General features: G+C 56.0%; 50 protein-coding genes and 2 riboswitches. Of the genes, 42 read left to right on the top strand and 8 right to left on the bottom strand.

The window, feature by feature from the left end:
• Positions 1 to 39 precede the first annotated feature (39 nt).
• Positions 40 to 432 carry a cupredoxin domain-containing protein gene (locus DQG13_RS18675; RefSeq protein ID WP_113021302.1) on the bottom strand — a complete coding sequence of 131 codons (393 nt, stop codon included), beginning with the start codon at positions 430 to 432 and terminating at the stop codon, positions 40 to 42.
• 204 nt (positions 433 to 636) lie between these two features.
• The gene (locus DQG13_RS18670) at positions 637 to 1005 is read right to left on the bottom strand and encodes a phage holin family protein (protein WP_113021301.1); all 369 of its coding nucleotides are present in this window, start codon (positions 1003 to 1005) and stop codon (positions 637 to 639) included.
• Positions 1006 to 1229: 224 nt separating this feature from the next.
• On the opposite strand from DQG13_RS18670, the gene DQG13_RS18665 reads away from it, so the two are divergent.
• The 11 genes from DQG13_RS18665 to DQG13_RS18610 all read left to right on the top strand — a co-directional run bounded on the left by DQG13_RS18665 (position 1230) and on the right by DQG13_RS18610 (position 11753).
• A complete protein-coding gene (locus DQG13_RS18665; protein WP_397334001.1) occupies positions 1230 to 3599 on the top strand; it encodes an endonuclease MutS2 in 2370 nt (789 codons plus the stop codon).
• Between the two features lie 109 nt (positions 3600 to 3708).
• Entirely contained in the window at positions 3709 to 4389 is a 681-nt protein-coding gene (locus tag DQG13_RS18660) for a PspA/IM30 family protein (protein ID WP_113021299.1), read from the top strand.
• 158 nt (positions 4390 to 4547) lie between these two features.
• Positions 4548 to 4967, top strand: coding sequence for a DUF350 domain-containing protein (locus tag DQG13_RS18655; RefSeq protein ID WP_113021298.1), 420 nt, complete (start codon positions 4548 to 4550; stop codon positions 4965 to 4967).
• 103 nt (positions 4968 to 5070) lie between these two features.
• On the top strand, positions 5071 to 5643 hold the full coding sequence (locus DQG13_RS18650; protein WP_113021297.1) for a hypothetical protein: 573 nt from the start codon (positions 5071 to 5073) through the stop codon (positions 5641 to 5643).
• Positions 5644 to 6010: 367 nt separating this feature from the next.
• Positions 6011 to 7357, top strand: a complete 1347-nt coding sequence (locus tag DQG13_RS18645; RefSeq protein WP_258525750.1) for an MFS transporter — start codon at positions 6011 to 6013, stop codon at positions 7355 to 7357.
• 254 nt (positions 7358 to 7611) lie between these two features.
• Entirely contained in the window at positions 7612 to 8034 is a 423-nt protein-coding gene (locus DQG13_RS18635; protein ID WP_113021295.1) for a hypothetical protein, read from the top strand.
• Positions 8035 to 8049: 15 nt separating this feature from the next.
• Entirely contained in the window at positions 8050 to 8625 is a 576-nt protein-coding gene (gene sipW / locus DQG13_RS18630) for a signal peptidase I SipW (protein WP_113021294.1), read from the top strand.
• A gap of 74 nt (positions 8626 to 8699) precedes the next feature.
• Entirely contained in the window at positions 8700 to 9539 is an 840-nt protein-coding gene (locus DQG13_RS18625; RefSeq protein WP_113021293.1) for a TasA family protein, read from the top strand.
• Between the two features lie 92 nt (positions 9540 to 9631).
• Positions 9632 to 10582 carry a hypothetical protein gene (locus DQG13_RS18620; protein ID WP_113021292.1) on the top strand — a complete coding sequence of 317 codons (951 nt, stop codon included), beginning with the start codon at positions 9632 to 9634 and terminating at the stop codon, positions 10580 to 10582.
• A gap of 49 nt (positions 10583 to 10631) precedes the next feature.
• Positions 10632 to 11312, top strand: a complete 681-nt coding sequence (locus DQG13_RS18615; protein WP_181592836.1) for a class D sortase — start codon at positions 10632 to 10634, stop codon at positions 11310 to 11312.
• Between the two features lie 144 nt (positions 11313 to 11456).
• Entirely contained in the window at positions 11457 to 11753 is a 297-nt protein-coding gene (locus DQG13_RS18610) for a GNAT family N-acetyltransferase (protein WP_113021290.1), read from the top strand.
• A gap of 495 nt (positions 11754 to 12248) precedes the next feature.
• Here DQG13_RS18610 and DQG13_RS18605 read toward each other — a convergent pair whose 3' ends face one another.
• Together DQG13_RS18605 and DQG13_RS30845 are read right to left on the bottom strand one after the other, a co-directional pair.
• On the bottom strand, positions 12249 to 12575 hold the full coding sequence (locus tag DQG13_RS18605; RefSeq protein WP_113021289.1) for a hypothetical protein: 327 nt from the start codon (positions 12573 to 12575) through the stop codon (positions 12249 to 12251).
• A gap of 122 nt (positions 12576 to 12697) precedes the next feature.
• On the bottom strand, positions 12698 to 14074 hold the full coding sequence (locus tag DQG13_RS30845; RefSeq protein ID WP_181592835.1) for a sensor histidine kinase: 1377 nt from the start codon (positions 14072 to 14074) through the stop codon (positions 12698 to 12700).
• Positions 14075 to 15501: 1427 nt separating this feature from the next.
• On the opposite strand from DQG13_RS30845, the gene DQG13_RS18590 reads away from it, so the two are divergent.
• Positions 15502 to 16545, top strand: coding sequence for a hypothetical protein (locus tag DQG13_RS18590; protein ID WP_113021286.1), 1044 nt, complete (start codon positions 15502 to 15504; stop codon positions 16543 to 16545).
• 103 nt (positions 16546 to 16648) lie between these two features.
• Here the strand turns inward: DQG13_RS18590 and DQG13_RS18585 are convergent, their stop codons facing one another.
• Positions 16649 to 17359 carry a Fic family protein gene (locus tag DQG13_RS18585; RefSeq protein ID WP_113021285.1) on the bottom strand — a complete coding sequence of 237 codons (711 nt, stop codon included), beginning with the start codon at positions 17357 to 17359 and terminating at the stop codon, positions 16649 to 16651.
• Between the two features lie 285 nt (positions 17360 to 17644).
• Here DQG13_RS18585 and DQG13_RS18580 point away from each other — a divergent pair, with 285 nt between their 5' ends.
• The 19 genes from DQG13_RS18580 (at position 17645) to DQG13_RS18490 (ending at position 38060) form a co-directional block, all read left to right on the top strand.
• The gene (locus tag DQG13_RS18580; protein WP_113021284.1) at positions 17645 to 18136 is read left to right on the top strand and encodes an Lrp/AsnC family transcriptional regulator; all 492 of its coding nucleotides are present in this window, start codon (positions 17645 to 17647) and stop codon (positions 18134 to 18136) included.
• 596 nt (positions 18137 to 18732) lie between these two features.
• Positions 18733 to 19929: an aminotransferase class I/II-fold pyridoxal phosphate-dependent enzyme gene (locus DQG13_RS18575; protein WP_113021283.1), complete on the top strand. Its 1197-nt coding sequence runs from the start codon at positions 18733 to 18735 to the stop codon at positions 19927 to 19929.
• 150 nt (positions 19930 to 20079) lie between these two features.
• The gene (locus DQG13_RS18570; RefSeq protein ID WP_113021282.1) at positions 20080 to 20358 is read left to right on the top strand and encodes an aspartyl-phosphate phosphatase Spo0E family protein; all 279 of its coding nucleotides are present in this window, start codon (positions 20080 to 20082) and stop codon (positions 20356 to 20358) included.
• Between the two features lie 89 nt (positions 20359 to 20447).
• Positions 20448 to 20658, top strand: a riboswitch (cobalamin riboswitch).
• 345 nt (positions 20659 to 21003) lie between these two features.
• The gene (locus DQG13_RS18565; RefSeq protein ID WP_113021281.1) at positions 21004 to 22014 is read left to right on the top strand and encodes an ABC transporter substrate-binding protein; all 1011 of its coding nucleotides are present in this window, start codon (positions 21004 to 21006) and stop codon (positions 22012 to 22014) included.
• A 1-nt stretch (position 22015) separates the two neighbouring features.
• Positions 22016 to 23050 carry a FecCD family ABC transporter permease gene (locus DQG13_RS18560; RefSeq protein WP_113021280.1) on the top strand — a complete coding sequence of 345 codons (1035 nt, stop codon included), beginning with the start codon at positions 22016 to 22018 and terminating at the stop codon, positions 23048 to 23050.
• Between the two features lie 123 nt (positions 23051 to 23173).
• Positions 23174 to 23986, top strand: coding sequence for an ABC transporter ATP-binding protein (locus DQG13_RS18555; protein ID WP_113021279.1), 813 nt, complete (start codon positions 23174 to 23176; stop codon positions 23984 to 23986).
• Positions 23987 to 24967: 981 nt separating this feature from the next.
• Entirely contained in the window at positions 24968 to 26038 is a 1071-nt protein-coding gene (gene cobT / locus DQG13_RS18550; protein ID WP_113021278.1) for a nicotinate-nucleotide--dimethylbenzimidazole phosphoribosyltransferase, read from the top strand.
• Positions 26039 to 26071: 33 nt separating this feature from the next.
• Positions 26072 to 26755, top strand: coding sequence for a bifunctional adenosylcobinamide kinase/adenosylcobinamide-phosphate guanylyltransferase (gene cobU, locus DQG13_RS18545; RefSeq protein ID WP_113021277.1), 684 nt, complete (start codon positions 26072 to 26074; stop codon positions 26753 to 26755).
• Between the two features lie 6 nt (positions 26756 to 26761).
• Complete coding sequence (gene cbiB / locus DQG13_RS18540) at positions 26762 to 27763, top strand: adenosylcobinamide-phosphate synthase CbiB (RefSeq protein WP_113021276.1); 1002 nt, start codon at positions 26762 to 26764, stop codon at positions 27761 to 27763.
• Complete coding sequence (gene cobS / locus DQG13_RS18535) at positions 27730 to 28545, top strand: adenosylcobinamide-GDP ribazoletransferase (protein ID WP_113021275.1); 816 nt, start codon at positions 27730 to 27732, stop codon at positions 28543 to 28545. The genes cbiB and cobS overlap by 34 nt, the downstream gene beginning before the upstream one ends.
• A gap of 275 nt (positions 28546 to 28820) precedes the next feature.
• Positions 28821 to 29915 (top strand): threonine-phosphate decarboxylase CobD, encoded by a 1095-nt coding sequence (gene cobD, locus DQG13_RS18530; protein WP_113021274.1) that lies wholly within the window; start codon positions 28821 to 28823, stop codon positions 29913 to 29915.
• Positions 29916 to 30257: 342 nt separating this feature from the next.
• Positions 30258 to 31910, top strand: a complete 1653-nt coding sequence (locus DQG13_RS18525; protein WP_113021273.1) for a cobyric acid synthase — start codon at positions 30258 to 30260, stop codon at positions 31908 to 31910.
• Between the two features lie 29 nt (positions 31911 to 31939).
• Positions 31940 to 32509 (top strand): cob(I)yrinic acid a,c-diamide adenosyltransferase, encoded by a 570-nt coding sequence (locus tag DQG13_RS18520; protein WP_113021272.1) that lies wholly within the window; start codon positions 31940 to 31942, stop codon positions 32507 to 32509.
• Positions 32506 to 33417 (top strand): RluA family pseudouridine synthase, encoded by a 912-nt coding sequence (locus DQG13_RS18515; protein WP_113021271.1) that lies wholly within the window; start codon positions 32506 to 32508, stop codon positions 33415 to 33417. The genes DQG13_RS18520 and DQG13_RS18515 overlap by 4 nt, the downstream gene beginning before the upstream one ends.
• A 67-nt stretch (positions 33418 to 33484) precedes the next feature.
• On the top strand, positions 33485 to 33841 hold the full coding sequence (locus DQG13_RS18510; RefSeq protein WP_113021270.1) for an arsenate reductase family protein: 357 nt from the start codon (positions 33485 to 33487) through the stop codon (positions 33839 to 33841).
• A 20-nt stretch (positions 33842 to 33861) separates the two neighbouring features.
• Positions 33862 to 35064, top strand: a complete 1203-nt coding sequence (locus DQG13_RS18505) for an aminotransferase class I/II-fold pyridoxal phosphate-dependent enzyme (RefSeq protein WP_113021269.1) — start codon at positions 33862 to 33864, stop codon at positions 35062 to 35064.
• 130 nt (positions 35065 to 35194) lie between these two features.
• Positions 35195 to 36334: a DNA sulfur modification protein DndB gene (locus tag DQG13_RS18500; protein WP_258525748.1), complete on the top strand. Its 1140-nt coding sequence runs from the start codon at positions 35195 to 35197 to the stop codon at positions 36332 to 36334.
• Positions 36334 to 37506 carry a DNA sulfur modification protein DndB gene (locus DQG13_RS18495; protein WP_113021268.1) on the top strand — a complete coding sequence of 391 codons (1173 nt, stop codon included), beginning with the start codon at positions 36334 to 36336 and terminating at the stop codon, positions 37504 to 37506. The genes DQG13_RS18500 and DQG13_RS18495 overlap by 1 nt, the downstream gene beginning before the upstream one ends.
• A 77-nt stretch (positions 37507 to 37583) precedes the next feature.
• Positions 37584 to 38060 carry a NanQ anomerase/TabA/YiaL family protein gene (locus DQG13_RS18490; RefSeq protein WP_113021267.1) on the top strand — a complete coding sequence of 159 codons (477 nt, stop codon included), beginning with the start codon at positions 37584 to 37586 and terminating at the stop codon, positions 38058 to 38060.
• 77 nt (positions 38061 to 38137) lie between these two features.
• On the opposite strand, the gene DQG13_RS18485 is transcribed toward DQG13_RS18490, so the two are convergent.
• Complete coding sequence (locus DQG13_RS18485; protein ID WP_113021266.1) at positions 38138 to 39022, bottom strand: 5'-3' exonuclease; 885 nt, start codon at positions 39020 to 39022, stop codon at positions 38138 to 38140.
• A gap of 189 nt (positions 39023 to 39211) precedes the next feature.
• On the opposite strand from DQG13_RS18485, the gene DQG13_RS18480 reads away from it, so the two are divergent.
• The 3 genes from DQG13_RS18480 to ilvD all read left to right on the top strand — a co-directional run bounded on the left by DQG13_RS18480 (position 39212) and on the right by ilvD (position 43065).
• Complete coding sequence (locus tag DQG13_RS18480) at positions 39212 to 40474, top strand: methyl-accepting chemotaxis protein (protein WP_181592834.1); 1263 nt, start codon at positions 39212 to 39214, stop codon at positions 40472 to 40474.
• A gap of 244 nt (positions 40475 to 40718) precedes the next feature.
• Positions 40719 to 40943 (top strand): ATP-binding cassette domain-containing protein, encoded by a 225-nt coding sequence (locus DQG13_RS31745; protein ID WP_113021265.1) that lies wholly within the window; start codon positions 40719 to 40721, stop codon positions 40941 to 40943.
• Between the two features lie 436 nt (positions 40944 to 41379).
• Entirely contained in the window at positions 41380 to 43065 is a 1686-nt protein-coding gene (gene ilvD, locus DQG13_RS18465; RefSeq protein WP_113021263.1) for a dihydroxy-acid dehydratase, read from the top strand.
• Positions 43066 to 43229: 164 nt separating this feature from the next.
• On the opposite strand, the gene DQG13_RS18460 is transcribed toward ilvD, so the two are convergent.
• Complete coding sequence (locus tag DQG13_RS18460) at positions 43230 to 43568, bottom strand: DUF3055 domain-containing protein (RefSeq protein ID WP_258525747.1); 339 nt, start codon at positions 43566 to 43568, stop codon at positions 43230 to 43232.
• Positions 43569 to 44639: 1071 nt separating this feature from the next.
• Between DQG13_RS18460 and DQG13_RS18455 the strand changes: the two genes are divergently transcribed.
• Entirely contained in the window at positions 44640 to 45689 is a 1050-nt protein-coding gene (locus DQG13_RS18455; protein WP_113021261.1) for an HRDC domain-containing protein, read from the top strand.
• Positions 45690 to 45828: 139 nt separating this feature from the next.
• On the opposite strand, the gene corA is transcribed toward DQG13_RS18455, so the two are convergent.
• Entirely contained in the window at positions 45829 to 46764 is a 936-nt protein-coding gene (corA, locus tag DQG13_RS18450; protein WP_113021260.1) for a magnesium/cobalt transporter CorA, read from the bottom strand.
• A gap of 448 nt (positions 46765 to 47212) precedes the next feature.
• Here corA and DQG13_RS18445 point away from each other — a divergent pair, with 448 nt between their 5' ends.
• The 7 genes from DQG13_RS18445 to metA all read left to right on the top strand — a co-directional run bounded on the left by DQG13_RS18445 (position 47213) and on the right by metA (position 57577).
• A complete protein-coding gene (locus DQG13_RS18445; RefSeq protein WP_397333997.1) occupies positions 47213 to 48865 on the top strand; it encodes a response regulator in 1653 nt (550 codons plus the stop codon).
• A 3-nt stretch (positions 48866 to 48868) separates the two neighbouring features.
• Entirely contained in the window at positions 48869 to 50740 is a 1872-nt protein-coding gene (locus DQG13_RS18440; RefSeq protein ID WP_258525746.1) for a sensor histidine kinase, read from the top strand.
• The gene (locus tag DQG13_RS18435; RefSeq protein ID WP_113021258.1) at positions 50737 to 51753 is read left to right on the top strand and encodes a substrate-binding domain-containing protein; all 1017 of its coding nucleotides are present in this window, start codon (positions 50737 to 50739) and stop codon (positions 51751 to 51753) included. The genes DQG13_RS18440 and DQG13_RS18435 overlap by 4 nt, the downstream gene beginning before the upstream one ends.
• A gap of 138 nt (positions 51754 to 51891) precedes the next feature.
• Entirely contained in the window at positions 51892 to 52968 is a 1077-nt protein-coding gene (locus DQG13_RS18430; RefSeq protein WP_113021257.1) for a galactose ABC transporter substrate-binding protein, read from the top strand.
• 164 nt (positions 52969 to 53132) lie between these two features.
• On the top strand, positions 53133 to 54605 hold the full coding sequence (locus DQG13_RS18425) for a sugar ABC transporter ATP-binding protein (protein ID WP_113021336.1): 1473 nt from the start codon (positions 53133 to 53135) through the stop codon (positions 54603 to 54605).
• 169 nt (positions 54606 to 54774) lie between these two features.
• Positions 54775 to 55806 (top strand): galactose/methyl galactoside ABC transporter permease MglC, encoded by a 1032-nt coding sequence (mglC, locus tag DQG13_RS18420; RefSeq protein ID WP_113021256.1) that lies wholly within the window; start codon positions 54775 to 54777, stop codon positions 55804 to 55806.
• Between the two features lie 575 nt (positions 55807 to 56381).
• Positions 56382 to 56490: riboswitch (SAM riboswitch) on the top strand.
• An 82-nt stretch (positions 56491 to 56572) separates the two neighbouring features.
• Entirely contained in the window at positions 56573 to 57577 is a 1005-nt protein-coding gene (gene metA / locus DQG13_RS18415; RefSeq protein ID WP_113021255.1) for a homoserine O-acetyltransferase MetA, read from the top strand.
• Positions 57578 to 57671 lie beyond the last annotated feature (94 nt).

Genomic DNA, 57671 nt, shown 5'->3' with positions numbered 1-57671 from the left:
GTCCGGGAAGCTCCTGTTTGGCTTGATATGGCGCTGCTGCTAGTCCTCAACGACCAGCACGGCCTTCATTTTCAGATGGTCCGAGCCGCAGGGAATGGTGCACACCATATTGTACCGTCCGGCTTTTTCCGGGGTGAACACCTTGGTTTTGGTTTTATTGTCCAGCTTCACGTTGAGCTTCTCCACCTCAAGTCCGTGAACGCCCGATTCACTCTTGAGGGTCAGGGAAACCGGCTGGCCCTTCTTGACATGGTATTCCGCCTTGTCGAACTTCCAGTTGGTGGCGATGACGGTAACCTTTTGAGCATTGGCTGCACCCTGTACCCCTGGAGAAGCAGTAGCAGGGGCTGCGGAACCGCCGGTTTTGGCGCCGCAGGCGGATAATCCCAGAATAAGGACGATAAGGCATGTATATATCCACAACTTCTTCATGCTAGCCCTCCCGGCAAGTAATAGGTTCGGTTGCACTTCATATGATACCCGAATCTCCGGTGAAAAGCATTTTTTACGCGTGAAGAAGTTGTGAACAGTGGGTGCTGCCGGAAAGAAATCCCAGGCCGCATTATGCAGCCGCAGGCCATAACGGGAGCTGATGTCCCGCTACAGCCTGCAAGAAGCCGGGGCGACTTTGGTGGATTATTTGGCCCGTTCCTTGTCCTTGCCGGTTGCGTCGAAGGGAGTGCTGACCGGAACGAACAGGTCAATAATCCCCACAACCAATGCGGCCAGGATCGCCCCGAGAACCGTAACCTCTACGCGGTTGACAACAAATTGGCTGAGCCAGATGACCAGTGCGCTGGTCAGAAAACCGACGATGCCCCGGCCAAAAGGGTTGATCTTGCGGCCGAAGATGCCCTCGATAATCCAGGCCACCAGCGCGATGACCACCGCCAAAAACAAGGCGCTCCAGAAACCGCCGACGTTAAATCCGGGCACCAGCCAGCTGGTCACAATCAACACCAGTGCGGCTACGACAAACCGGATCACGGTGGACAAAAAGTGCATGGTTAATTCCTCCTTTTGTCAATCTTGCTTGCTCCCCCTGTTCGGGTATGGCTAGGTTGCCCGCAGCCGGGTCTGTTTATCATAGCCAGATGCTCTCAGATGTTGGAAGCCTGCAGCATGCTGACAATGGCTAAAACTATTCTCTCCGATAGCGTACAGGCGGCGCATTGGATATAATAGGGGGGATAATGAACGCTATAGGCTTAAGGAAGAGGGTACATCCGTTGAATTTGAAAATATTGCAGACTCTGGAATATACAAAAGTGATTCAAATTTTGGTCCGTCATGCCTCCACCAGCCTGGGCAAGGAATTGGCGGAGGCGCTGGTTCCCGCCGCGGAGCTGGAGGAGTGCAAACGGCGGCTTCAGGCCACGGACGAGGCCTTTAAGGTGGACCGGCTGAAGGGCGGCGCACCCTTCGGCGGCATCCGCGATGTGCGGCAGCCCCTGCACCGGGCGAGAATCGGCGGCATGCTGAACCCTGTGGAGCTGAATGACATCGGCGGAACCCTCCTGGGCGGCCGGCGGCTGCGCCGGTTCCTGCTGGAGATTCACGAGGAAAGCGCCGTGCCCCTGCTGGCCGAGCTGGCGGAATTGCTCCAGGATAATAAGGCGCTGGAGGACAAGATCAGAAGCTGCATCGACGACAATGCCCATGTGCTGGACCAGGCCAGCCCCGAGCTGGGGAAGGTGAGAGCCGAGCTGCGGGCGGGAGAGGGCAAGGTCCGGGAGAAGCTGGAGCAGATGGTGCGCACCCCCTCCATCGCCAAGATGCTGCAGGATTCCCTGGTGACCATCCGCAATGACCGTTACGTGATCCCGGTGAAGCAGGAATACCGCGGCCATTTCGGCGGCCTGATCCATGACCAGTCCGCCTCCGGAGCCACCCTGTTTATCGAGCCGGAATCCGTGGTGCAGATGAATAACCGCCTGCGGGAGCTGAAGCTGAAGGAAGAGGCCGAGGTGGAAAAAGTCCTGCGGCTGCTCTCCGCGCTGGTGGCGGAATTTGCCGATCCGCTGAACGGCAATCTGGAGCTTCTGGCGGAGCTGGACTTTATTTTTGCCAAAGCCGGCCTTGCCCGCGAGATGAAAGCCACCCTTCCCATGATGAATGACCGCGGCTTTCTTAAGATCAAACGGGGCCGCCATCCTCTTTTGTCCCGGGAGGCTGTGGTGCCGTTGGACGTGGAGCTGGGCAATAAATATTCCACTATCATCATTACCGGTCCCAATACCGGCGGTAAAACTGTAACGCTCAAGACCATCGGCCTTCTGAGCCTGATGGCCATGTCCGGTTTGTTCGTGCCGGCGGAGGACGGCAGCCAGCTATGCGTATTCGACGCCATCTATGCGGATATCGGCGACGAGCAAAGCATTGAGCAGAACCTGTCCACCTTTTCCAGCCATATGACCAATATCATCAGCATCCTGCGGGACATGACGCCCAAGAGCCTGGTGCTCTTCGACGAGCTGGGGGCCGGAACGGACCCTGCGGAGGGCTCCGCCCTGGCTATCTCCATTCTGGAGCATATCCACCAGATGGGCTGCCGGATGGTGGCCACCACCCACTACAGCGAGCTGAAGGCCTATGCCTACGACCGCAAGGGTGTCATCAACGCCAGCATGGAGTTTGATATCCAGACCCTATCGCCAACCTACCGGCTTCTGGTGGGGGTGCCGGGCCGCTCCAACGCCTTCGCCATCGCCGAACGGCTGGGCCTGTCCCGGCGGATCATCGAGCATGCCCGCCAGCAGGTGGGCGAGGAGGATCAGCGGGTGGAATCCATGATCGCCACCCTGGAGGAAAACCGCCTCTCGGCGGAGGCCGAGCGCAATGCCGCCGAGGAGCTCCGCCGAGAGGTGGAAGCCATGAAGCGGAAGCTGGAGGAGGAGCGGCGGCGGTTCGACGAGCAGCGGGAGAAGCTGCTGCTGAAGGCCGAGCAGGATGCCGCCCAGGCGGTGGCCAAGGCCCGCAAGGAGGCGGAGGAGGTTATCGCCGACCTGCGCCGGATGGCTATGGAGGAGCGGGGCTCCATCAAGGAGCATAAGCTCATTGAGGCCCGGCGGCGGATGGATCTGGCCGCCCCGCAGCTGACGGACAAGCTGAAGAAAACCGCATCCGGCCCCAAAAAGACCGAGGTCATCGAACCCGGGGACGAGGTGCTGGTCATCAGCCTGAACCAGAAGGGCCATCTGGTGGAATGGGCGGGTACCAATGAAGCGCTGGTGCAGCTGGGCATTATGAAAATGAAGGTGTCCCGCAAGGATCTGCAGCTGGTGGCCTCCAAGCCGGAGACGAAGGCTCCCGCCCAGCGTGTGGCCCCCGGAGTCAAGCGCACCCGGGATGAGAACGTGCGGATGGAGCTGGATTTGCGCGGGCAGAATCTGGAGGAGTCCATCATGGAGGTGGACCGTTTCCTGGACGAAAGCTTCCTGTCCAATCTGGGCCAGGTGTACATTATCCACGGCAAGGGCACCGGCGTGCTGCGCACAGGGATTTCCGACTATTTGCGCCGCCACAAGCATGTGAAAAGCTACCGGCTGGGCAATTACGGCGAAGGCGGAACAGGCGTAACGGTTGTGGAGCTGCAATAAATTTTTTTGAAGCGGATGAAACCTCCTCCCCGCTCCCCTCGTATGAATCAGGTATAAAGACAATCACTTGACCAATCCATCATCACTAATAAACGGGAGGAATTGAATAATGGGAGTTTTTAAAAGATTGCGTGACCTGACCATGGCATCCATCAATGATCTGCTGGACAAGGCTGAAGACCCGGTGAAGATGCTGAACCAGTTCCTGCGGGATATGGAAGAGGATATTCAGGAAGCGGAGTCCGGCGTAGCCAAGCAAATTGCCATTGAGATGAAGTTCAAGCAGCAGGTGGATGAAGCTGAGGATATGGTGCAGAAGCGCACCGAGCAGGCTATGAAGGCTCTTGAGCAAGGCAATGAGGATCTGGCCCGCCGCGCTCTGGAGGATAAGAAGGAGCATCAGACCCGTTTCGACGAGCTGAAGATTCAATACACGACGGCCAAAACCAATGCCGACCAGCTTCGCTCCCAATTGGCGGAGATGAAGGACGAGTACAACAAGCTGAAGAACAAGAAGGATTTGCTGATTGCCCGGGCGGAAGCGGCCAAGGCTCAGAAGCAAATCAACCAGGCCATGTCGGGCTTCGGCTCTGACAATGCGGCCAAGGGCTTCGACCGGATGAGCGAGAAGGTGCTCCAGATGGAAGCCGAAGCCAAAGCCTCCAGCGAGCTCCGCGGCTCCAACAAATCTCTGGATGACGAGCTGGACTCCCTCGGGAGCAGCAGCGGTGTGGAAGACGAGCTGGCAGCCATGAAGGCTCAGCTTGCCGCCAAGAAAGAGCAGCAATAACCATTCATAAACACGCAAGGAGACTGGGGAGCTTTTGTCCCCGGTCTCTTCCAGTGTTAGGCTAATGCTTACGATCCGAGCTTTCCTGCGGAAAGCTTTTAGCTTATGCTTACGATGCGAGCTTTCCTCTCGGAAAGCTCTGAGGGAGGAAGGGCTTGATGAATCACGAGGTGGACCGTCTTTTGGCGAACCCCTATCTCGAAACCCTCGCTTTTGTATCGGTGGCGCTGGTGGCGATGATTTTGTTTTTGGCCATTTTTGAAGCGGTTACCCGGTACAGCGTGTGGAACGAGATTAAACGCGGCAATATGGCGGTGGCGATGGCTACCAGCGGCAAAATCTTCGGCATTTGCAACATCTTCCGCTTTGCCATCCAGCAGGAGGACACGCTGTTGATCTCCTTGGGATGGGCCGCCTTCGGCTATGTGATTCTGCTGGCTGCTTATTTCATCTTCGAGTTCCTGACCCCGAACTTCAACACCGATGAGGAAATCGGCAAGGGCAACAAGGCCATCGGCCTGATTTCCATGGTGTTGTCCGTGTCCCTGTCCTATATTATCGGGGCGAGTGTGATTTGATGGGGATGATGACGGCGGCTTGAGCTAAGTGGTGGCAGGCAGCGGATTTGTGTTTTTTCTCCTTGGCATCTATTATGATAATGTGAGAAGGAGGTCAAGGTGAATGGATTCTAATGAACGTTCGCAAATATGCCCGTGGTGCCAGACGGAAATTGTGTGGGACCCGGAATTTGGGCCGGAGGATACCTGCCCCCATTGCTTGAATGAATTGAGCGGTTACCGCTCGCTGAAGCTGAAGATCAATCAGGAGGACGGGGAGCTGTCTCTGGAGGAGCCGGACCGCCACGGTGATGACCATTCCGGCCACAGCCATCATCACCATCATCATGATGAGGACGACGATGATGATCTGGAAGTGGATGATCTGCTGGACGATTATACGGTTGATCCCCTGCCGGATGATTATGCCGAGCGTGTGATTGCGGTTATGGACCAGCAGGAATATGCGCCGGAATGTCCCAACTGCCATGAGCTGATGCTCCATGCCGGTGTCCGCGTGATCAGCGGCAGCGCCTTCAAGCCGGCAGTTCCCGCGCCGTTGGGCATGCCTTTCCTGCCGGACCCGTATGCGGTGGATGTGTTCGTCTGTCCTTCCTGCTTCAAGACCGACGAATATTTGACCAAACAAACCAAGGAAGACATGATGCAAGTCTTTGTCCCCGGAACCAAAGAATAGCGCGCTGCCGCCGCACACAAAAAAGAAAGGCCTGTTGCCCTGAGGAGGGGGGACAGGCCTGTTTTGGTTTAGAAAGGCTCCCTATCCCGGCTTGCTAGCCGGACCGAGGTTCCGTTGTTTGGCCAAAAAAGGACGTTTTTTTGTTTTCGCGGACTGAGGATTCGTTATTGGTGAAAAAAGTGGCAGTCTGGGAGGCGTTTTGACGAAATAAGGGATTCTGTGTCCGCGAAAAATGAAAAGTGGCAGAATCCGAAAAATAAGGGATCGTCTGTCCGGATAGATAACGCGGCGTTGAGAGATGGTTAACCTGCGCCGGTGAGGGCACATTATAAAGGTTAGGTACATGACTGCATCAAGAGGTGATGGAATGTCTTCACGGGCCAAATCCAGGCTGATGCCGCCGTTATCCACCGGTTTCCCCGATAATAAGGGGGTGAATGCCGGAGGATTCGGCGCAGGCGACGGGCGGCAGAAGGGACGGGAAAGCCCCCGGTCCAAAACTCCGCTAAGCAGCCAGACATGGCTTTTGCTTGCTGTGCACGGGCTGTTTACGGCAGGCAATGCCCTGTCCGGCACCTTCGTCCATGTCTACCTGTGGAAAGCGGCGCATAACTTTTCCCTCCTGGGCTGGTTTTCCGCTGTGCAGCAGGTGTCGATGGCGATTACCTTCTGGCTTATGGGCAAATGGGTCAAGGAGCATAACAAAATGAATGCTCTGCGGGCGGGAGTGCTGATTTCCGCAGGTTTTTACGCCATTGTGCTCTTTCTGGGGGAGTCCGCGGCGGATATGGTATGGCTTTTGGGACTGGTGCACGGTTTGGGTTCGGGGCTGTTCTGGCTCTCCTTTAACGTGGTGTATTTCGAGGTAACGGACCCGGACAGCCGGGACCGGTTTAACGGTGTGGCCGGTTTATTGGGCTCCGTCTCCGGTATGCTGGCCCCCTGGATCTCCGGCCTGCTGATTACCCGGATGACCAACGAGACCGGTTACCGGCTGATCTTCACTCTGTCGTTGGTTGTGTTTGTGCTTGGTGCAATCGCCAGCTTCTTCCTTGCCAAACGCGAGGGCGAGGGCTGCTACGATTGGACATTTACGCCCAAGCATGTGCGGAGAAAGGATGGGGTTTGGAGGAGAATGTTCTTCGCCATGCTGGCCCAGGGCGTCCGCGAAGGAGTCTTCGGCTTTCTTATCGGCATTCTCGTGTATATCAGCACCGGGAATGAATACAGTCTCGGCAATTTCGCCCTGATTACTTCCGCGGCAGGCCTGGTCAGCTTCTATGCTGCCGGCCGCTTCTACAAGCCGCGGCATCGGATGAGGGGGATGCTGCTGGCTGTCCTTGGCCTGACACTGGTAATCCTTCCTTTTTTCTGGAAAGTGGAGTATGCCACTCTTTTGATCTTCGGCATCGGTACAGCGCTTTTCATTCCCTTCTACACGGTTCCTGTCACTTCCACAGCCTTCGACCTGATCGGCAGGGACCCGGATTGTGTCAGCCGCCGGGAGGAATTTGTCATATTGCGTGAGCTGGGGCTTCACGCGGGGCGTCTATTGGGGACGATGGCCTTCATCCTGACGGTGGCCTACTCCCCGACCACATTGTCCATCAACGTGCTGATGCTGGCCATCGGCAGTTCTCCTCTTCTGACCTGGGTGCTGATGCGGGATTTTCTCAAAGCCCCGGGCACGGGCGAATATTCGACTGGCGGTTAAACATTTGGACAGCATTCGAAAGGCGGATGCTGTCCTTTTTCATTCTTTATACAGAACAATTGGCGAATGGGTCTTTTTGGCTAAGTATAAGAAATTCAAAGGTTTAGCGAGATTATACGAGATAATGAAAGATAAAGAGCTGACGACCCTTGTTTTCAACGCTTTCAAACCGATTACCCCTGATATATAGTGTAGAAGTGTTCTGTTTTGAGAACGAATGAGCCCTATCCGGCATCACAAAAAGGAGGAGGCTTATGCGGAAAAAAAGAGCCCGGAAGCGCGCTCCGTTCCGGAGAACGGCTCCCCGGTCCCTGGTTCTGCCTTCCCTGTGCATGATCTTTACGGTATTGGCGCTGGATGCTGTGGTTCATCCTACCTATTCCCAATACAGCCATGTGACCTCTATCCCCGGTACTTTATCGGCAGGGGCAGTCTTTTATTCGGTCTACGGGATAGCGCCGGGGGCCCGGCAGAACTGCTCCGGGGGATATGAAAGCCCGCCTCGCCCGGAGGAAGATGCGGCAACAGTAGTTGCTTCCGTTTATGAGCCGCTGAGCTTCCCCGACAGCAGCCAGGTTCTATGCCCCAATCCCACGGAATGGCCGTACCCTGCCGTTACGGAAAGTGTGTATGCGGACGAATCGGATAAACATGAAACATTAATATTCAATCCCTAAAGGAGCCAAAATTCGATGAAATGGTTAAGCCGAGGAGTTACCATCTTGCTGGCATTGCTGCTGTTCTTCATGATAACCGTTACCCTGTTGTCCCGGTCCGCCGGGGGCGAGCCGATGATCCTGGGGCATCAGCTGAAAACCGTCCTGTCCGGCTCCATGGAGCCCCAAATCCAAACCGGCTCCATAATCGCCGTTAAACCCGGCGGAGATATGACCCAGCTCAAAGAGGGGCAAATCATCACCTTCCGCCAGGTGAAAAATGCTTCCACGATTCTGGTTACCCACCGGATTGTAAAGGCGGTTCCGCTGGCGACCGGCCAAACCCAGTATGTGACCAAAGGCGACAACAACGACGGACCGGACCCGGACCCGGTGCTGTCGGATAATGTGACGGCGGTTTACTCCGGATTTACATTGCCTTATGCCGGGTATTTCCTGGATTTTGCCCGTTCCAGGTCCGGGACGGCGCTGATGATGATTCTTCCCGGCCTTTTGCTCCTGGGCTATTCCGTGATGAACATCTGGAAAGGCCTGAAGAGCCTGGAGCTGCCCTCCGGCAAGGAAGCTCCCCCGGCACCCCCGGCGGGATAACCTGATGTGGATGTTCTTACTTAACACGTAAGATTCCAATATTATTTACTTCATTCCTGGGAGGAGAAGGGCAAATGGGGATCAAGAAACAATTGCTGATGAGTATGGCAACAGGGGCTTTGGGGTTCTCCATGATCGGCGGAGGTACATACGCATATTTCAATGACACCGCGACCATCAACAACAGCTTTGCTTCCGGTACGCTGGATCTGAAGGTAGTGGCCAATTCCAAATCGCAGCCCATCAATTTCGATCTGTCCAACATGAAGCCGGGAGACAGCGTACAGCGTATTTTTTCCCTGACCAACGGGGGTTCGCTGGCCATTAAAGAAGTGCTGCTCACCACCACTTCCTCGGATTTTGTAGACGGGACCCTGGCCTCTACGGCAGAGGAGTTCCTCTCCCAATTCGAGGTGAACTTCATGCAGGTGGATACGGAATCCGCCAATTGGGAGCCGCGCGGGAATGTGAAGGTGAACGGGGCTACTCTCACACTGGCCGATCTGGTCAGCAACAATCTCAGCGGCAAGGTGCAGGATCAGTATTTGGCCAATGGGAAAATCAATCTGGCTCCCTTAACGGTGGCTCCCGGAGGAGTTACCAACCGCGGCCTGCCCGTGGACCCCACTGTGGATACGGATGATGTGTTCATCGAAATCAAGTTCAAGCAGGACAGCGCCATTGATCCGGATAGACCGGGGCAATATCTCCAGAATAAATTCCAGGGCGACAGCATTAAATTCGCCTTCAATCTGGAGGCTACCCAGTGGGACGGCATGAAGCTGGATTCCCCCAATGGCAACGGCAAAATCAATAACGGCGTCCAGGGTTCGGCCGATGGAACCTCCCAGCCCGATAAGCTGACAGTGCCGTATACGGACCCCGCCACGTATGTCACTCCTGTGGTGGACTGACCGCAAACCGGAGGACTGGAGAGTGGGAGCCTGATTCCACTCTCTTTGCGTTGCCGTTTTCAAATTGGAGGAGGGGGTGAATCCCTGACGGCATGATACGGTACCGGCTGGTTTTTGCCTTCTTGTGTGTGATCATAATTGCCGGTGGAATGGGATGGCAAGCCCAGAGCAGCAAAGCGGCGGAAACGGTTCGGCTTAGCCTGAGCACAACACCCGAAAAGGAATTGGTCTTCCATAATCTCAAGCCGGGAGACAGCATTCCGGTAGAATTGGTGATCAAAAACACCAACAGCCGCAAGGTGGATTACAGCATCCGTTCCCGGTTTGACAACGGGGATCAGAGCTTCTACGAAACGCTGGAGATTATGCTGCAAAGCCCGAAGCGGCTCCTTTATTCCGGCAAGCTGAGCGGGATGACGGGGCAGCTGGAGATGGGCAGTCTGCCCTCCGGCGCTGAGGAAAAGCTGGAGGTAACCGCCTATTTTCCCAAGGAAGCGGGCAATGAATTTCAAGATAAGGCGGTTGTGACTGTGCTTGAATTTACCGCCAGGGCAGCACCGGATGAACCGGACCCGGAGCCCTCCACAGATCCCAGTCCGGCGCCTTCATCCACTTCCGGTTCTACACCGACTCCCGGTTCCAGCGATGCACCGGAGTCCACGCCAACCCCATCAGGGTCAGGGACGCCAGGTCCATCCGCTTCCCTCCGTCCGGCTGCATCGCCCTCCGCTGAGCCGTCACCACTGTCCTCGGCCGGGTCCGGAGCTTCCGCAGCGCCGGGAGGACCATCTGCCACATCCGGTCCGCCGTCGGGGAAGGGGCAGGATGAGGTATTTGTCCTTGAGGACGAAGCGCTCCCGCTGGATGGAGGGGGTAAACATGAGGAGCTTCCGGCGACGGACAGCCAAGAGGGAGGTCTGCCGGCTTCTGGAACGCCGTATGCTCTCCCGGATACGGCAACTCCTTGGTATAACCTGCTCTTGATTTGCACCATCTCCATATTCTGCTGCGCCGCCGTGCTGTGGAGAAAACGGAATGAATAACCTTTTGCCGCCTCTTCGCGGGGCACAGTGTACAGGAGCGAGCGTGTCCATGGGAAAAAAATCAAAGGCTGTCGACAAGGCCGCTTGGGCCGTCCTGTGTCTGTCCGTTATCGGCTGGGCCTATGCCGGGATGCAGATTATAGAAGGAGACCGGGCGGAGCAGGCTGCGCTGAAGCAATGGGATATGAGGCATCATGCCGCTCCACAGGCTGCCCTCCCGGCAGCCGGCCTGCCGGAGGAACGGAGGGAGGAGGCTTCGGCGGTCCGGGCCGGTGTTGGGAAATCGGCCGCGGAGCCTGCCCCTTCGGCTCCCCAGACGGCGGTTCAGGAGAAAGCTGCTGTGTGGGGCGTCATATACATTCCCAAAGCGGACAAACGCATCCCTTTGTTTGCAGGTACGGAGGCCGATGTTTTGAAGAAAGGGGCGGGATTTGATCCCAACGGAGCCTTTCCCGGCCAACCGGGCAATAGTGTTATCAGCGGGCACCGGGATACGGTATTCCGCGTTTTGAGCCAGACAAAGCCGGGGGACGATATTCAGGTGGAAACCGAAGCAGGAGTTTTCACGTATACAGTCGAGTCAACGGAAATCATCAAGGAAACCGGGACCTATTCCTTCCCGGAGGAAGAGGCCTCCGTTCTCCGCCTGATCACCTGTTATCCGTTCTATTATGCCGGACCGGCGCCGGAGCGGTTCATTGCCACAGCCCGGTTGAGGACGCAGAATTAATGGATATGGGGGAGCCGGTCCGCTTGAAGCGGGCCGGATATTTTTTTGGGGCAACATGGGGGGAGAATGAAAAAGTGCTTGCATAAAAATACACGATGATGTATATTTATATACAGAAAGACGGAGTTGAGGAAGTGAACGCAGGTGAAGATAGCCCTTCAGGTTGGAGTTCCCGAGAAGGAACAGCTGACAGCGTTTTTCAACACCCTCGAAGAACGGCCCCAAGACGGGTGGAATGAACGGGCCGCGGATGCAGCCGGAATGATCGCCGCTTATGATTGCGGGCATCTGGTTGGAATCGGCAGCCGGATCGAGGGTCCCGGCCATACGCCGGAGCTTGAGGTCTACATCGCCCCCGGATATGAGCGCCGCGGAATCGGCGAGCACATGAAGAAGCTGATGCTTCCCCGGGACAATGCGTTGGAAACGGCAGCCGGTTAAAGCAAGCACAGAGCAGGGTGTTTTACGGTTTTTCGTCAAATTGAGGAACGAATGGCCGATTTTATCCATAAAGAGTCCCACCCGATCATTTGCCGACTAGAGGTGCGAGTGATCGAGGGTGGGATTTTTTCTTGTTTATGTGGGGAGTTGGGCGGACAGAGAATCCGTTATTTTCTGCATATGGCCCGTTTTTCGATTTTCACGGACAGACGTTCCGTTATTTGGCTCCAGAAGCATGGATTTCCTTCGTTTTTTCACATTTAACGGATCGTGAGTCCGCGGGGGAGAAAAAAAGGCGGATTTTAGTGGAATAGCGGAACCAGAGTCCGGGCAGGCCGGTAGGCTGCTGTTGCGGAACTCAGCGACTCTTATGAGGGTGAAAACGGGAATTTGGAGAATTAACGGAACTAAGAAACCGTTCCATCCCTGATTCGGCGGAAATAGGGCGGAAATCAGGCCGCTGCGGGGAATAAGGGTTTCTTAGTTCCTGCCTGCTTACTGATGCTGGTTATAAACATGTCCTTCCAATTTGGCTATACGTCCAAAGGCTTCATTGAGTTGATAGGCTGCGCCGATTTCGCTGTTGTGGATTCTGCGCAATTCGGCATCCACATGGTTAAAACGCGTATTAACTTCTTCAAATTTGGCATTGGTTTCATTTCTAAAATCATTCATTTCATTTTTGAAAACATTCATCTCATTCCTGAAATGATTCATTTCTTTCTGGAAAGTTATAGATTCATCCTGCATAGCTGTTATTTTGGCGTTGGCTAGCTCCTGATTCTTTAGCACAGCTTGCAGCAGCACTTTGATTTCGTCCATCCCAAGCCCTCCCTTTCCTTCTAGGATACGTCATTTGCATAGTTTCGGCAATAGTAGATAGACTGAATATCCGCCGCGGTTCGATTCATGCTGGCGGGCACCTTAGACGATTTCGCGGCAACCTAAACCAGGCGCAAATGCGGCGGTTGAATGCCCTTGGGTTCCTCGTTCTCCTGCTGGGGAATGGAAATAGTGATTCTTGTCCCGGATTGGGGGAGATTCATCATCTCAAAAGAGCCCTGAAGCAGCAGAACCCGGCCCTTCATTTGCTCCAGGCCAATCCCCGAGCCGCCAATTTTGCGGGCCTCTTTCCCCTGCAAACTAATGCCCACCCCATCATCCTCATACACCAGCAAATATCTGCCCGCCTCAAGCGAAAAACGGAAGCTTACCGTGGATGCCTCGGAATGTTTTTTAGCGTTGTTCAGTAGCTCCTGCACAATCCGCAGAATATGCTTTTTGGTCACCAATGTTTCCTGCTCCACCCGCTCCACACCATCCTCCGCATCGAACAGAATCTTGAAGGGTGAGGTGTAGGTCTCCTTCTCCAAATATTGCCTTAGCGTGCGGACTAGTCCGATCTCCCGCAGGAGATGGGGGTTTAGCTCGAAGCAGCTCTGCCGGAGACTGGCATTGATCAAATCCACAAATTTCAGGATATTGTCCAGATTCTGCTTCTCCTCCGGATTCATGGCGAACTGATCCATCAGAGCAGCGAAGCGCCGTTTCAGGAAGAACAAATCCTGCATGGTGGTATCATGAAGATCAGATGCAATACGAACCCGCTCCTCCTCCTGCAGCTCAAACATCACCTTGCGGAACCATTGAAACTCCTCGGCTGATGCGGTATTGGAAAATTTAGTGGACAAGTCCTGGAGTTGGGTGGTCAACGTCCGGATCAGGTGGACATTTTCCATACTTACCTCCAGATAGGAGGTAATGAGGCCAAGCCAATGGCGCTCCTCCTTGCTGAGGAGAACATTGGTGCGCTTGCGGGTCATCACCAGATAGCTGGTGCTCTCCTCCGTGCGGCTGATCTCTTTGCAGGTGTAACGGTTGTCCTGGAGCAGGGTCCCTGCCTCGAGCAGCTCCTTAACCTGGGTTTCGTCTATCTCCCCAGCCGATAGAATCTCGGTGCTGTCCGAATAACGGAATATAATGGCACCACCTCGGACCTCCAGCGTCTGGACAATATCGTTCAGGAAGATGTCCTTCAAATCCCGCATGGAAGAGACCGTGCTCAGATCCTTGGAGATTTTCTTCATAGAGGTTTTGAGCATGGCTCTGCGTGGAAAAAATGTAGATTCCAGGCGGGTAATCAGGTTCTCCGTAAAATATAGCATCAGCGAAAGGGTCAGCACAGAAGCGAAAAAAAGGAAGACGATCTGCTCCTTCTGGGCGATACGGAAAAATAACAGGGTGAATAACCCGGTTAACAAAGCTGATGGCACAATGGCGAGAATACAACCGAATAAAAAACGCCGGAAAACCAACCCCATGTCATATAGCTGGTCAGATGCGATAAGGTAAGCAAAGGATGCAGGAAAGAACAATAAGAACCAACTGGTGTAGACGGCATCTACAAGAATCTTTCCATAAATAACATAGGGAGCAAAAGATAACAAAGTGGCAGGTAGAAAGGAGAAGAGTAAAGAATACCAAATTGTTCTTACGATAGGCGATAAACTGCTTTGAGCATGTCTGTGCTTAACATACATGAAGGAGAGAAGTCCCATATTTCCGATAAACGCAAGAATAAAAAAGATAAGAGACAGTTTTCCATCAAACCTGTAGATATTATACGACCAATTTCCTTCAAAAAAATAAGATATCCTATACGTGAAACTTAAAGCGATGAGGAAATATAATACTTTTGGTAATTTAGAAACAAACGAGTGTATGTAGACGGTGCTCTTTTCTGTGAAAAAAGTAAGCAAAAATTGTAGGAAACTGACAGGAAGAATCATCATGAAGGTAATGATCATCGTTTTCCCAAATGGATCGCAACGAATTGAGGCACCTTGACTCATATAGATAATAGCTCCTGACAGAAAAACAGTCGTTAACATCCGTGCAGAGGAAGAGTTGGACATGTTTTTCCAAATGATCCCGGCTAGTACGAAGCAAACAGCTCCTCCAATTAGGGGAGAAAGATCATAAAGAGTCGGCTTGTTATTTGTAAATTGAATATTAATAATCTCTGCGCCTCGTTTAATGCGGATAGACTCAGCTTGTTCTATAAGGTGCCATTTTTGGACAAGATCAGATTGATCGGGCTCTTTGGAATCAACAAGAAGAACATGGTCATTGGGAAGAAGGCTGGCTTTTGCTAATCCATTCTTCCCTATAGCTGTAACTATCCAATTTCCATGTGAGTCTTTTTCTACTTCAATACCTAAATAAGGAGTGGTAAACGTAACTTGCAGAAACCAAAACTGCATTATTACAAGAAGTGATAAAAATACAAAAAATAATTTGTTTTTAGACAAGATTCCCACCGACCCTTGTTCTCAAAGTCTAAAATTTCTGATAATATTAATGGTGTAAGTTCCCATATTCTATTTTAATAAAGGGGTGTCATTATGGAAGCAATTCAATTGTCTTTTCATTTGCCTCAAATAGTCAGGGTGAAAAAAACGGTCCTCCCTGCTTCCTTCCGGAATATAGAGGAAACGCTTCCTTCCGGAGAAACCAAGATAATTAACAAAGTTTTTGAGGGACATGTTTTTAAAAGCTCTCGGAGAGATGAATTGCTTGCTAACTGGGACTGATTTCTATTTCCAAGTCTAATTCTACCAAATGAAGGAGAAAAAGTACATCTGCTAGATTGCGGATGTGCTTTTTTGTTTTTAGGCATGTGTGGACAAGCAACCTTTTGATGGCGTTTACGTCTACATTACATAAAAAGGAAGGAGATGATGGATTGATGCTTATAGGTTTTGGAAATAAGATGCGCGGCTATGCCACGTTTATTATGGCTTTGCTGCTGATAGCGACCTCGTTGGCAGGAGGAGGCTTCGTCCATGCGCAGGAGCCAGCGGCTGCTGGAGTCGGTGCTTCGGTTGTTTCCAGCACTTATAATATTGACCGGTTCAACCCGTATCAGATCCGCACGCTGGACCCGCTGCCGCTATATACCGCGGAGAAGGATGCTGCTTCCTCCGGGATGGAGATTTCCCCGCAGGTATTGACCGTTCTGGCTGAAGGGGAATTGATTACTGTCGATGATTTCAATAATATGAAGGCACCCCTTTATGGCCAGTGGCTGCAGGTGGATACCTGGCTGGGGCCGAAGTGGATTTTTCCGCTGCAAACCCGCTACAATGAGCTTCGAGATGACGATTATGAGCTGTTAAGAGACGGATATATTTATGACGAGGCCGGAAATGAGCTAGGGATAGTCGCACCGCAAACTGTTCATGTACGTGAAAAGACAATTGGACTTTATTATGCTGGCTCTCATCGGTATTTGATCGATACCTGGCTTGGGCCCCAATGGATTAATGGCCGGGACATAATGAAACCGGCGCCTGAAACTGTGAAAGAAACCATCCCCCTTTATTTGCCGGGGGCTGGGGTTCTGTACCTGTGGCCGGAGAATAATCAGCGTACTTTTCATGTAACGATGACTCCCCAGCAGGTGGTCAGCGACGAGCATTGGCGCAATTGGTACCATATCAAAACGGCCGACGGCGCAGAAGGCTGGATTGCCAACGGGGATGGGGGCTGGAATAACGGGCAGGGAGTATTGTTCGGGGAATATCAGCCGGTTTCCACAGCAGTAATGCTGAACGCAGTCAAGCCGCTCTACCAGCGGCCGTTTGCCGGCGCAACACCCGTTGCCGAGCTTAGTCCCCAGACAGTGACGGTAAAGGGGCAAATTGGCCATTGGTATCTGCTGGATACCTGGGTCGGCACCGTATGGATGGACGATACAGATGTAACGGTGCTGGAGAGTGGGAAGAAGTAGACAGCCGCAAAGACACCACTGGAGGATTCCCCTTTCTGCTGAAGATAAAGCAAAAAGCCATTTCCCAAGAGGAAACGGCTCTTTATCGTAGGTTTTAATGGGCTTAAGGCTCCATCTCTTCTTCATCTGGAGCAGGGCGATCCGTTTCATGAATAGGATCAAATTGAATCCCGTCAATACAGTATTCATACATAAACGCCTTCAATTCTTCCATGTCGTTCGTCTCGTAATAGTGCACCAATAAGCCAGTGAAAGCTCGTTGATGCTCAATGGGGATGGAGATAACGCCACAACCTGAGGAGATCATCACTTGATTGGCGGAAAGCATAGCGGTACGCTTGTTGCCGTCCAGAAACATCTGTTTTCTCATCAGATAAAGCATCAAGGTAATGGCTCGCTCTGTAGGACTTTCAACGGCAAGAAAAGCAGATAATTCCTCTTTGATCTGCGTTTCATCAGGCATATCAGGCCGCCAGGTTGTACCGCCGCTGGAAACAGGAACCTTCCGTAAATATCCTGCCTGAACAATCAGATTGTCTCCACCAACCAATTGATTGATTTTGCAAATGTAGGAGAAGTCAATCTGGTAATCCAGGTTATCCAAAATGAATTGCCAAGCATGCTTTAGGTTGTTTACCCCGACAATTTCATTCACTTTGATTCCAGGAACGCTTAACCCATTGAAAATGGCTTCGGTATCGGGATAGGTGACGGCAAAGCCCTCTAACTTGACGCTTTTCCATATATAATCAATAATGTTTCGCTTGGCTACAAAAATGTTTTGTTCGACCGTCATTTGGTATTTCGGTTTCATGTTACTCTGCACCTTCTTCCGTACACATTTCAATTTATGTTCCCATTATATCGGATCACTTTATCGTAGACAAACCGCTTCGGGGGAAAATAGGCGAATTTTTGAGAAATACGGGAACCAGGGTCCGTAGAGTGTTTTTGAGGCTTTTTGTAACCATACGAAACTGTCTTGGGAATAGAGCTGAGGATATGGTATCTCGGGCAAACATGTGTTAACATGAACTGCATTAGCAACATTTTCAAGTTGCTATCACTTAAGCCATTATTTTAGGGAGCTGATCGAAACATGACTGAACTGAAATCCAAGGTTCTGGAGATTCTGAACGAGGACGCCCGCCGGGCGCCGGAACTTGTTGCGACCATGCTGGGGGCGCCGGTGGAGGAGGTGCTGACGGCGATTGCGGAGCTGGAGACGGAGAAGGTCATCGTCAAGTACGCGCCCGTTGTCAATTGGAGCAAGGTGGAGGATGACAAGGTTACTGCGCTGATCGAGGTGCAGATTACGCCGGAGCGGGGCAGGGGCTTCGACGCCATTGCCGAGCGGATTTACCTGTTCCCTGAGGTGAAGACCCTTTATCTCATGTCCGGAGCCTATGATCTGCTGGTTGAAGTGGAGGGCCATAATTTGAAGGAAGTGGCGTTGTTCGTGTCTCAGCGGCTGTCCTCCATCGATCGGGTATTGTCTACCAAAACCCACTTTATTCTCAAAAAATACAAACAGGACGGCGTTGTGTTCGAGGACCATGAGGATGACAACCGGCTGATGATTGCTCCGTAATCCGGTCCGTCTGAGTTTGGTATATAGATTGATTTAACGAAAATGGTAACTGCTTAGTTATTGTTCGTAACACCCTGACTGTCTTGAGCGCCATCCTGCCGTGGCTCCAGCATCTGCCAATGTTATCATGCAAAAGTGCAGTTATTTTTGGCTGTGAGTCCACTTGTTCGCTCCGATCATGCAAAAGTGCAGTTATTTTCGTTTGAAACCGTCCAAAAGCTAAAATCTGCGTGAAATAGATGTACTTTTGCAGGATGACCCTCCGTTCCAGTAGCTGACTCATGAAATAGATGTATTTTTACATTATGGATATTCCATATCTCCAGCATCACACCACCATCTACCATACATCAGAGATGTTGTTACTAAAAGCAGGTAACAGCAATTTGGAATAGGGAGCGGAATATGCCCGCGGCAGACAATAAAGGCTCCTAAGTCTCTTTAACACACCATTTTTCCAAACAGATAGCTGAGTAGTTACCGAAAATAAATGGTTCCATATTTATAATAGGGGCTTCCCAAAAGTATTCGGAATTCGTTTCAAAGTGTCTTGTCACTTTTGGGGGATTTACGTAGAGCGGAGGTTACGATAAAGCATGACATCCAAGCTGGATTCCATGGAGCGTTATTTAACTCCCCGGGTCAGGGCCATACCGCCCTCGGGGATTCGCAGGTTTTTCGATCTGGTGAGCGCCAGCAAGGATGCGGGCATCATCTCCCTGGGGGTGGGCGAGCCTGATTTCATCACTCCCTGGCATGTCCGGGAGGCCTGCGTCTATTCGCTGGAGCGGGGCAAAACCCAATATACCTCCAATGCCGGCATGCCCGAGCTGCGGGAGGCCATCGGCGAATATCTGTATGAGCGGTTTCATGTGGCTTATGACCCGGCCCATGAGATGATCGTCACCGTCGGCGGCAGCGAAGCCATTGACCTGGCGCTCCGGGCGCTGATTAATCCGGGAGACGAGATTCTCATTCCGGAGCCCTGCTACGTATCCTACAGCCCCATCACCACCATCGGCGGGGGAGTGGCGGTAGGCATCGAAACCTTCGCCAAGGACGGCTTCAAGCTGACGGCCGAAAGCCTGAAGGCCAAGATTACGCCGCACTCCAAGGTGCTGATTCTTTGTTATCCCAACAATCCTACCGGAAGCGTCATGACCTATGAAGAGATGCTGCCTATCGCCAAGCTGGTGGAGGAGCATGATCTTCTGGTGATTTCCGACGAAATTTACGCCGAGCTCTCCTATGACCGGAACCATTGCAGCTTCGCTTCTCTGCCGGGAATGAAGGACCGGACGCTCTTGGTCAGCGGTTTTTCCAAGGCCTTCGCCATGACCGGCTGGAGAATGGGCTACATCTGCGGACACCGTGAGCTCATTGCCGCCATGCTCAAAATCCACCAGTACACTGTCATGTGCGCTCCGATTATGGGCCAAGTGGCGGCGTTGGAGGCGCTTAAGAACGGCATGGAGGAAAAGGACCGGATGATGGAGTCCTACAACCAGCGCCGACGGCTGGTGGTCAAGGGCTTCCGGGATATCGGCATGGACTGCCATGAGCCGCAGGGCGCATTTTACGCATTCCCCTGCATTTCCTCCACAGGCCTCACCTCGGAGGAATTCGCTTTCCGGCTGCTGAACGAAGCGAAGGTCGCCGCGGTGCCGGGGCATGTATTCGGACTGGGCGGAGAGGGCTTTTTGCGCTGCTCTTACGCCACTTCTGTTAATCAGCTTTTGGAGGCGTTGGAACGTATTGGAAAGTTTATGGCGAAGCTATCACAAGTAGGGTAAAAGCCCTGCATCACTCCCCGGCAACCGGGCATTTCGCCTTCCCTTTTCAGGAATTAACTGGTATATTGGGAGTAGGGCTTGGCCGGTTGCAATCGTGCACAATTCAGGCAAGCCGTCTGTTTTTGTCAAAAGGATGGGGAGGGAATTGGAATGGCACCGGGTTCTTCTTTTCGCTCTTACTCAAAAGCCGTTCCGGTTCGCGTAAGCAGGAACTTGGGGAACAAGCCTGTCCGTTTGGCTGCCCGGGCCCAAGTTGGCCGCCTCCGGCAGAGGGCAGCGGGGCTGGAGGAAGAGATCTATATGCTGCGCACCCGGCTGGAGCAAGCCGCCAGTGTGGAGGAATCCCTCACCGATCCCAAGGTGATCGAGATCAGCAAGAGGCTGGACCTGCTTCTGAATGACTATATGTTTATCCGTACGCGCCTTTAAGCACGGGGCGTCACTTCGCCTTGACTTCCCGTCGCCCCGAAGGTAACATAGGGTTGTTTCAAACATCCGCCCGTCATCATTAATCCATAATCGATTCTTTATCCAAGGGTCCCTTCGCGCCGCATGCGGTGCAAGGGTTAATAGGGAAGCCGGTCGAAGCCGGCACGGTCCCGCCACTGTGAGCTGGGGATGAGCCCGATGAAGAGAGCCACTGTTTGCGCCAGTGAAAAGCGTGAATGGGAAGGCTGGGCAAGTCATTAACCCGCGAGTCAGGAGACCTGCCTTTGGATACAAGCTGCGAAATCCTTCGAGGAAAAGGATCAGGCTAATCATGCGCACTTAAATGGGAATGCTTGCGGCATTCCGTTTTGTCCTTGATTTGCTCGCCTCCGGTCTCGTTAGCGGCTGGGGGCTTTTTCGCGTGAATCTCCATGGGAAAGATCAGCTGGGGCTTGTCTGATAACTCCAAGGGGAGCAGCTAACGCCCAAATTTTCGTTCCAGGCAAGGCACTTTCGTGAAGGCGTACCGGGGGTACGTCAAGCGGAAGTAACGATAGCTCGGGGCGAAAAGGCGGTGAAAGATGCCCTCAAGCGGGTTGTCAGACACGCCCTAATGGCGGAAAATATGCAAATGGAGGAATAGACATGGTTGCAGATTGGACATGGAAGAAAACCTCAGGTTGGGCTATGGCGCTGGTCCTGGCGGCTTCGCTGGCCTTGACCGGCTGCGGAGGCAAGGACAACAATGCAGAGGGGACAAGCTCCCCCACAGCGGGGGCAACGACGGCTTCGCCAAGCCCGGCGGCGTCGGCTTCGACAGGGGCGGCCGCGACCCAGCAAACCGTATACCCCCTCAAGGTGACGGATGCCACCAATACGGAGGTTGTATTCGAGAAAGCTCCCGAACGGATCGTCACGCTGGTTCCCAGCGAAACGGAGAGTTTGTTCGCCGTTGGCGCAGGCAGCCGTATCGTTGGTGTGGACAAGTGGAGCGATTATCCGCCGGAGGCCAAGAAGATCGCACAGGTGGGGGATTTGACCACTAATGTGGAATCTGTGCTGGCTTTGAATCCGGATGTGGTGTTCGCGTCCTCGTCCCTTAACAAAAAGCCGGTGGAGGCTCTCCGCAATCTGGGCGTAAAGGTGTTCGCCATCAACCCCAAGAGCATGGAGGAAGCGATCCAGCGGATAGAGCTGTACGGCAAGATCATGAACATGCAGGAGCAGAGCAAGAAGGCCGCCGATTCCATGCGCAGCGACATTCAGAAGGTCAAGGACCTGGTGAAGGATGCGCCCAAAAAGCGGGTATACATGGAGTTCAACCCCGGCTGGACGGTAGGGGACGGGGAGTTCCTGAGCGAAATGGTGGAGCTGTCCGGAGGCATTAATGTAGGCGCGGGCAAAAAAGGCTGGTATGAAATCGACCCGGAGGCTATTGTGAAGGCCAATCCGGAAGTGATTATTTATTCCGTGGGCGAAGGCATGGGAACCCTGCCGGATACCATTAGGAGCCGGGCGGGCTTCTCCACCACCGATGCGCTGAAGAACAACCGGATGTACGGCATTGATACCAATCTGACCAACCGCTCGGGGCCCCGGCTGACCCAGGGACTTCTGGAGATCGCCAAGGCGGTTCACCCCGAGCTTGTGAAATAACATGAAAAAACGACTTTTGATGTGGGGAGGAGGGGCGGTTGCGCTCCTTCTTTTCTCCGTTATTGTGAGCTTGTCCCTTGGCTCCGCCAGACTGCCGCTTCTGGAGGTTTGGCGCATTCTGTTCTCCCGGGTGCCCCAACTGGGCGGCCTTGTGACGCCGGACTGGCCGGCGGCCCATGAGCAGATTATCTTCAAAATCCGGCTGGCCCGGGTGGTGCTGGCCATTCTGGTAGGCGCTGCCCTGGGGGCGGCGGGCACCGGCTTTCAGGGGGTGCTGCGCAATCCCTTGGCTGACCCGTATACCCTGGGTGTCGCCTCGGGCTGCTCCGTAGGCGCCGCTTTCCTGATCCTCTTCGGGTACCAGCAGGCGCTGGGGCAATGGACGGTTCCTCTGGTGGCTTTCCTCACCGGCTCGCTGACGCTGGCCGCGGTATTCCGCCTGTCGTCCCACGGCGGCAAAACCCGGATTGAAACCATGGTCCTGTCCGGCGTGGTGGTAAGCGCCTTCTTAAGCTCCTTCGTCTCGCTGATGGTCAGCATGTCCAACCAGGTGGTTAACGAAATCCTCTATTGGCTCATGGGCAGCCTGTCCATGCGCAACTGGTCTTATTCGCAAATTTTATTTCCGTATGCCGTTGTGGGGTTTGCTATTCTATGTGCGTATGTGCGGCAGCTGAATCTGCTGGCTCTGGGAGAGCGCCAGGCGGCCTATATGGGGGTGGATCTGGAGCGGACCAAGCTGGTGGTGCTCCTGGTCTCCACCCTGCTGACGGCGGCTGCCGTGTCCGTCTGCGGCGTCATCGGCTTCGTGGGCCTGGTGGTGCCGCATCTGGTGCGGCTGACGGTAGGTCCGGACTACCGGCTGATTCTGCCGCTTTCCGCGGTGACCGGGGGGATTTATGTGCTGTGGGCCGATACGCTGGCCCGGATGGTGCTGTCGCCCAAGGAAATTCCCCTGGGTGTGGTGACGGCCCTGCTGGGCGCGCCGTTCTTCGCCTATCTGCTGCAGAAGCGGAAAATCCGGCAGAACGGGTGACGGAGGGATGACCGAGGGATGATTGGGGAAAAAGCGGTGCGCGCTGCGCGCTGCGGTCTGTCGGAAAAGTGGACAGTTGCAGGTGATTGGCGAAAATCAGGATGAAGCGGGTGAACCCAGGCCATGATTGAGGCGGTGGATTGCTTTAAGAGTTATGACGGCGCCCCGGTGCTGCAGGGCGTTAGCCTCAAGGTGGCGCCGGGCGAGATATACGGCATTATTGGCCCCAACGGCAGCGGCAAATCCACGCTGCTGCGGCTTATCTCCGGCGTGGAGCGAGCCGACGCGGGAACTGTGCGCATCGAGGGCCGCCCGGCGGAGTCCTACTCCCGCCGGAAGCTGGCGCAGCTGATGGCGGTGCTGGAGCAGGAGGCGATTCCGCCTGTGGGCTTTACGGTGCGCCAGGTGGTGGAGATGGGGCGGTTTCCCCATCAGGACTGGCTGGGGCGGGAGCGGAGCATGGGCGGAGAAGGGCGCGGGGACAGCGCCGGCGGAGTGGACCTGCTCCTGGATCAGGTTATGGAGCGGCTGGGGCTATCGGCGCTGGCCGAACGCACCCTGGACCAGGTGAGCGGCGGCGAACGCCAGCGCACGGCCCTGGGCAAGGCTATGGCCCAGGAGCCCCGGGTGCTGCTCCTGGACGAGCCAACCACGTACCTGGATATCGGCTACCAGCTGCAGATGATGGATTATGTCTCCCGCTGGAACCGGGAGAACTGGCTGACAGTCGTGGCGGTGCTCCACGACCTGAACCTGGCGGCCCAATACTGCCACCGCCTGCTGGTGCTGCACCAGGGGCGGATCGTGGCGGAGGGCGCGCCCGCGGAAATAATGGACCCGGCGCTGATCGGCCGGGTGTATGGCACGGTCCCGGCGGTGGTGTCCCATCCCGTGTCGGGGATACCGCAGATTTTGCTGCAGCCGGAGGAGGCGTAGGCCCGGCGGTGTGTGTGCCTCCCGCTGCACGGGGGGTGGAGCTGGGCGGGGCGCGGTTGCGCGGCTCCGCCGGGGGATCGGGCGCGGTTCGGCGGATAGCGGAAGGAGGCTTCCGCTATTTGGCCGGCACAGCCGCGATAGGTCGGATAACGGTAGGCTATTTCCGCTATCCCTGGATTTTACCCCTGCAATCCCCTCTTGGCGGGGGAATAGCGGAAAATCCCTTCCGTAAAAGTCCATTTTCTCCGATATAGCAGAAGATAGCGGTAAATGGCTTCCGCTATGGAGGCGGTGCGGACTGGACCAGATCTCCTTCTCCAACGGAGCTTTATAGGCTGGGCGTGCCGGATAGCGGACTATTGAGGGGGTTGAAGTCCGGCGACGGCGGGTTATACTCATTGCGGAACTGAGAAGCGCTTAAAGGCGAAATTGGGCGAAATTTGAACTTTAACGGAACTGAACGACTCTTATTGGCTGAATTTGCCGCGATTGGCCGCTCGTGAACGCTTTTGCCCCTATAAGAGCGTTTCAGTTCCGCTATTACTCGTAAAGACGGATTTTCGGCGTATAAGAGTCGCTGAGTTCCGTTAGCTCGTGTGGGGTATGGTAGGGGCGGTGCATTGTGCTGGTGGGAGCGGGTATAAGGGTAGCCTGAGTTTCGTTAGCTCGTGTAGGGCAATGGTAGGGGCGGTGCGTTGTGCTGGTGGGAGCGGGTATAAGGGTAGCCTGAGTTTCGTTAGCTCGTGTAGGGCAATGGTAGGGGCGGTGCGTTGTGCTGGTGGGAGCGGGTATAAGAGTAGCCTGAGTTTAGCGCGTGTAGGGCATGGTAGAGGCAGTGCGTTGTGCTGGTGGGAGAGAGCAAAGAGTAGCTGAGTTCCACAAGCGTTAGGCGCGAGCGGGCGGTCTGTTGGACAAGCTGCTTTCCCAGATCGGCGGGTGAACAAGATAGGGTTCAATCTTCATAGAGGAGGGATATATCGCATGTCGCAAGTGAATCGCATGGAAGAGATGACGGCGGGGATTCTCCCGCTGAACGAAGAAGCTATGGAGCGGGCGCGGCTCCATCTGGACCAGTTGACGAAGCCGCCGGGCAGCCTCGGCAAGCTGGAGGAGATTGCCGTGCAGCTGGCCGGGATTACCGGCGAGCTTGCTCCCGAGCTGGGGGCCAAGACGGTGGTGGTGATGGCGGGAGACCATGGTGTGTGCGAGGAGGGAGTCAGTGCATTCCCGTCTGAGGTCACCTGTCAGATGGTCATGAATTTTCTCAATGGCGGAGCGGCGGTAAATGTGCTGGCCCGGCACGCATCGGCCAACGTGGTGTGTGTGGATATGGGCATCGACGGGGAGCTGGAGCATCCCGACCTGCTGCAGCGGAAAATCCGCCGGGGCACCCGCAATATGGCTCGTGGTGCGGCCATGACCCGGGACGAGGCAGAGGCGGCGGTGCGGGCCGGCTACGAGCTGGCGCTGGAGCTGGCGGAGCGGGGCACAGGGCTGTTTGCCACAGGCGAGATGGGCATCGGCAACACCACACCCAGCGCAGCTCTGCTGGCGGCTTTTGCAGGCATTTCTCCCGCCGCCGCGGCAGGCCGCGGGACAGGAATCAGCGATCAGCGGCTGGTCCGCAAGATCGGGGTAATTGAGCAGGCGCTCCAAATTAACCAGCCCGATCCTAGGGACCCGCTGGATGTGCTGGCCAAGGTAGGAGGCCTGGAAATCGCCGGGCTGACCGGACTGATTCTCGGCGCGGCGGCATCCCGCAGGCCTATTGTCATCGACGGGTTTATTTCCACGGCGGCGGCCCTTACTGCGGTCAGATTGGCTCCGGCGGCGAAGGGCTATATGATCGGGTCCCATCTTTCCGGGGAGCAGGGGCATGCCCTTCTGGTGAAGGAAGCCGGCATCTCGCCAATGCTGGGGTTGGACATGCGTCTGGGGGAAGGAACCGGCGCGGTGCTGGCTTTTCATCTGGTGGAGGCGGCAGTGAAGATCATGGCGGAAATGGCTACTTTTGCCCAGGCAGGGGTTAGCGGAGGCGAAGAGTATTCATAATTTCTTCATAATTTGCAAAAGGGGATGCGGGCCATGCTGGTGTTAATCACAGGCGGAGCCAGAAGCGGTAAAAGCGGCTTCGCTGAAGCGTATGCCGCCGAATTAAGCGATACGGGCTATTACATCGCCACAAGCCAGGCTCTAGATGAGGAGATGGAGGAGCGGATCGCCCTCCACCGCACAAAACGTGAGCTGGACCAATCCATCTTTTGGCACACGGTGGAGGAGCCGGTGGCGCTGGCTGATGCGCTCCAAACTTTGGACAGAGGGGTGAAGGCAACGGGCCCCCAGGTCGTGCTGGTGGACTGTCTGACCCTGTGGCTTACCAACGTGCTTCTTTCCGAGGAGGAGCCCGAATGGGACAAGGCTGCCCGCCACCGCGCCGCACAGCGTGCGGAGGAGGCTATCCACGGGCTGATCGAAAGCCTGCTGAAGATCAGGCATCACCATGTCCTGCTGGTCACCAACGAGGTAGGCAGCGGCATCGTGCCCGAGTATCCCTTGGGCCGCCTGTACCGGGACCTGGCAGGGATCATGAACCGGCGTCTGGCGGCTGTTTGCCAGGAGGTTTACCTGGTGACGGCAGGCATTCCCGTGGAGCTGAAGCGGTTGCAGAAGGAGTTGGCCGCCGGAGGCACAAAACTTGCCGGAGAAACTGCACAGGAGCATCCCGGCCCGGAGCTTCCATCATCCTCACAGGAAAAGGGAAGGCGGTAAACGCACATGTTGTTTTATCATCCGGCAGACATCCTGTGGATGGTGCTGGCGGCTATTATTGTGGATTGGGTGATCGGCGATCCTCCCTGGCCGAAGCATCCCGTCATTCTGATAGGGCAGCTGATCCGGTGGCTGGAGGCCCGCCTCCATCCTTCCGGCGCAGAACTTCCGCAAGCCCGTTCCCCAAGGCGGGAACGGTTCAGGGGCATTCTTTTGACCGTGGCGGCAGTGGTCCTATCCTCCGGTCTTTTGTATGCCTTGATCGCCGTCCTGTACATGATCCACCCCTGGGTAGGGAGGGCCGCCAACATCTGGTTTATCTCCACCACCATCGCCTTCAAAGGCTTAAAGGATGCGGCCATGCAGGTATACCGCCCGCTGGCGGAGGGGAATTTGGCGGAGGCCAGACGGTGGGTGGGCTATATTGTGGGGCGGGATACGGCCGAACTGGACGAACCGGAGATTACCAGGGCGGCGGTGGAAACCGTTGCGGAAAATACAGTGGATGCGGCGGTTTCCCCGCTGTTTTTCGCCCTGCTGGGGGGCGCGCCTCTGGCCTTGGCCTACCGGGCGGCCAACACCCTGGATTCCATGGTGGGTTACCGGAATGACCGCTACCGTGATTTCGGCTGGGCCTCCGCCCGGCTGGACGATCTGCTGAATCTGCTGCCCGCCCGGATCACCGCCCTGCTGCTGGCGTTGGCCGCCGGGCTGACGCCGGGCTTGTCCGGCAAGCGGGCTCTCCGCTCCGTGAGGAGCTTCGCCGCCCTCCATCCCAGCCCCAACAGCGGCTACCCCGAGTCCGCCGTAGCGGGAGCGCTGGGGGTGCAGCTTGGCGGCCGCAATGTCTATGGCGGTGTCATCAGCCAACGGGCGGTCATGGGCTGGCCCCTGCAGCCCCTGGAGCGGTCCCACATCCGCTTGGCTGTGCGGCTTTTATACATAACAGGGTACTTCATTGCCGGAGGTGTGTTATGCGCAATCGCAGTCCAGGCTGGTTGGAACTGATGCACCCGCTGGGAGCGGCGTTCCAGCTGTTGAGCCGCTTCCCGGTGCCGGTGGAAATCCCTTTCAACAACAAGGTGCTCCGCAGGAGCGTGATCTGCTATCCCCTGGTGGGGCTGGCTATTGGACTGGTGCTGGCCGGAACATGCTGGGGCCTGTCCCTGCTTCTGCCGCCTGTGCCTGCCGCCGCCCTGGTGACAGGGCTGTGGGTGGCGCTTACCGGAGGCTTCCATCTGGACGGGCTGATGGACACGGCGGACGGCATCCTAAGCCATCGGTCCCGGGAGGAAATGCTGGCCATTATGAAGGACAGCCGGGTTGGCGCCATGGGAGCGGCCGCTTGCGTTTTGCAGCTGCTTTTGAAGTTTGCCCTCCTGGAAGGGCTGCTGGAATCAGGCTGGCAGGCATGGGCGGGATATTTGCCTGCTGTGGCGATCTGGAGCAGATGGGCCATGGCGGCGGCTGTAGCCTGGTGGCCGTATGCCCGGTCCGGCGGAGGTTTGGGCGCCCTGCTCTCCGGCTTTGGCGGGAGACAGCTGGCCGTATGCACGGTGCTGGCGGCGGGTTTGTCCGCAGGAGCGGGGGCATTGGGCGGCGAAGGTCTCCTGACAGGCGGAATGCCTGCCTTGGCCCTGGGCTTGCCCGCCCTTGGCTTCAGCGTGCTGCTGGCCCGGAGCTTGGCGGCCAAATTGGGCGGACTGACGGGAGATACCTACGGCGCCATCAATGAACTGACGGAAACCTTCCTGCTGCTGGTGATTTTGCTTGCGAGCAGATTGCATTGAACGGAGCGCATTATCAAATAAGCTTCTAACGGCGGCCACAGCCGCTATTTTGGCAAAATAGCCGCTTTCGCCAATCTAACAGCGGCCAGCGCTGTTATTTGCGGCTTTTGGCCGGGTTTCGGCTCCAATCGGGGCAAATAGCGGCCGCTGCTTCCGTTAGATTTCGGGAGATGCCTTTTAGACCCGAATAGCGGCACTCACTGCCGTTAGAGGATCGGACACATCTCAAGCCAGACAGGCGAGCAGGAAAAATTTATGGACAGGCGGTGAGCGCCATGTTGGAAAAGCATGGGCACGGCGGCGACATCTGGACGGCGGCCGAGCTGTACGGAATTGACAAAAACAGCTTCCTGGATTTCAGCTCCAACATGAATCCACTGGGTCCGCCGGAGGCGGCGGAGCGGATTATCCGGGAGGAATGGCGGCGGGAGCTGTCCCGCTACCCCGACCCGGATTGCCGGGAGCTGCGCCAAAAGATCGCCTCGGTATACAGCATCCCCGCCTCCTCTGTACTGGCGGGCAACGGCGCCGCCGAGATTATCGACCTGGCGGTGCGGGCCCAGCGTCCCCGGACCGTGGGGCTGCTTGCGCCCTCCTTCCGGGAATACGCCACTGCCGCCCAAAGAGCCGGCGCGGGAATCGTGGACATTCCGCTCTCTGCGGAGCGGAACTTCGACCCGGATTGGACTTCGGCGGAGCTGCAAAAGGCTGTGCCGGAGGCAGAATTGTTTCTGTTCGGCCACCCCAATAATCCGACAGGGCGGCTGCTCTCCACGGAGTTTGTCCGGCAGCTTGCGGCAACGGGGAAGCCGGTGATCCTGGATGAAGCGTTCATCGACTTCTCCGGGGAGGAAGAATCGGTCAGCTTCATCCGCCAGGCGGCGGAATCGGACAGGCTGTGTGTGGTCCGTTCCCTGACCAAGTTTTATACGGTACCCGGCCTGCGCCTCGGTTTTGCGGTGGCAGGCCAGGGCTGGATCGGGGCCATGAAGCGGCTTCAGGTGGAATGGAGCGTCAACGGTTTGGCCCAGCGCATCGGGCAGGAGGTGCTGGGGGATGGGGAATTTGCCCGCGCTACCCGGGACTGGCTGCGGGAGGAATCGGCTTGGCTGACCAAGGCGTTGACCGGGCTTGGGCTCCAGGTGACCCCCAGCGCCGCCAATTACCTGCTGTTCCGGCTTCCCGGGGAATGGGGCGTCACCATCCACCGTCTGCAGGAGGCCATGGGCAGGAGAGGCATTCTCATCCGCAGCGCCGCCACCTACCAGGGGCTTGATGAGAGGTACGGGCGCATCGCCGTCCGCAGCCGCCGGGACAATATGCGGCTGGCAACGGAGCTGGCCGGTTGTTTGGAGGAATTGCGGGCATAGCCGCTTATGGTATTGCTTTACTGGCGGCTATAGCGGCTGTGGCGCTGCTTTATCTGGAAGTTATAGCGGCTATAGCATTGCTTTACCGGGAGTTATAGCTGCTGTGACGCAACTTTACCAGGAGCTATAACGGAAGAGAAATTCCGCTAATCCCGGCCCGCAGGAGCCGCCGGCAACCAATAGCGGAACCGGATTTCCGCTATAGCGCCATTTTCCCGGGATTTCTCCGGGCTTGGAGGCGGCAGCGGAAAAAACCTTCCGTTATTTGCTCCCTCCATAGCTGGGTTGTGCGAATAGCGGAACATTTCTTCCGCTACTCTGAAAAAACTAGGGGGTTGAACAATGAACCAACGGTCGCCCAAATCAATACCGGAACCAAAGCCAAAGCCCATTGGCAAAACCATCATGCTCCAGGGAACCGCCTCGGATGTGGGCAAAAGCATCCTGACCACCGCGTTATGCCGGATTTTCGTACAGGACGGCATCCGGACGGCTCCTTTTAAATCCCAGAATATGTCTTTGAACTCCTATGTGACTCCGGATGGCAAGGAGATCGGCCGGGCCCAGGGATTGCAGGCGGATGCCTGCCGCATTGCCGCCACTACGGACATGAACCCGATTCTATTGAAGCCGGTGAAGGATATGACGGCGCAGGTGGTGGTCCACGGCCGCCCGTTGCGGAATTATGAGGCCAGAGCATACCGGGAGGAGTATCTGGAGGAAGCCGGAGGAATCGTCCGTGAGGCCCTTGGCCGTCTGCGGGAGACCTATAGTCTGGTTGTGATCGAAGGAGCGGGCAGCCCCGCCGAGATTAATCTGAAGGACCGGGATATTGTCAATATGCGGCTGGCCGGCTGGGCCGATGCTCCGGTTATTCTGGTGGCGGACATCGACAGAGGGGGCGTTTTTGCTTCCATCGTGGGTACCTTGGAGCTTCTGGAGCCCCATGAACGGGACCGGATCAAAGGCTTTGTGATCAATAAATTTCGCGGGGACGTGTCCCTTCTGAAGCCGGGGCTGGATTGGCTGGAGGCCCGCACCGGCAAGCCTGTGCTGGGCGTGATTCCTTATTTGCCCCGGCTGGGGCTGGAGGATGAGGATTCCGCCTCGCTGGATGCCAAGCGGGAGCAAAGCCGCCGCAAGCCGCCGGGGACAAATGCTCTGCAATCGCCGGGGGCAAACGCCCAGCAGCCGCCCGACCCAGCCGCCCCGGAAGCCCTCGCGCCCAAGCTGGACATTGCCGTTCTGCGCCTCCCCCGGCTGTCCAACTTCACCGACTTCGATCCGCTGGATGAGGAGCCGGATGTGGAGCTCCGGTATGTGGAGCATCCGGAGGAGTGGGGCCGGCCCGATGCGGTGATCCTGCCGGGCAGCAAAAATACCATGGACGATCTGGCGTTTATCCGCGCCAACGGACTGGCGGACAAGCTGCTTGCGCATCGCGCTGCGGGAGGCGCCGTGCTTGGCATCTGCGCCGGCTACCAGATGATGGGCCGCCGACTGCTGGACCCGGGGCATGTGGAATCGGACCGGGACGAAGCGGAAGGGCTCGGCTTTTTCCCCATAGAAACCTTGTTTACTTCCATGAAAAAGACGGTGAGAGTGGAAGGGGAGGGCGGCCTCTTTGCCCGCGAACGCCTCCATCCCATTGAAGGCTACGAAATCCATATGGGGGAAAGCCGGTTTCTCGAGCCGGTGGCCCATCCTTTCCGGGTATCCGAATCCGTGGTGTCCATGGAGCGGGCGGAGCCCCATGCCGAAGGAGCGCTGTCGGAGGACGGCTTGGTGTGGGGGACCTATATTCATGGGATTCTGCACAATGATGCTCTGCGCAGAAGCTGGCTGAACCGGCTGCGGGAGCGGAAAGGCTGGCCGCGGTCGGAGCAGCTGCTGCAATTCGGCAAACGCCGGGATGAGGCAATTGACCGGTTGGCGCAGCATGTGCGCCGCCATTTGGATATGGAGCGGATTTATGCGATGATAGAAGAAAAATAATCCCCCCAATATGGAAAGGAGGAGTATGAATGCGAATTTATACACGGACAGGGGATGCGGGCCAAACGGGAGTCATCGGCGGCCGGTTGGACAAGGACGATAACCGGGTGGAGGCCTACGGCACAGTGGACGAGCTAAACAGCTTCGTCGGGCAGGCCATGGCCTGCCTTGATCCGGAGAAGTATGCAGACATGCTGCAGGAGCTGAAAACCATCCAGAACGAGCTGTTCGATCTGGGCTCCGATCTGGCGTTATTCAAGCCGGGTTTAAGGCCGTACAAGGCCGCTCCCGAAATGACGGTCAAGCTGGAGCAGCTGATTGACCGGTACGACGGGGAAACGCCGGACATTACCCGGTTTGTTTTGCCGGGAGGAAGTGCTGCTTCTTCGCTGTTCCATGTCTGCCGGACTGTCTGCCGCCGTGCTGAGCGCCGGGTGGTGACCCTGGCCCGCACAGTGGAGGTGCACCCGCCTGTCCTTACCTATCTCAACCGGCTGTCGGATCTGTTCTTCACCATGGCCAGAGCCGCCAACCACCGGGAAGGGGTGCCGGATTCGGAGTATGAGCGGAGCGGGGAGGTATTCCGCAGAAAGTCATGAGCTATTATGAGCCCATTACGTATATTGTCCCGGCGGAGGATGACGGCTTGGAGCTCAAGTCGGTGCTCCGCCGGAGAATGGCTTTGTCCCGGAAGCTTCTGTCCCGTCTGAAGCTGACGGAGGAGGGCATCACGGTGAACGGAGTGCGGCGGTATACCAGCGTGCGCGTCAAAGCCGGGGATGTGGTGGAGGTGCGGATGGAGGAGGAGGACTCCGAAGACATTCTGCCCCAGGACCTGCCGGTGGATGTGATTTTTGAGGATGAGCATCTTCTCATTGTCAACAAACCGGCGGGAATCATCGTCCATCCCACCACCGGACACTGGTCCAATACTCTGGCCAACGGCGTGGTCCATATGTGGCAGCAGCGGGGCCTGCGCATCCGCTTCCGTCCCGTCCACCGGCTGGACCGGGAGACCTCAGGGGTTCTCGCCATTGCCAAGAACCCGTACGTCCACCAGCATATTTCCGAGCAGATGAAGGCCGGAACGGTGGAAAAGGAATATGCCGCCTTGGTCCATGGCCGTCTGAAGCAGGATGCGGGAACGGTGGATGCGCCTATTGACCGCAACCCGGATTCGCCCCATTACCGCATTGTCACTCCGTCGGGTTATCCCTCCGTTACCCATTACCGGGTGGTGGAGCGGCTGAAGGCGGCCACTCTCCTGGCCATCCGGCTGGAAACCGGACGCACTCACCAGATCCGGGTGCATATGGCTCATCTGGGACACCCCTTGATCGGGGATGCCATGTATGGAACAGCGGAAGACCGGGAAGCTTTCCCCGGCGGCAGACACGCTCTCCATGCTTCGCGGTTGGGATTTATCCATCCGGTGTCCCGGACGCCGCTGGTTTTTGAAGCGCCGCTGCCTGCAGATATGACGGCCCTGTTGTCGAGATTCAGGTAAAATGTTATGATGATTTTATTCGACGTACGGATGCGGCGCACCGTTTAAATAAAGGAAGCTGATTCTGATGGCGGTTACATTTTATGGATATCCTCCCTGCGGCACTTGCCGCAATGCCCTGAAGTGGCTGAAGAGTCATGGAGTGGATGTAGAGGTAAAGGATATTACGGCCGAACCTCCCGGCAAGGAGGAGCTTAAGACCCTGGCCCGCTTGGCCGGTCTGGATATCCGCAAGCTGTTCAACGTATCCGGTCAGGTCTACCGGGAGCTGTCTCTGAAGGACCGCCTGCCGGATATGAGCGAGGAAGAGATGCTGGAGCTTCTGGCGGGGAACGGCAAGCTGATCAAACGCCCCGTTGTCACAGACGGCGCCAAGGCCACCGTCGGTTTTAAGGAAGAGGAATTCAGACAGGCATGGGCCTGACGGGATCGGGAGTGCGCACAATGTCCAGGTGGAGATCTGCCAAGCTGAGCCGTCTCGGTTCGGCTATATTTAGCGAAGTTGCGGAATGGAAGCGGGAAGCGCGGGATAAGGGGCTCGCGCTCATCGATTTGGGCATCGGCAGTCCCGACGGGCATCCGGATGAAGCGGTTGTCCGGGAGCTGGCCCGGGCGGTGCAGGACAAGGGCAATTACGGCTATCCTTCCTCTGAAGGAAGCCTGGCTTTCCGGGAGGCCGTAGCCGACTGGTACCGTTACCGCTTCGGCGTGGAGCTTGACCCGCACAGGGAAATTACCGCCCTAATGGGCTCCCAGGATGGGCTCTCCCATCTGGCCATGGCTGTGGCGGACCCCGGGGATACCGCCATTGTCCCTGACCCCGGTTACCCGATTTATTCGGCCAGCCTGGTGCTTGCCGGGGTGGAGCCGTACCCGGTGCCGCTTTTGCCCGAACATGAGTATTTGCCGGATCTGGACTCCATTCCCGCCTCTGTGCTGGACAAAAGTGCGTTTATGCTGCTGAATTATCCGAATAATCCCTTGTCGGCCGTGGCTGATCTATCTTTTTTTGAGAAATTGGTGTATCTTGGATTCAGGCACGACCTGCTGCTCATCCACGATATCGCTTACTCCGAACTGGCTTTTGACGGCTTTCGCCCCCCCAGTATCCTAGAGATCAAAGACGCCAAGCGAACCGCTGTTGAATTCCATTCCCTGTCCAAAAGCTTCAACATGGCCGGCTGCCGGATTGCTTTCCTGACCGGCAATGAAGATGCGGTATCCTCTCTTAAGGCACTGAAGTCGAATATTGATTACGGTGTGTTCGAGGCGGTGCAGCAGGCAGGGATTGCAGCCATGCGCGAGGATATCCGATCAGGTCTGGGCAGCCGGAATGCCCGGGTGTACCAGGCCAGAAGGGATCTCTTGCTAAGCGAACTGGAGAAGTGGGGCTGGACCATCCCGAAGCCCAAGGCGACCATGTTTGTATGGGCGCCGGTTCCGGGAGGGGCAACCTCCCGCAGCTTTGCAAGGGAGCTTGCCGTCCAAACCGGGGTGATTGTCATTCCCGGCGATGCATTCGGGCAATATGGGGAGGGGTATGTGCGGATCGCTCTGGTACAGAATGAGGATAAGCTCCAAGAAGCGGCAGACCGGATCGGGCATTTTTTGTCCGATTACAAGCATCTCTGGCATCCGCCAGGTTAAGCGCCTCATTGCCTTATCGGGCTTGCGGCCAAGGACTTTGGCTTTCATGGCCGGTACGGATATATTTTTAATCCATTCTGTCTATGATGGTAATATAGGCGGTACAAATTTATGCAGAAAGTAAGGTGATATGATGGACTCCATTCAATCTTTGTCCGAGCTTTTGTCCGAGCAGAAAGCCGGGTCGTTCGTGGAAATACCCGGCAAGCTGGCCCGTACCTTCGGGCAGACTACCATTTCCACCACCCTTCCGGTGAGCAAGCTTCTGTCCATTTATGAGGTGGACCTGGAAGTGCAGCGTTCCATTATTCCGCAAAACCTGACCAAGCTGATCGATTATATCCAGCTGTATCTGGATCATCAGCAAACCGTGTATTTCCCCGGCATTATTCTATCCGCCCGCGGGGCTGGGGAATACGACGAAAATGCCGGCGTGTACCGGCTGAAGGCCATCGAGAAGCTGTATGTGGTTGACGGGCAGCACCGCCTGGCCGCCTTCCAGCGTCTGACGGAATCCTTCCAGAGCCTGATGGCTCGGGCCAAGGACCGCCGGGAGTATGACAAGATGGAGGAAATTTCGCAGAAGCTCAACAGCCTCTATCAGTTCCCCATGTCTGTCATGATCTATCTGGACATCGACGCCCGCCAGGAACGCCAGCTGTTCAGCGACATCAACAAGCTGCCCCGGAAGATCGGGGGCAATCTGGCGGTTCTCCGGGATCAGCGCCGGTTCTATCATGTGGTGGCGTCCCGTCTTGCCGACAGCGATCCGAACCTGCAGGATATCGGCGTGGATATGTTCACCGAACGGGGCAAGGGCCCCGAGTTCCTCTGGTCCTATCATCTGCTGGTGGAGATTATGTGCGCCCTGTTTGAAGGCCGCATGCGCGCCTCCGCCCGCAACAACGGCTACCAGTTCACCGAGGAGGAAGAGGATGCCGCCATCAAGGAAGCCTCCTTCTATCTGGACCGGCTGGTGGCGTATCTGCCCAAGCCGGGCAAGGGTGTCATCGCCTGGTCCGAGAATGTGCAGCTGGCGCTGGCGCTGTTCGCCCATGAGGAAGCCGTCAAAACCGGCAGCTTCAACCGTTATTCCCTGGAGCATGCCCTGAAGATTCTGCCCCATATCGACTGGGACGGCATCTATGTCGGCGAGGAGAAGGACCGCCTGCCGAGACGGAGCCGGATTATGAAGGCTTACCAGTATATCAAGGAGTTTTATGCCAATAACCAACTGATCTTGATCGGGACGAAGGAGGATGCGGGCTAATGGAAGGTTTATGCTTAAATATGACCATTCATCCGTTCTGCGACCGGTTTGGGCTGGCAACCATTTCCCTGCCGGTGCAGGATCTGTTGAACTATACCGCCATCGATTCCATGGTGCAGCGCAAGCTTTCCGGCATGCAGCGCCGCAAAATCGCCAATTATCTGCAGGAGCGGGAGCTGGACCATGTATTCTTCGGTCCTGTAACCCTGTCTCTGCGCGATGTTAGCCAGCTGGCCCGCGACGAGGAGGGAAATCTGTACCTGCGCCACGGCTCCAAGCTGAGCATTCTGGACGGCCAGCACCGGATTATGGCTCTGGGCTACGTCAACGAGCAAATGCTGAAGGAAGTCCGCCGCTACGAGAAGAAGCTGGCTGCCCTCAAGCTCAAAATCCGCCGCCAAGGGGAGAATGAGGAGCTGAAGGAGGAGGCCACCCAAACGGCAGGTCTGCTGGAGCAGCTGGAGAAGCGCCGCCTGGATTTGGTGGAAACGGAGCTGTCCGTGCAGCTGTACGTGGGTCTGGTCGAGGAAGAGGAGAAGCAGCTGTTCGGCGACATCAACTCCAAGGTGCAGCTGGTGAGCAAGGAGCTGGGCCATTCCTTCGACTCCACCGATCCGCTGAATCTGGTGATCCAGCAGGTGGCCGACCACAATGTTTACCTGAAGGCCGCCGGTGTGGAAAAGCGCAGCAATCTGACCTCCTTCAACAAAAACTTTACGTCCTTCAGCTGGCTGTATTCCACTTCGGTCATGCTGTTTTCCGGCCGCCTGCAAACCTCCTACGAGCTGGCCCGCCGGGTCAGGAAAGCGCCGGCCACCTACGTGGAGATTCTGCATCAATTCTTTAATACTATTTTGCCCATGATGCCGGAGCAGCCTGGTTTGCCCCAATATTCCACCTCCAGCCGTGTGATGCAGGAGGGCATCGCCTTGTACGCCCATCAGTACCTGTTCAAAAACGGCGAATACGACGAAAAGGGGCTGCAATGCCTGCAAATTTTCGACGGCTTCGATTGGAGCCATGAGAACGAGGACCTGATCCGGGTATTCGGTTCCCTGGACAACGGCAAGCTGAATCTGATCCACGAGAAATCCCTGCGCAAGCATGTAAAAATGGTGGAGCTGTTCCAGTCCCTGTACAAGGAAGCCGCCGAATCGGAAGCTTTGGCGTAAATGAGGTTTCGTCTGAAGAAGCCGGCCGGCGCTTGCTGCCGGCTTCAACCCATTATGATAAAGAGGTGCAGTCCGCAATGATCGTAGGTAATCTGGATTCCTGGAAAAAAGAAGCGCATGTCTATTCCAAGGCGCTGGCAAAAGGAATGGCCTTTATCGAGGAGAACCGTCCGGAGGAGCTTGAGGTTGGCCGTTACGAAATCGATGGGGACAAGATGTTTGCTCTTGTGTCTGTTTCGGAGACGGAGCCCAAGCAGGACCGCAAGCCGGAAGCCCACGACCGCTATATTGACATTCAATATCTGGTCAGCGGCGCAGGGGAAGTGATCGGGGTAGCCCGCCGCTCTGCGGACTCGGTGCCGTCCGAGGATTATCTGGGCAGCCGGGATATCGCCTTCTACACCGAGGTGAAGGACGAAACCGATGTGCTCCTGCGCCCCGGCATGTTCGCCGTCTTTTTCCCGGATGACATTCACCGTCCTCTGTGCGCAGCGGGAGACAAGGCAGACACCGTGAAGAAAGTCGTTGTGAAGATCGCGCTGGATATTTTGTAAAAGGGTCCCCCAAAAGGGAACAGGCCTGCTTTGCCGGATATTGGCAGAGCAGGCCTGTTTGTTCCATGCCGCGGCTGTTATGCTCCCAAGGAATCCACTCGGAGGTTCAGCTCATATTGGTCCATGGAAGCGCGCAGGGCATCGTGCCGGATAGCCAGCTGCAAAGCCTCCAAGGGCAACTCGCCAAGCTCGGGAATATCCACGATGATGGTGGACAGCTCCTTGCTCAGAAAGGAGGATTCCTGTCCGGCCGCCAGCTTTTTCCGGTGTTTGCTCAAGTGCGGCTCCAACTGGTCGAGGGAGGCGTACAGGCTCTCCAGCGTGCCGTACTGCCGGATCAGGGGCAGGGCGGATTTTTCCCCGATGCCCGGGCAGCCCGGAATGTTGTCGCTGGTATCCCCGAGGAGCGCCTTCACATCTGTCCACTGTCCCGGCGCAATGCCGTAGTCTGCCTGGAAATGCTCACAGGTGTAGACGGTTTCTCCCTGTTTGCCGGCGATGATCTGGGAGGAGGTGGCGCTTAAGAGCTGCAGCAGGTCCCGGTCATTGCTGTAAATAAAGCAATGGTCCACCGGCCACCGACGGGAGAAGGCGCCCAGCAAATCATCCGCCTCATAGGGAGGCAGGGACAGCTGGTGGACACCGATGCTCTCGAGAATTTCCCGGCAGCTCAGGTACTGGTCCAACAGCGGCTCGGGCAGCTCTGTCCGGGTGGCTTTGTAGGAGGCGTATTTCTGCCGGCGGCTGGTTTCCTCCCGCTTCACATCCCACAGGACGGAAAGATGGGTAATCCGGTGCTCCCGGACCAGATTGAACAGCTTCTGGTAGAACACGCGGAGCGCGTTGTTGTAAACGCCGTTTTTATTTTTCAGTTGGTCGTTGGCTCTGTTGTAAGAGGTGGCGAAATGCGCTCTGCTGAGCAAATTGAAGCCGTCGATGAGCAATAGATGCTGCTGGATCATAAATTCACCTTTTTCTTTGAAAATCGGGTACCCGTTTTTTTCTACCCTCCATTATTGCATTCCGGAGATGGTTTCACAATATCTGGGGCCGAAAATCTACCGAATTTCGACATAGACCAAAAAATTTTTCAATGCTATAATATTTGGTAAAGAAATCGTTTTCATTTTATTGGCAGAGGAGTGGACGCCATGGATTTTATGAATAGTTGGTCCTTCCGCAAAAAGCTGTTGGTGGGCTGCTACGGATTGTTGGGAATGGCGGAGATTTTGCAGCTCATTAAGACCTTTATTCTGGGACATACCTTCTTGGAGTGGGTCATCCAATTGATCCTGACCTTGGGCATTGCGTTTCCGCTGATTCGCATGATCGAGTCCAAGCTTACGGAGACGGTGGAGCATATGACGCGGGTGGCCATGAATGTGGCCAAGGGGGACTTTTCCCAGAAGGTGCGGATTGAAAGCAATGACGCCTTCGGCGATTTGGGCAATGCCCTGAACCAGATGATCGATAAGCTGCGGGGGATTCTGAAGGATACCACAAGCATCGCCAGACAGGTGTCCGACACCACCATTAACATCCGCAACAAAAGCCAGGAGTTCCGGGATGTGCTGGGCCAGGTGGCCATCTCCACCAACGAGCTGGCCGTAGGCGCAAGCTCCATCTCGGAGGATGTTTCGGATATGACCGGCTCTGTTCGGGATATAGAGGGCAAGGTGGAGAACTTCGCCAATTCCGCCAAGTCCATGAATGACCAGTCCGGTCTGATGATCGCGCTGGTGGAGAAAGGGCGCAATGCCGTGGAAGGGCAAGGCATGGGCATGAAGAGCAATATTGCCGCCACGCTGGCTGTAGCCGCCACCATTAAGGAGCTGGCCCAGCAGGCGGAGGGCATTACGAAGATCACCCGCACCATCAAGGATATCGCCGAGCAGACCAATCTTCTGTCCCTGAACGCCTCCATCGAGGCGGCGAGGGCCGGTGAGCACGGCAGAGGCTTCGCCGTTGTCGCCCAGCAGGTGCGCAATCTGGCGGAGGAATCCACCCAGGCCACCAAAGAGGTGTTCAACCTGGTCAACCGGATTCAGAACGGCGTGAAGGAAGCCAGTGAGAACATCAAGGCAAACGAAGAGATTGTCAACATGCAAAGCGGCATGATCGAGGAAACCGCCCAGGTGTTCAATGAGATTGTCCAAGGCATTCAATACATAACCGAACAGATCCATAACTTCAACAAGGAAAGCGAAGTTATGCTGGATGGCGCCAGGAAGATTTCCTCGGCTATCGAGAATATTTCCGCCATTACCCAGGAGTCCGCAGCCGGAACGGAGGAGGTATCCGCCTCCATGAACGAGCAGATTGCCTCCATTCAGGAGATGACGGACCAGGCGGACAGAATGAGCCAGGTTTCCGGCCAGATGCTCCGGACCATCCAGATTTTCCGGCTGGACTGACGGCCGGACCAAGGATTGGACTAGGCGCCGCCGAAGCAATCATACACGAATCATGCCGCATCAACCGCTTCGCTCTTTACAGCGAGGCGGTTTTTGTTTTAAGGTTTTCACATTAAGGGAAAGTGGGGACTTTACGGAATGACGCCACCTCCGCTTCAGTCCGGCGGAATATCTGGAGCACATGGGGGCGGTGCGCGGCATGGACAAGAGCCGTCTCCGAGAGTGAATCGGCGAGCTGCTTCTCTTGTGCAGGCTGGAGCAAGCCAAGGATGCGCCCATCCGGTTCTTTTCCAAGGGGATGCTGCAGAAGGTGGGCATCATGCAGGCTATGCTGGAGCAGCCGGCCCTGCTCTTGATGGATGAGCCCTTCTCGGGATTGGATGTGGACTCCCAGGGGGATTTGGTCCGGATTCTGGGCGGAGGCAGAGGTGCCGGCTGGGCGCGGGAGGGAGTCCGGAGAGGCTGGTGAAACGGCAGCAGAAGAGGTGTCGGCTGTAGGTGTGAAGGAATCCAAGGAGGCCGGTGAACCGTCAGCAGCATCCGACTCGGGCAGGGAATGGTCGGAGGGGGAGGAGAGTGGGAGCCTTCGAACGAACGCCCACGGCCCTTGAGCTTGTCCTTGCCTTTTACAGTCACGGGGTGTCCTTCCTGCTTGGCGCGGCCCTCAGCTGTTCTTTATACCCTCTGGCGTACTTCGGATTGCTGCTCCTTCCCATTTTCAAATATTTGCCGCTGCAATCTTCCAGGTCAGGGTAATGGCATCAGCACGGATGTTTTGCGTTTTCGCGGTTCGTCTATTGAGCTTGTCCTGTGTTCCAGGTGAATTCGGATTTTCTTTTGCGCTTAAACGTGCTAAAATTGTAAAAACATAAAACTATGGATTGCAGGAAGGAGATTTTTGCATCATGTTAAAAGGTTCAAAACGCAGCGATATGATCACCAAGGGTTTTGACCGCGCGCCGCACCGCAGTCTGCTCCGGGCCGCAGGCGTGAAAGAGGAAGATTTCGGAAAGCCTTTTATCGCGGTATGCAATTCATATATTGATATCGTGCCGGGCCATGTGCACCTCCAGGAATTCGGCAAAATCGTCAAGGAAGCCATCCGCGAGGCCGGCGGCGTGCCCTTCGAGTTCAATACCATCGGCGTGGACGACGGCATTGCCATGGGTCATATCGGCATGCGCTATTCGCTGCCCAGCCGCGAGATTATCGCCGATTCGGTGGAGACGGTGGTGGCCGCCCACTGGTTTGACGGCATGGTCTGCATCCCCAACTGCGACAAGATTACCCCGGGCATGATGATGGCCGCTCTGCGTCTGAACATTCCCACCATTTTCGTCAGCGGCGGACCTATGGCGGCGGGCAAGGACAAGAACGGCCGCTCCATTAACCTGAACAGCGTATTCGAGGGTGTGGGCGCCCACCAAGCGGGCATTATCGACGACAAAACCCTGGACGAGCTGGAGCGTTACGGCTGTCCGTCCTGCGGCTCCTGCTCCGGCATGTTTACCGCCAACTCCATGAACTGTCTGGCGGAGGGCCTGGGTCTGGCGCTGCCGGGCAACGGCACGATTCTGGCTACCTGGGATGAGCGCAAGGAGTTCGTGAAGCGCTCCGCCAAGCAATTGATGAAGATCATTGAGCTGGATCTGAAGCCCCGGGATATTGTAACAGAGCGGGCTATTGACAATGCGTTCGCTTTGGACATGGCTATGGGCGGGTCCACCAATACGGTGCTGCATACCCTGGCTCTGGCCCAGGAAGCGGGAATTGAATATTCCGTCTCCCGGATCAATGAGAAGGCCAAGGTGGTTCCCCATCTGGCAAAAATCGCCCCGGCATCGGACTATCATATTGAGGATGTCCATCATGCAGGCGGTATCAGCGCTATCCTGAACGAGCTGTTCAAGAAGGAAGGCGTGCTGGACGGCAGCTGTTTGACGGTAACCGGCAAGACGCTGCGGGAAAATGTGGAGGGCTGCGAGATCAAGAACCACGAGGTCATCCGGCCGTTGGACAACCCCCACAGCCCGCAGGGCGGCCTGTCCGTGCTGTTCGGCAATATTGCGCCGGAAGGCTGCGTCATCAAGGTTGGCGCCGTGGACAAGTCCGTGGGCAGCTTCTTCTCCGGCAAGGCCATCTGCTTCAACTCCCAGGATGAGACACTGGCGGGCATCGCCAGCGGCAAGGTGCAGGCCGGACATGTGGTCATCGTCCGGTATGAGGGGCCCAAGGGCGGCCCCGGCATGCCGGAGATGCTGGCTCCCACCTCGCAGATTTCCGGCATGGGTCTTGGCGCCAAGGTGGCCCTGCTGACCGACGGCCGCTTCTCCGGAGCGTCCCGCGGCATCAGCATCGGCCACGTATCGCCGGAAGCGGCGGAGGGCGGTCCCATCGCTTTTGTCGAGGATGGGGATACCATTGAGATTGATCTGGCCAACCGCACCATTACGCTGAAGGTGAGCGACGAGGAGCTGGAGAAGCGCCGCGCGGCGTGGAAGGGCTTCGAGCCCAAGGTGAAGACGGGTTATCTGGCCCGCTACTCCAAGCTGGTGACCAACGCCAGCTCCGGCGGCGTGCTGAAGATTTAAGGAATCCGCTGAATCTAAAAAGCTGCTTGCCCGGCCGGTTGACGGCTTGGGGAAGCAGCTTTTTGTGCGTGCGTCGGCGGTGGCGATTGGCGGGTGGTTGGCTAACGGGACTGACGGCGAGGGTGCGGTCCGCGGTGGGGCGGCTAGGCCCAAGTACAGCTGCTCTAAATATCGGTGAAGCTGATGTCCCCGATTATTTCCGACAAAAAGGCCCGCAGCTCCTCGGCTTCGTCTGTGGCCAACTGGTAAATATGCTCCAGATACTCCTCCTCCTTCAGATCGTCGGGACCCAGTATGGCGGTTTTGCCGGTTTGCAGGTCCGCCACCAGCTTTTTGCCGAAGAACCGGGCAGTAGAGATAATGGCCAGATCAAACCGCTTCACGCTGGGGCCGACAAAGCTGACAAAGCGGGTGGAGGTCTCCTCCGTTATGTCATATAGAAAATCCAATTGGTTGGCAGCGGTCATCCGTTTGAACCTCCCGTCTGTTGGTGGCTTCATCATACCATAGAGGCTTTCTCCCGGTAAAATAATCCGGACTTCAACCTTTGCTGGCTGCTCTGCCAAAAAGTATTTACGCCGAAAATAGCGGGCCATGCGTGATTCTAATGTGAATGCTCTATAGTTTTGTTCTTTCGCAGTAGACATTTTGCGAAATTTGTCTTTCACAAGGTGGACATGTGCTTAGCAGCTCTTTCTCCCTCTACTTTTTTCACAAAACACAATATATGGAGAATATGATCTGTTCAACCGCTACATATAGACATACCTGCCGAGCGATCCCTATTTACCTCCATGTCCACTTTCCAACGGACATTCCAGGAGGATTTGTCCTCCTGACGCATACAAAACCTGGACACGAAAACCCGGCTCCTGCCCCCATCTCCCTTGGGCTTAGCCCTGCCGGTTCAGCAGCCAGCAAGTTGCGAAAAATACGATACAATGTGGAGCAACTTATGCCCCTATTGTATCGTATCGATCTATTTGCTCCTTCTTGACGATAGCCGCGAGGCCATGGAGATTCTAACAGAAGGGGGCCGAACCAGGACAAAAGTGTGCGGCATCTGTGAAGTTACGAGTTATACTCGAAATTTCATATACAGTTGGACCAAATTGGCTCTGAGAGCAGTGTTATACTTGAAATTTCATACACAATCGGCTCTAAATGGCCATATCCCAGGAAATATGTATGATATTTCATTTCCAACGTACCCAAATCGGCCCTATTGGGGGAAATGTACTCGAAATTTCATATATACCTCCTTGAGGAGGGGGGCGATCAGCTGCTACCGCTGTTCGGAGGGGGTCGTCAGGCCCGTCAGCCGCGCTACCCGCTGTTCGGAGGGATGCCGTCAGCCTCTCCCTCCGTCCGGAGGTTACCGACAGCCGCTACCGGTTGCCTAAAAGAATTCCCTCCCCTATTGCCAGCATCCGGAACATATGCTAAAGTATAGGTAACTTCAAGTTACGGAGGAAGCACCTCTTGCGCCTGGTCTGGCGTGAGGGGTGCTTTTTTTTGCGCTTGATGCCGGGCCGGGCGGCTTGAAGCCATAACCAGCTTAGGAGGAGAAGAGGATGCAGCTGATTTTTTTGAGCACATTGGAATGCCGCAGCGAGGATGGCTCGTCAGTTACGGCCCAGGTATCCATCACGGAGCATCAGGGGGCGTTCCGGGTTTTGTGGACCGGGGAGAGCCGGGACGGCAAAGGCGGGCAGGAGGACTGGTTTGAGGGGCCGGCGTGGAAGGATATGCTCCAGGCCTACCGGGAGGGGTTATGGCAGAAGCGGCTGGCCGGCTATTACCCGCTGGTGGATACCAGCCTGCAAACCTCCGGCGAAGGAGCCAAATCCAGGGAGCAGCTGATGCTGCAATTTTATGCGGAGACCCATCATGATCCTGAGCTTTTTCAGGAGCTGCGCAAATGGAGGATGCAGCTGGCCCAGAAGGAGAATAAATCCGCTTATATTGTGGCCACTAACCGGATGCTGCACATGGTTTGCGCCTTTCTTCCCGCGACGGTGGAGGAGCTGCGGCAAATTCCCGGCTTTGGCAAGCGCAAAGCGGAGGCATACGGCCATGAGCTGTTGGCCATAACCGGGGGCAGGGAGCAGGAGCGTATGGGCGGTTTTCCCCTCAACTGGGTTTATGGCAAAGTGGAGCAGAGGGAGTTTGAGGCCTGGCTGGTCCGCCAGCTTAAGCTGAAGGAGGAGCAGGAGGAGCAAAGGGAGCGGGTCCGCCGTTTGGTGCTGGAGGGAGTGGAAGCGGGACTTACGCTGAAGGAGCTGGCGGAAATCACCAGACTGCCCCGCAGGGAGCTGGTTCTGCTTCTGGAGGAGCTGGATCAGCAAGGATATAATATGGAGCCGATTGTTGCCGCGGAGCTGACCGGAATGGATGCAGACAAGCTGGCCGCCGCCGGGGAGCTGTTCAACAAACATGGCTCGCGCCTTCTGAAGCCTGTCTTTCAGGAGTGGTATACCGGGGAAGAGCTGGAGGGACAGGATCTTGGCAATCTGTACGAAAAGCTCCGTCTTCTGCGTATGCGGCTGAACCATGCTATGGCTGCGGAGGCAGCCGAAGGCCCGGCCCCGGAGGAACCGGCCTTGGAAGAGGAAGCGGGCTAACCGCAGGAACGGGAGCACCGGGGCCGCAGACGCAGACAATGAAGAAGCGGCAAACATTGCAGCAGGCAAACACCGCAGGACACAAAAAAACGGGGGCGCATCATGCGCCTCCGTTTTGCGGTCAGTTGCCGGTCGGGCTTTACAGCCATTCTTTTTTGCGGAACAGGTAGAACATGGCAGCGCCAATGCCAACCAGCAGGCCAAGCACGCCGTAATAGCCGTACTTCCAATGCGTCTCCGGCATATTGTCGAAGTTCATGCCGTACAAGCCGGTGATGATGGTCATGGGCATAAAAATGGTGGTCAGCGCCGTAAACATGCGCATAATATCGTTCATCCGGTTGGACAGGGAAAGCTGGTAAGCTTCCCGCAAGTTCCCGATCAGGTCCCGGAAGGTATCGAAGGTTTCATGAATTTTAACGGCATTTTCGTAGATATCATCAAAATACTTCTGCAGGTTTTCGTTGATGAGCCGGAGATCCTTCTTGGTTAGAGCCATTATCACATTCTTCTGCGGCCCCAGCACATTCTTCAGCCACATGATCTCGCTGCGCAAGCCGATGATCTCGTTCTGATGGGATTTGCGGGGGTTGATCAGAATGTCCTCGTCCAGCTTCTCGATCTTCGATTCAATTCGGTACCCTACTGTAAAATAATTGTCCACGACCAAGTCCAGAAGATGGTACAGGAATTTATCCGGCGAATTAATTTCTTCCTCCATCATAATGGGCTTGATGGAACGGATTTCCCGCAGCTTCTGGCGGGTGGCGGTAATCACATAATGTTTCCCCAGGAAAATGTTCATCTCCCGCAGGAAAATCTCCTCGTCGTCAAACCGGATGCTGTTCACCACAATAAAATAATGGGTGTCGAAAATCTCCAGCTTGGGCCGCTGCTCTTCTTCGTTCAGGCAGTCCTCGATAGCCAGATCATGCAATTGAAACAGCGGCTGGAGGGTAACAAGGTCCTCCACCTCGGCGTCAATCCAATAAAACCCGCTTTCCGGCGGGAATGCCGCTTTTGCCACATCGTCAATGATTGTAAAAATTCCGTTTTGTACCAGGCGCACTTTCATGGCCATCCCTCCTCATGTTTAACGCTCATCCCCGGATGCAAAGACTAAAAACGGGAACAACGCAAAACACCAGAGGCGGTACAGGTTCCGGCTACGTATGTCGGATGTGCCAACTGGTGTTTGACGTATTCATGTTCAAACCGTCTATCCGTCTTAACCTCGCTGGGTTTCCGTCCATACTGACAATCACCTCGACAAACATCAGATTTTTGAAACGGGAAATAAATTGTTGAGACACTCGTTAGTATAGCCAAGCATGCCGGATTTTTCAACTGCGATTTTCAACGATTTTCAGCGGAGCGGCAAAATCCGACGGAGCCTTTGTTCGCCTGCAATACAATATTCGGGATCGGAACGGTTGGCTACGCCGCTTTTTCTTTTCTGGGGAAATCGATACAATATAAGGGAATAGCTATAAGGATTATTTTGCGGCTACAGATGCGGGGGGATGAGCTTGTATACGGTTTTGGTGGCGGAGGATGAGTTTGAGGTCAGGGAGGCCATCGTGGCGGGAACGGATTGGCCGGGCCTGGGCTTCCGGGTAATGGACAGTGCGGAGAACGGGCAGGAGGCATGGGACCTGTTCGCCAAAGAAGCCCCGGACCTGCTGTTGACGGATATCCGGATGCCGTTTATGGACGGGCTTCAGCTGGCGGAGCAGGTGAAGCGCCATTATCCCGGCACACGGATTATCATTCTGTCCGGCTACGATGAGTTTGAATACGCCCAGCGCGCCCTCCAGCTGTCGGTGGATGAATATGTGCTGAAGCCCTTTTCCTCGGAAGACCTTGCTGCTGTGTTGGCCAAAATGCGGGGTGTCCTAGATGCGGAGGCGGCGGAAAAGCGGGACGTGGCCCAGCTTCGGGAGCATTACCGGAGAAGCCTGCCGGTGCTGCGGGAGAATTTCCTGGCCACCCTGATGATGCGGCCGTTGAAGCGGAGGGAGCTGGAGGAGAAATCCGCCCTCTACGACCTCCGGCTGGCAGGCGAGAGCTTCCAGGCAGCCGTGATCAGCATAGATGCCGCGGGGCAGGCTGCGGCAGGAGGCACCCCCGGCAAAGAGAACACACCTTCTATCTCCGAGGATCAGGAGCTGCTGCTCTTCGCCTCCCTCAACATTGCCGAGGAAATCGCTGCGGCGCGGAATCAGGGCCGGGTGTTCCTGCATCAGGGCCAGGTGGTGCTTCTGACCATCAGCATGGACCGGGACCCTCAAGCGGTGACGGCAGCCACTATGGCCGCGGCGGAGGAGATTCGCCAAGCCATCGAGCGCTATCTGAAACTGACGGTGACCATTGGCATCGGGGTGGTAATCCACGAGCCTGCGGGGCTGTCCTATTCCTACAAGGATGCGGTGCTGGCTCTGGACTACCGGGTGATACTGGGGGGCAACCGGGTCATCAGCATCGCCGATGTGGAGCAGCGCCATGTGGAAAAGATGCGCTTTGACGAGCTGAAGGAGCAATCCCTGGTCAGATGTCTGAAGACGGGAACGGCGGACGAGCTGAAGGATATTATCGAAAGCCTGTTTCAGGGGCTGGCGGAGGCCCCGGTATCCGTAAAGGAATATCAACTGTATTTGATGGAAATCGTAACGGCGGTGCTCCGGGCGGCCAAGGATGCCGACGCGGATCTGGATGATCTGTTCGGCGACAATATGGCGTCCCTGGCGGAGCTGTACCGGTTCCGCACTCTGGCGGAGGCCAAGGCCTGGCTGGTGGGCATCTGCGCCAGGATGATGGGGAGCATCGCCGTAGTGCGCCAGAGCGCCCTGCATAATCTGGTGGAGGAGGCTATTGCCTATACCCGGGCCAACTACGGGGACAGCGAGCTGTCCATCAACAAGGTGTGCAGCCAGCTCCATATCAGCGCGGGCTATTTCAGCAGTATTTTCAAAAAAGAAACGAAAACCACCTTCGTGGCCTACCTGCTTCATATCCGGATGGAAGCGGCCAAGGAGCTTCTCCGCACCACGGACCTGCGGGCCATGGAAATCGCCGAAAAAGTGGGGTATGCCGAGCCCAATTATTTCAGCTTCAGCTTCAAAAAGCATGTGGGCATGTCGCCCAAGGAGTACCGCAGCAGCATCAAAGGGGGATAATCCGTGGGGAGCAGATGGAGAAGCTGGGCCCGCCTGACAGCCGCCCGCCGCGGCAAAAGAAGCATTCAGGCATACATGACCACTGTATTCACCGCCATTATCATCATCGCCATGCTGGCCGTGGGCCTTGTGCTGCACAGCAAGTTTTCCCGCACGGCGGAGGAGAGCGCCTACCTGAATACGGAGCAGATTGTGGAGCAGGTGAACTTTAATGTGGAGTATTATCTGCGGGGAATGGAGGAGCTGTTCCGGCAGCTGGATGACCGGGTAAGCAAAAGCGCCTCCCTCTCCGGCAGGGAAACCTTGGAGCAGCTTGCCACCATCGTCAATACCCGCAATGACCTGGTGTCCGTCAGCGTATTCGCGGAGGACGGCAGATTGCTTACCGGCTATCCCCACACCCAGCTCCGGGAGAATGTGGATGTGATCGGGCAGCGCTGGTTTGCCTATGCCGCCGACTACCCCAATTACCTGCAATATTCGCCGCCCCATGTTCAAAATCTGTATCCGGGGGAATATAGATGGGTGGTATCCCTTAGCCAGAGTGTGTCCATCCGCGAAAACGGCGGGGAGCGGGTAGAGGCCGTGATGCTTCTGGACGTAAACTTCCGGGCGATTGATGACATGTGCAGGAGGGTGGCCCTGGGCAAAAAGGGATACATCTATATCACCGATCCCGACGGCAATCTGATTTACCATCCCGAGCAGCAGCTGATCTATCTGGGGCTGAAGGAGGAGCCCAATGCCGCGGAGGTGATGAACTACTCCTACGGCAGCTTCTATGACCGCCAGAGCGGGGAGCGGCGCTTGGTTCATGTGAAGACGGTAAAGAATATCGGCTGGAAAATCGTCGGCGTGGCGTATATGGATGAGCTGGTAACCTCGGCCAGAGAAATCAGCACCTTTATGGTCTGGTTTCTGGTGGTGGTGATCCTGTTCGTGGTGGGGGTATCCGCCTATATGTCCGCCGTGGTTTCCAAACCCATCAAGCAGTTGGGCCAGTCCATGAAAAGTGTGGAGCGGGGAGATTTCGATTCCGTCATTGCCGTGGCCGGAACCCGGGAGGTGGAGCAGCTGTCCCAGCGGTATAATCTGATGCTGGGCCGAATCCGGGAGCTGATGCGGGAGAATGAGCGGGAGCAGGAGGCCAAACGAAAGAGCGAGCTGGAGGTGCTTCAGGCGCAGATTAATCCGCACTTTTTGTACAATACCCTGAATTCGGTGGTGCGGCTGGCGGAAGGGGGGCGCAACAGCGAGGTGGTGACCATGATCACCTCCCTGTCCAGGCTGTTCCGGATCAGTCTGAGCAAGGGAAAGAACATGATCCCGCTTCAGGATGAGCTGGAGCATATCCGCCATTATCTCATTATCCAGAATATCCGGTTCAAAAATAAGTTCCGCTTCACCATCGAGGCGGAGGAAGCGGTGCTGTCCTGTCTGACGCTGAAGCTGATCCTGCAGCCCTTGGTAGAGAACTCCATCCAGCACGGCATCGAGATGATGCAGGATGAAGGGGAAATCCGGGTGGCGGCGGGAATCGCCGATGACAAGCTGCTGATTACGGTAACGGACAACGGGCTGGGAATGCCGGAGGAGGTGCTGGCCCATATTCTGGACCGGGACCGGGAAAAAGCATGGGGCCGGGACCAGGAGAAAGAGGCCAGTGAGGCCCGCGGCAGCTTGAATGCCTCTGTTTCCGCCCGCAAAAGCTCCGGCTCCGGCGTCGGCGTGCGCAACGTCCATGAGCGAATCCGCCTGACCTTCGGGGAGCCGTATGGATTGGAATTTGCAAGTCGTTTGGAGGAGGGCACCACAGTGAAGGTCTGGCTGCCGCTTCTATCCAATGAAGCTGCCGGGGAGGGCGAGAAGCCATGAAGCGACGGTTTGGCAAAATGGGAATTGCATTGGCGGCGGTTGTGCTGGCGGCGGCGTTGCTGCTGGCTGAGTTTGGGCGGTTGCGGGACGGCGGCCCCGGTGCCTCCCCAGGGTCGGAGGCGCGGACCAAGCAGCACGCCTATACCATCGCCCTGGTGATGGGGATGCGCCACGGCGACTATTGGAAGACTGTATATACCGGCGCGGAGGCGGCGGCCAAGGAGCTTGGAGCCGGCATCAGCTTCCTCGGCCCCGAGGATGAGCAGGACGGAGAGGGCCAGGCGGAGCTGGTCCGCCAAGCGCTGGCTGACGGGGCCGACGCGATCCTTGTGGCGCCCAACGATGAAGTGGCCCTTGCAGAGGCGCTCACGGAAGCGCAGAAGCGGGTGCCGGTGCTGACCCTGGACTCCGAGCTGGCCGCCCTTAAGGTGAAGGCCCATATCGGCACCTACAACTTCAGCTCCGGCGCCAAAGCGGCGGAGGAGCTGGTCCGGCTGCTGGGGGGAGCCTCCGGCCGGATTGCCCTGGTAGGTTTTGCTCCGGGCACGCCCAAATCGGAGCAGCGGGAGGCAGGCATCCTGTCGGTGCTGAACCGTCACCCGGAGCTGCAGTTGGCCGGCAAAGCGGATTCCTATTCCGACCAGCAGCAGGCCAAGGAGCTGGTTCTGGAGCTTGCGCGGACCTCCGGCCCTTTGGACGGAATCATCGCCTTGAATTCCGCGGCGGTTTTGGGGACGGCAGACGCTTTGGGCAGCCTGGGGCAGGAACGGCAGGTGAAGCTGGTGTCCTTTGACAGCACCCTGCAGGAGCTGGAGCTGCTGCAGAACGGGGTCATCCGTTCGCTGGTGGTGCAGAATCCCTTCGGCATGGGATATCTGGGCGTCCGCCACGCGGTTGACGCGCTGAAACGGCGGCAAATTCCAGAGCAGGTGGACACCGGTTTTGCGGTGGTGCGGACAGAGGACATGTTTGCGCCGGCAAATCAGAAGCTGCTATTTCCATTAATTAGGTAAATATCTAAATTTATTTCAATATATTTCCTTTCATTCGCTTTACATGAGGATTTCGATAATTCACATGAGGATTTTGAATTCGCAAGGAGGGGATTTTTCGGCATAATGAAGACAGAACTTAAAGGGAGGCTCAAACAAATGAAAAAAACACTTTTGGTATTGACGACTGGTGCCATTCTGGCTGCTATGGCCGCAGGCTGCGGCGATAAAAAAGAAACTGTTTCAAGCCCTGCCCCCGCTTCCCCCGGCGCATCTGCCGCCCAAACTGAAAACGCTTCCGGCAAACAGCCCAACATCGGCGTTGCCATCTACAAGTTTGACGATACCTTCATGACCGGCGTACGGAACGCCATCTCCGATGCCGCCAAGGGTGTAGCCAAGGTGGATATCGTGGACAGCCAGAACTCTCAGCCGACCCAGAACGACAAGGTGGATCTGTTCATCACCAAAAAGGTGAATGCCATGGCCATCAACCCCGTTGACCGGGCTGCCGCCGGCGTCATCATCAATAAGGCCAAAACCGCCAATATTCCGGTGGTGTTCATCAACCGTGAGCCGTTGCAGGACGACATGAAAAAATGGGATAAGGTCTATTATGTAGGCGCCAAGGCAGAGGAATCCGGCACCATTTCCGGCCAGCTTCTGGTGGACAATTGGAAAGCCAATCCGGCCATGGACAAAAACAAGGACGGCGTGCTCCAATACGTCATGCTGAAGGGCGAGCCGGGCCACCAGGATGCGGAGCTGCGGACCAAGTTCTCCATCCAGGCCATTGAGGATGCCGGCATCAAGGTGCAGAAGCTGGCGGAGGACACCGCTATGTGGGACCGGGTGAAGGGCCAGGAGAAAATGGCCGCCTTCCTGGCAGCCAACGGCGACAAAATCGAGGCAGTGCTGGCCAATAACGATGACATGGCGTTGGGCGCTATTGAAGCGCTGAAGGCTGCCGGCTACTTCAAGGACGGCAAGACCATGCCGGTTGTAGGCGTAGATGCCACCGCTCCTGCCCTGAAGGCGCTGGAAGAGGGTACGCTTCTGGGCACCGTCCTGAATGACGCCAAAAACCAAGGCAAGGCTGCACTGAAGCTGGCCAATGTGCTGGCCCTGGGCCAAACCCCCAGCAAGGAAAACACCGGCTATGACATTACCGACGGCAAGTATGTCTGGATCAAGTACAAGAAAATTACCAAGGCCAACATCGACGAAGCAAAGTAATCTGTACTCGGGCTTAATCTCAAGCCGGTTGGCAGCTGGAATATAGGAGTCAGGCAAGGAGCAGGCCGGGGGCTTACATGGTGGAAGCCGATGCTGCGCCCCCGGCTTTGCTATGCCTTTAGAGATAGGAGGGACGGCAAGTGGAGAATGAATATCTGCTGGAGATGAGAGAGATCACCAAGGAATTTCCCGGCGTCAAAGCTCTGAACAGCGTGACGCTGCAGGTGCGTCCAGGCACCGTTCATGCCTTGATGGGCGAGAACGGCGCAGGCAAGTCCACCTTAATGAAATGCCTGTTCGGCATTTATACGCCGGACGCGGGAGAAATGCTGCTGAACGGCCGCAAGCTGGAGCTTCGCAGCTCCAAGGATGCTCTGGATCAGGGCATCTCCATGATTCACCAGGAGCTGCATCCCGTCCCCCACCGCAGTGTGGCGGAGAATGTATGGCTGGGGCGGTTCCCCACGAAGGGGATTCTGATAGACCACAAGAAAATGATGCGGGATACGGAAGCTTTGTTTCACAATCTGAATATGGACATCAATCCGAAGGCGCTGGTAGGATCACTCTCTGTTTCCAAGGTGCAATCCATTGAAATCGCCAAGGCCGTCTCCTTTAACGCCAAGGTCATTGTTATGGATGAACCCACGTCCTCGCTGACAGGAAATGAAGTGGAGCAGCTGTTCCGGATTATCCGGGACCTGCGCAGCCGGGGCGTTTCGATTATCTATATTTCCCACAAAATGGAGGAAATTCTCCGCATTTCCGACGAGGTGACCATCATGCGGGACGGGGCCAAAATCGGCACCTGGCAGGCCTCCCAATTGACCACCGATCTGATCATTTCCCGGATGGTAGGCCGAGATTTGAGCCAGCGGTTCCCGCCCCGCAGCAATGTGCCCGGCGGCACGCTGATGAAGCTGGAGGGACTGACCTCGGCCAATCCCAAGTCCTTTAAGGATGTGTCCTTCGAGCTTAGGCGGGGGGAAATCCTCGGCATCGGCGGTCTGGTGGGCTCCCAGCGGACAGAGCTGGTGGAAGCCATCTTTGGCTTGCGGGCATTGGCCTCCGGGCGGATTCAGATAAACGGCAAGGATGTGAAGATCAAATCCCCTGTGGATGCTATCCGCCACAAGATTGCCCTGCTGACAGAGGAGCGGCGGGCGACCGGCATTTTCCCGGTGCTGAGCATTTATGAGAATACGGTGATTTCCAATCTGGGCCGCTACCAGCGTCCGCATCTTCTGTTGGACAAGAGGCGGATGAAGGCCGATGTGGAGAGCAGCATCCAGCGACTGCGGGTGAAAACCCCCTCCAGCAGCCAATTGATCAAAAACCTCTCCGGCGGCAACCAGCAAAAGGTGCTGCTGGCCCGCTGGCTGTTGACCGAGCCGGATATTCTGCTTCTCGACGAGCCGACCCGTGGCATTGACGTGGGAGCCAAATACGAGATTTACACCATCATTGCCGACCTGGCCAAACAAGGCAAAAGCGTCATCATGATTTCCTCGGAGATGCCGGAGCTGCTGGGCATGTCCGACCGGGTGCTGGTCATGAATGAAGGCCGCCTAAGCGGTATTGTAGACGGCAAAACCGCTACCGAGCAGGAGGTCATGCGCCTGGCTGCCCAGGCCTGAGGCCGCTTCAAGCTCTATCCGATCCATAAGCTTATCTTACGATGCCAGCTTTCTGTGCAGAAAGCCCTTAGCTTATTCTTACGATGCCGGCCTTGCCTTACGGCAAAGCCCTGAGCTTATGCTTACGATGCTGGCTTTCCATACGGAAAGCCCTTAGGAGGATTGCCCGATGAACAACCTTGCCCTTCGAGAAAATCTGAAAAAATCCAAGAGCATCTTCTCGCAAAATGCGATTTATTTTGTGCTGATCGCCCTGATTGCGGGAATCGCCATCAAGGACCCCAACTTTCTGTCCATCAATATTCTGCGGGACATTCTGCTGCAGAATTCCACCAAAGCGATTATCGCTTTGGGCGCCGCCTTCATTCTGATTACCGGCGGAACGGACCTTTCCTCCGGCCGGCTGGTGGGCTTGTCCGCCGTGATCTCGGCATCCATGCTGCAAGCCTCGGATTATCCGCGACTGTTTTTTCCCAATCTGCCGGAATTGCCCTTGTTCGTTCCGATTGTTCTGGCCATTCTTGTGGGTTTGGCAGTTGGCTTGATGAACGGATGGATCGTTTCCCGGTTTAATGTGCCGCCTTTTATTGCCACTCTCGGTACGATGGTTATTGTTTATGGCCTAAATTCTCTATATTTTGACATGAAACCTAACGAATCCCAACCCATCGGCGGCCTGCGCTCCGACTTCGGACATCTGGGCACCGGCTACATTGGTCCAAGCGGTCCTTATTCCATCCCGTACATTGTCATTATCGCCGTCGCGGTGGCCGTTTTGGTGTGGATCATCTTCAACAAAACCCGCCTGGGCAAAAATATGTACGCCATCGGCGGCAACATCCAGGCCGCGGTGGTGTCCGGCATCAATGTGAAGCGCAATCTGATCTACATTTATTCCATCGCCGGCGCTTTGTACGGCTTGGCAGGCGTCCTGGAGGCCGCCCGCACGGGAGGAGCCACCAATAACTACGGCAACATGTATGAGCTGGACGCCATCGCCGCATGCGTTGTGGGCGGGGTCTCCACCTCCGGCGGCATCGGCACTGTGCCGGGCGTTATGGCCGGTGTGCTGATCTTCGGCGTCATCAACTACGGCCTCACCTTTATCGGCGTCAGCCCCTATTGGCAGCTGATCATCAAGGGCCTGATCATCGTCGCCGCGGTGGCCTTTGACATCCGCAAATATGTGGCGAAGAAATAATAACTTTCATTCTTCGGCTCTTTTCAAATCTGTCCAGCATAGCCTGGGCAGATTTTTTTCACTTCCCGGGAAGGGAAGCCCTTTCGCAGCTTGCGGCACTCTGGGAATCGTTCCTGGTTTGCAAACGGGCAAGCCGGAGCCTTTGTCAACCGGAACCAGCCTTCTTTTTTTTCCTTCCGGAGTGATGTCGGCGGGGAGTTGGCGGGGACAGGCCGGTAGGCTGCCGTTGCGGAACTGAGCGACTCTTATGGGGATGAAAACGGGAGTTTGGATGATTAACGGAACCGAGAAACCGTTACATCCCTGATTCGGCGAAAATAGGGAGGAAATCAGGCGGCGGCGGGGAATAAGGGCTTCTTAGTTCCGCACAGGTGGGAAAAAGCGGCAAAAGCCGCTTTTAAGAGTCGCACAGTTCCGCTACGCTCTTCCGGGTGCAGAGAGAAGCGGTAAGCGCAGGCCACTATCCGGTGCGGAGACAGGTTGGGATAAATTTTATCCAGGGTTGTTTTTTACCAAAATGGCACCTTGACTTTGCGGCAAAAAACAGTAAAATTATAATCAATCTAATATGTTCTGTCTTATCGAGAGTAGGCGGAGGGACTAGCCCGATGAAGCCCGGCAACCGGCACGTTTGTGCACGGTGCTAATTCTTGCAGAAGCGCACAGCTTTCTGAGAGATAAGAGAGAGGTTGTCCGCAAGCTGACAGACAGGGCCTTTCTCTTTGGAGAAGGGTCCTTTTTTTCTTAATTAAAGGAGATGACACGGATGCCCATTAAGATTCCCGACCATTTGCCTGCGAAAGAAGTGCTGATTAACGAGAATATCTTCGTCATGGAAGAGAACAGAGCCTTTCATCAGGACATCCGGCCCTTGCGGATTGCCATTATGAATTTGATGCCCACCAAGGAAACCACGGAAACCCAGATTCTGCGGCTTTTGTCCAATACGCCGCTGCAGGTGGAGTTTGTGCTGCTGCATCCGGCCACCCACCAGTCCAAGAACACCTCCAAGGAGCATCTCAATCTGTTCTACAAAACCTTCGACGAGGTAGCCGACCAGCAATTTGACGGCATGATCATCACGGGAGCGCCTGTGGAGACCATGGAGTTCGAGGATGTTACCTATTGGAATGAGCTGACGCAGATTATGGAGTGGAGCAAGGTCAACGTGACTTCCACGCTGCATATCTGCTGGGCATCCCAGGCAGGCTTATACTATCACTTCGGCGTACCCAAATATCCCTTGTCGGAAAAGATGTTCGGCGTGTTTCCCCACCGCATCAACAAAGCCAATGTCAAGCTGCTCCGCGGCTTCGACGAAATCTTCATGGTGCCCCAGTCCCGCCATACCGAGGTCCGCAAAGCCGATCTGGAGGGGCTGCCGGGGTTGGAGATTCTGTCGGAATCCGATGAAGCGGGAGTCTACATCGCCGCAACCACGGACGGCAAGCAAATTTTCGTAACCGGACATTCGGAATACGATCCCTGTACCTTGAAGTGGGAATATGACCGGGATGTAGGCAAGGGCATGGAGATTGCCATCCCCCGGAACTATTATCCGGACGATGATCCGCAGAAGCTGCCGGCCATCACCTGGAGAGCCCACGCGAACCTGCTGTTTTCCAATTGGCTGAACTATTATGTATACCAGGAAACGCCCTTTGACTTGAGCACATTGAAAAAACAAGCCGAACAGCAGCTGGCGAACAATAACAGGCCAGGCCAGGCTGTCGCTGTGGCGGAGGCCTATGACTGGGGCGCCGGAATATAAACTAATTCCCCCAAAAGTGACATATACAAAGTCCAGCGGTAAGATGTCAAGCCCCTGAAAGAAGCGAATTGGAAATTTTATTGGGGCTGGGGGC

The sequence above is a fragment of the Paenibacillus sp. YN15 genome, from assembly GCF_003285005.1.
Lineage (GTDB): Bacteria > Bacillota > Bacilli > Paenibacillales > NBRC-103111 > Paenibacillus_AR.
This window is presented reverse-complemented; position numbering and strand designations above follow the sequence as displayed.

Bases quoted from the DNA above. Each gene is read 5' to 3' on its own strand.
- DQG13_RS18675 (WP_113021302.1), bottom strand. From the start codon at position 432: ATGAAGAAGTTGTGGATATATACATGCCTTATCGTCCTTATTCTGGGA.
- DQG13_RS18670 (WP_113021301.1), bottom strand. From the start codon at position 1,005: ATGCACTTTTTGTCCACCGTGATCCGGTTTGTCGTAGCCGCACTGGTG.
- DQG13_RS18660 (WP_113021299.1), top strand. From the start codon at position 3,709: ATGGGAGTTTTTAAAAGATTGCGTGACCTGACCATGGCATCCATCAAT.
- DQG13_RS18655 (WP_113021298.1), top strand. From the start codon at position 4,548: ATGAATCACGAGGTGGACCGTCTTTTGGCGAACCCCTATCTCGAAACC.
- DQG13_RS18650 (WP_113021297.1), top strand. From the start codon at position 5,071: ATGGATTCTAATGAACGTTCGCAAATATGCCCGTGGTGCCAGACGGAA.
- DQG13_RS18645 (WP_258525750.1), top strand. From the start codon at position 6,011: ATGTCTTCACGGGCCAAATCCAGGCTGATGCCGCCGTTATCCACCGGT.
- DQG13_RS18635 (WP_113021295.1), top strand. From the start codon at position 7,612: ATGCGGAAAAAAAGAGCCCGGAAGCGCGCTCCGTTCCGGAGAACGGCT.
- sipW (WP_113021294.1), top strand. From the start codon at position 8,050: ATGAAATGGTTAAGCCGAGGAGTTACCATCTTGCTGGCATTGCTGCTG.
- DQG13_RS18625 (WP_113021293.1), top strand. From the start codon at position 8,700: ATGGGGATCAAGAAACAATTGCTGATGAGTATGGCAACAGGGGCTTTG.
- DQG13_RS18620 (WP_113021292.1), top strand. From the start codon at position 9,632: ATGATACGGTACCGGCTGGTTTTTGCCTTCTTGTGTGTGATCATAATT.
- DQG13_RS18615 (WP_181592836.1), top strand. From the start codon at position 10,632: ATGGGAAAAAAATCAAAGGCTGTCGACAAGGCCGCTTGGGCCGTCCTG.
- DQG13_RS18605 (WP_113021289.1), bottom strand. From the start codon at position 12,575: ATGGACGAAATCAAAGTGCTGCTGCAAGCTGTGCTAAAGAATCAGGAG.
- DQG13_RS30845 (WP_181592835.1), bottom strand. From the start codon at position 14,074: ATGGGGTTGGTTTTCCGGCGTTTTTTATTCGGTTGTATTCTCGCCATT.
- DQG13_RS18590 (WP_113021286.1), top strand. From the start codon at position 15,502: ATGCTTATAGGTTTTGGAAATAAGATGCGCGGCTATGCCACGTTTATT.
- DQG13_RS18585 (WP_113021285.1), bottom strand. From the start codon at position 17,359: ATGAAACCGAAATACCAAATGACGGTCGAACAAAACATTTTTGTAGCC.
- DQG13_RS18580 (WP_113021284.1), top strand. From the start codon at position 17,645: ATGACTGAACTGAAATCCAAGGTTCTGGAGATTCTGAACGAGGACGCC.
- DQG13_RS18575 (WP_113021283.1), top strand. From the start codon at position 18,733: ATGACATCCAAGCTGGATTCCATGGAGCGTTATTTAACTCCCCGGGTC.
- DQG13_RS18570 (WP_113021282.1), top strand. From the start codon at position 20,080: ATGGCACCGGGTTCTTCTTTTCGCTCTTACTCAAAAGCCGTTCCGGTT.
- DQG13_RS18565 (WP_113021281.1), top strand. From the start codon at position 21,004: ATGGTTGCAGATTGGACATGGAAGAAAACCTCAGGTTGGGCTATGGCG.
- DQG13_RS18560 (WP_113021280.1), top strand. From the start codon at position 22,016: ATGAAAAAACGACTTTTGATGTGGGGAGGAGGGGCGGTTGCGCTCCTT.
- DQG13_RS18555 (WP_113021279.1), top strand. From the start codon at position 23,174: ATGATTGAGGCGGTGGATTGCTTTAAGAGTTATGACGGCGCCCCGGTG.
- cobT (WP_113021278.1), top strand. From the start codon at position 24,968: ATGTCGCAAGTGAATCGCATGGAAGAGATGACGGCGGGGATTCTCCCG.
- cobU (WP_113021277.1), top strand. From the start codon at position 26,072: ATGCTGGTGTTAATCACAGGCGGAGCCAGAAGCGGTAAAAGCGGCTTC.
- cbiB (WP_113021276.1), top strand. From the start codon at position 26,762: ATGTTGTTTTATCATCCGGCAGACATCCTGTGGATGGTGCTGGCGGCT.
- cobS (WP_113021275.1), top strand. From the start codon at position 27,730: ATGCGCAATCGCAGTCCAGGCTGGTTGGAACTGATGCACCCGCTGGGA.
- cobD (WP_113021274.1), top strand. From the start codon at position 28,821: ATGTTGGAAAAGCATGGGCACGGCGGCGACATCTGGACGGCGGCCGAG.
- DQG13_RS18525 (WP_113021273.1), top strand. From the start codon at position 30,258: ATGAACCAACGGTCGCCCAAATCAATACCGGAACCAAAGCCAAAGCCC.
- DQG13_RS18520 (WP_113021272.1), top strand. From the start codon at position 31,940: ATGCGAATTTATACACGGACAGGGGATGCGGGCCAAACGGGAGTCATC.
- DQG13_RS18515 (WP_113021271.1), top strand. From the start codon at position 32,506: ATGAGCTATTATGAGCCCATTACGTATATTGTCCCGGCGGAGGATGAC.
- DQG13_RS18510 (WP_113021270.1), top strand. From the start codon at position 33,485: ATGGCGGTTACATTTTATGGATATCCTCCCTGCGGCACTTGCCGCAAT.
- DQG13_RS18505 (WP_113021269.1), top strand. From the start codon at position 33,862: ATGTCCAGGTGGAGATCTGCCAAGCTGAGCCGTCTCGGTTCGGCTATA.
- DQG13_RS18500 (WP_258525748.1), top strand. From the start codon at position 35,195: ATGATGGACTCCATTCAATCTTTGTCCGAGCTTTTGTCCGAGCAGAAA.
- DQG13_RS18495 (WP_113021268.1), top strand. From the start codon at position 36,334: ATGGAAGGTTTATGCTTAAATATGACCATTCATCCGTTCTGCGACCGG.
- DQG13_RS18490 (WP_113021267.1), top strand. From the start codon at position 37,584: ATGATCGTAGGTAATCTGGATTCCTGGAAAAAAGAAGCGCATGTCTAT.
- DQG13_RS18485 (WP_113021266.1), bottom strand. From the start codon at position 39,022: ATGATCCAGCAGCATCTATTGCTCATCGACGGCTTCAATTTGCTCAGC.
- DQG13_RS18480 (WP_181592834.1), top strand. From the start codon at position 39,212: ATGGATTTTATGAATAGTTGGTCCTTCCGCAAAAAGCTGTTGGTGGGC.
- ilvD (WP_113021263.1), top strand. From the start codon at position 41,380: ATGTTAAAAGGTTCAAAACGCAGCGATATGATCACCAAGGGTTTTGAC.
- DQG13_RS18460 (WP_258525747.1), bottom strand. From the start codon at position 43,568: ATGATGAAGCCACCAACAGACGGGAGGTTCAAACGGATGACCGCTGCC.
- DQG13_RS18455 (WP_113021261.1), top strand. From the start codon at position 44,640: ATGCAGCTGATTTTTTTGAGCACATTGGAATGCCGCAGCGAGGATGGC.
- corA (WP_113021260.1), bottom strand. From the start codon at position 46,764: ATGAAAGTGCGCCTGGTACAAAACGGAATTTTTACAATCATTGACGAT.
- DQG13_RS18445 (WP_397333997.1), top strand. From the start codon at position 47,213: ATGAGCTTGTATACGGTTTTGGTGGCGGAGGATGAGTTTGAGGTCAGG.
- DQG13_RS18435 (WP_113021258.1), top strand. From the start codon at position 50,737: ATGAAGCGACGGTTTGGCAAAATGGGAATTGCATTGGCGGCGGTTGTG.
- DQG13_RS18430 (WP_113021257.1), top strand. From the start codon at position 51,892: ATGAAAAAAACACTTTTGGTATTGACGACTGGTGCCATTCTGGCTGCT.
- DQG13_RS18425 (WP_113021336.1), top strand. From the start codon at position 53,133: ATGAGAGAGATCACCAAGGAATTTCCCGGCGTCAAAGCTCTGAACAGC.
- mglC (WP_113021256.1), top strand. From the start codon at position 54,775: ATGAACAACCTTGCCCTTCGAGAAAATCTGAAAAAATCCAAGAGCATC.
- metA (WP_113021255.1), top strand. From the start codon at position 56,573: ATGCCCATTAAGATTCCCGACCATTTGCCTGCGAAAGAAGTGCTGATT.